The sequence below is a fragment of the Campylobacter sp. BCW_4323 genome (genome assembly GCF_001763115.1).
GTDB lineage: Bacteria > Campylobacterota > Campylobacteria > Campylobacterales > Campylobacteraceae > Campylobacter_D > Campylobacter_D jejuni.
In genome coordinates this window covers 1-53,710 of the sequence record NZ_MJYC01000048.1, presented here as the reverse complement: position 1 = coordinate 53,710, position 53,710 = coordinate 1, and the positions used below count along the sequence as shown (strand labels likewise).

The 53,710-nt window shown below is 30.5% G+C and carries 52 protein-coding genes, 2 tRNA genes and 3 pseudogenes; 39 read left to right on the top strand and 18 right to left on the bottom strand.

What is annotated here, in order from left to right:
- Positions 1-272 (top strand): annotated as a pseudogene (locus tag AJN60_RS04825) (autotransporter outer membrane beta-barrel domain-containing protein); the annotation flags it as partial.
- Positions 273-511: 239 nt separating this feature from the next.
- Here AJN60_RS04825 and AJN60_RS04820 read toward each other — a convergent pair.
- A tRNA-Met gene (locus AJN60_RS04820) sits at positions 512-587 on the bottom strand.
- Positions 588-620: 33 nt separating this feature from the next.
- Positions 621-695: transfer RNA gene (locus tag AJN60_RS04815), tRNA-Gln, on the bottom strand.
- Between the two features lie 93 nt (positions 696-788).
- Here AJN60_RS04815 and AJN60_RS04810 point away from each other — a divergent pair.
- From AJN60_RS04810 to lpxD, 5 genes are read left to right on the top strand one after another with little or no spacing between them, the layout of a single operon-like run.
- Positions 789-1,808, top strand: coding sequence for a bifunctional 3,4-dihydroxy-2-butanone 4-phosphate synthase/GTP cyclohydrolase II (locus AJN60_RS04810; protein WP_070261641.1), 1,020 nt, complete (start codon positions 789-791; stop codon positions 1,806-1,808).
- An 11-nt stretch (positions 1,809-1,819) separates the two neighbouring features.
- On the top strand, positions 1,820-2,263 hold the full coding sequence (locus AJN60_RS04805) for a GatB/YqeY domain-containing protein (RefSeq protein WP_002852081.1): 444 nt from the start codon (positions 1,820-1,822) through the stop codon (positions 2,261-2,263).
- A 17-nt stretch (positions 2,264-2,280) separates the two neighbouring features.
- The gene (locus tag AJN60_RS04800; protein WP_002881862.1) at positions 2,281-3,981 is read left to right on the top strand and encodes an acetolactate synthase large subunit; all 1,701 of its coding nucleotides are present in this window, start codon (positions 2,281-2,283) and stop codon (positions 3,979-3,981) included.
- Positions 3,978-4,442 (top strand): acetolactate synthase small subunit, encoded by a 465-nt coding sequence (gene ilvN / locus AJN60_RS04795; protein ID WP_070285979.1) that lies wholly within the window; start codon positions 3,978-3,980, stop codon positions 4,440-4,442. Before AJN60_RS04800 ends, ilvN begins: the two co-directional genes overlap by 4 nt.
- The gene (gene lpxD, locus AJN60_RS04790) at positions 4,439-5,404 is read left to right on the top strand and encodes a UDP-3-O-(3-hydroxymyristoyl)glucosamine N-acyltransferase (protein ID WP_002861284.1); all 966 of its coding nucleotides are present in this window, start codon (positions 4,439-4,441) and stop codon (positions 5,402-5,404) included. The genes ilvN and lpxD overlap by 4 nt, the downstream gene beginning before the upstream one ends.
- On the opposite strand, the gene queA is transcribed toward lpxD, so the two are convergent.
- From queA to hemW, 4 genes and pseudogenes are all read right to left on the bottom strand, one after another.
- Positions 5,393-6,421, bottom strand: coding sequence for a tRNA preQ1(34) S-adenosylmethionine ribosyltransferase-isomerase QueA (queA, locus tag AJN60_RS04785; RefSeq protein WP_070285978.1), 1,029 nt, complete (start codon positions 6,419-6,421; stop codon positions 5,393-5,395). The genes lpxD and queA overlap by 12 nt on opposite strands.
- A complete protein-coding gene (gene tatC / locus AJN60_RS04780; RefSeq protein ID WP_002856930.1) occupies positions 6,414-7,151 on the bottom strand; it encodes a twin-arginine translocase subunit TatC in 738 nt (245 codons plus the stop codon). Before tatC ends, queA begins: the two co-directional genes overlap by 8 nt.
- A pseudogene (tatB, locus tag AJN60_RS04775) lies at positions 7,144-7,559 on the bottom strand (Sec-independent protein translocase protein TatB). The gene tatC and the pseudogene tatB overlap by 8 nt, the downstream one beginning before the upstream one ends.
- A 58-nt stretch (positions 7,560-7,617) precedes the next feature.
- Complete coding sequence (gene hemW, locus AJN60_RS04770; protein WP_070285977.1) at positions 7,618-8,685, bottom strand: radical SAM family heme chaperone HemW; 1,068 nt, start codon at positions 8,683-8,685, stop codon at positions 7,618-7,620.
- A 101-nt stretch (positions 8,686-8,786) separates the two neighbouring features.
- On the opposite strand from hemW, the gene AJN60_RS04765 reads away from it, so the two are divergent.
- The 10 genes from AJN60_RS04765 to cmoA are packed head-to-tail and all read left to right on the top strand — an operon-like array spanning position 8,787 to position 17,951.
- Positions 8,787-9,257 (top strand): RNA pyrophosphohydrolase, encoded by a 471-nt coding sequence (locus tag AJN60_RS04765; RefSeq protein WP_044794063.1) that lies wholly within the window; start codon positions 8,787-8,789, stop codon positions 9,255-9,257.
- Between the two features lies 1 nt (position 9,258).
- Positions 9,259-10,461 (top strand): aspartate kinase, encoded by a 1,203-nt coding sequence (locus tag AJN60_RS04760; RefSeq protein ID WP_044779997.1) that lies wholly within the window; start codon positions 9,259-9,261, stop codon positions 10,459-10,461.
- Entirely contained in the window at positions 10,462-10,998 is a 537-nt protein-coding gene (locus tag AJN60_RS04755) for a HobA family DNA replication regulator (protein ID WP_002861289.1), read from the top strand.
- A gap of 5 nt (positions 10,999-11,003) precedes the next feature.
- Entirely contained in the window at positions 11,004-11,603 is a 600-nt protein-coding gene (locus AJN60_RS04750; RefSeq protein ID WP_070239728.1) for a DNA polymerase III subunit delta', read from the top strand.
- Between the two features lies 1 nt (position 11,604).
- A complete protein-coding gene (gene folP / locus AJN60_RS04745) occupies positions 11,605-12,747 on the top strand; it encodes a dihydropteroate synthase (protein WP_070239727.1) in 1,143 nt (380 codons plus the stop codon).
- Entirely contained in the window at positions 12,748-14,691 is a 1,944-nt protein-coding gene (ligA, locus tag AJN60_RS04740) for an NAD-dependent DNA ligase LigA (protein ID WP_070285976.1), read from the top strand.
- A complete protein-coding gene (locus AJN60_RS04735; protein ID WP_079861550.1) occupies positions 14,672-15,676 on the top strand; it encodes a hypothetical protein in 1,005 nt (334 codons plus the stop codon). The genes ligA and AJN60_RS04735 overlap by 20 nt, the downstream gene beginning before the upstream one ends.
- On the top strand, positions 15,673-16,434 hold the full coding sequence (gene tlyA / locus AJN60_RS04730; protein ID WP_070285974.1) for a 23S rRNA (cytidine-2'-O)-methyltransferase TlyA: 762 nt from the start codon (positions 15,673-15,675) through the stop codon (positions 16,432-16,434). The genes AJN60_RS04735 and tlyA overlap by 4 nt, the downstream gene beginning before the upstream one ends.
- Positions 16,400-17,254 carry a bifunctional riboflavin kinase/FAD synthetase gene (locus AJN60_RS04725; RefSeq protein ID WP_070285973.1) on the top strand — a complete coding sequence of 285 codons (855 nt, stop codon included), beginning with the start codon at positions 16,400-16,402 and terminating at the stop codon, positions 17,252-17,254. The genes tlyA and AJN60_RS04725 overlap by 35 nt, the downstream gene beginning before the upstream one ends.
- Positions 17,241-17,951, top strand: coding sequence for a carboxy-S-adenosyl-L-methionine synthase CmoA (gene cmoA / locus AJN60_RS04720; RefSeq protein WP_072225838.1), 711 nt, complete (start codon positions 17,241-17,243; stop codon positions 17,949-17,951). Before AJN60_RS04725 ends, cmoA begins: the two co-directional genes overlap by 14 nt.
- Here the strand turns inward: cmoA and AJN60_RS04715 are convergent.
- Genes AJN60_RS04715 through nth form a run of 5 tightly spaced genes read right to left on the bottom strand, consistent with a single transcriptional unit; the run spans position 17,941 to position 20,567 of the window.
- Entirely contained in the window at positions 17,941-18,162 is a 222-nt protein-coding gene (locus AJN60_RS04715; protein WP_079005306.1) for an EexN family lipoprotein, read from the bottom strand. The two genes, cmoA and AJN60_RS04715, sit on opposite strands and share 11 nt — an antisense overlap.
- The gene (locus AJN60_RS04710; RefSeq protein WP_070285972.1) at positions 18,153-18,593 is read right to left on the bottom strand and encodes an EexN family lipoprotein; all 441 of its coding nucleotides are present in this window, start codon (positions 18,591-18,593) and stop codon (positions 18,153-18,155) included. Before AJN60_RS04710 ends, AJN60_RS04715 begins: the two co-directional genes overlap by 10 nt.
- Before the next feature lie 57 nt (positions 18,594-18,650).
- Positions 18,651-19,283, bottom strand: a complete 633-nt coding sequence (locus AJN60_RS04705) for a trimeric intracellular cation channel family protein (protein WP_070285971.1) — start codon at positions 19,281-19,283, stop codon at positions 18,651-18,653.
- 10 nt (positions 19,284-19,293) lie between these two features.
- A complete protein-coding gene (locus tag AJN60_RS04700) occupies positions 19,294-19,944 on the bottom strand; it encodes a DNA/RNA non-specific endonuclease (protein ID WP_070285970.1) in 651 nt (216 codons plus the stop codon).
- A complete protein-coding gene (nth, locus tag AJN60_RS04695; protein ID WP_070285969.1) occupies positions 19,941-20,567 on the bottom strand; it encodes an endonuclease III in 627 nt (208 codons plus the stop codon). The genes AJN60_RS04700 and nth overlap by 4 nt, the downstream gene beginning before the upstream one ends.
- Positions 20,568-20,647: 80 nt before the next feature.
- On the opposite strand from nth, the gene peb4 reads away from it, so the two are divergent.
- The 5 genes from peb4 (at position 20,648) to AJN60_RS04670 (ending at position 25,883) form a co-directional block, all read left to right on the top strand.
- Entirely contained in the window at positions 20,648-21,469 is an 822-nt protein-coding gene (gene peb4, locus AJN60_RS04690) for a peptidylprolyl isomerase PEB4 (RefSeq protein ID WP_070285968.1), read from the top strand.
- The gene (fbaA, locus tag AJN60_RS04685) at positions 21,469-22,533 is read left to right on the top strand and encodes a class II fructose-bisphosphate aldolase (protein WP_070274915.1); all 1,065 of its coding nucleotides are present in this window, start codon (positions 21,469-21,471) and stop codon (positions 22,531-22,533) included. Before peb4 ends, fbaA begins: the two co-directional genes overlap by 1 nt.
- Before the next feature lie 92 nt (positions 22,534-22,625).
- The gene (locus AJN60_RS04680; protein WP_070285967.1) at positions 22,626-24,068 is read left to right on the top strand and encodes a MotA/TolQ/ExbB proton channel family protein; all 1,443 of its coding nucleotides are present in this window, start codon (positions 22,626-22,628) and stop codon (positions 24,066-24,068) included.
- Positions 24,065-25,018 (top strand): OmpA family protein, encoded by a 954-nt coding sequence (locus tag AJN60_RS04675; RefSeq protein WP_070274917.1) that lies wholly within the window; start codon positions 24,065-24,067, stop codon positions 25,016-25,018. The genes AJN60_RS04680 and AJN60_RS04675 overlap by 4 nt, the downstream gene beginning before the upstream one ends.
- The gene (locus tag AJN60_RS04670; RefSeq protein ID WP_070274918.1) at positions 25,005-25,883 is read left to right on the top strand and encodes a 1-aminocyclopropane-1-carboxylate deaminase/D-cysteine desulfhydrase; all 879 of its coding nucleotides are present in this window, start codon (positions 25,005-25,007) and stop codon (positions 25,881-25,883) included. Before AJN60_RS04675 ends, AJN60_RS04670 begins: the two co-directional genes overlap by 14 nt.
- Here the strand turns inward: AJN60_RS04670 and AJN60_RS04665 are convergent.
- From AJN60_RS04665 to dsbD, 3 genes and pseudogenes are all read right to left on the bottom strand, one after another.
- The gene (locus AJN60_RS04665; protein WP_070285966.1) at positions 25,875-27,218 is read right to left on the bottom strand and encodes a sodium-dependent transporter; all 1,344 of its coding nucleotides are present in this window, start codon (positions 27,216-27,218) and stop codon (positions 25,875-25,877) included. The genes AJN60_RS04670 and AJN60_RS04665 overlap by 9 nt on opposite strands.
- 50 nt (positions 27,219-27,268) lie before the next feature.
- Positions 27,269-27,939, bottom strand: a pseudogene (locus AJN60_RS04660) (MOSC domain-containing protein).
- Positions 27,936-29,639 (bottom strand): protein-disulfide reductase DsbD, encoded by a 1,704-nt coding sequence (gene dsbD, locus AJN60_RS04655; RefSeq protein ID WP_070285965.1) that lies wholly within the window; start codon positions 29,637-29,639, stop codon positions 27,936-27,938. Before dsbD ends, AJN60_RS04660 begins: the two are co-directional and overlap by 4 nt.
- Before the next feature lie 93 nt (positions 29,640-29,732).
- On the opposite strand from dsbD, the gene ppk2 reads away from it, so the two are divergent.
- The 5 genes from ppk2 to AJN60_RS04630 all read left to right on the top strand — a co-directional run bounded on the left by ppk2 (position 29,733) and on the right by AJN60_RS04630 (position 36,361).
- Positions 29,733-30,614, top strand: coding sequence for a polyphosphate kinase 2 (gene ppk2, locus AJN60_RS04650; protein ID WP_070233268.1), 882 nt, complete (start codon positions 29,733-29,735; stop codon positions 30,612-30,614).
- Between the two features lie 8 nt (positions 30,615-30,622).
- Positions 30,623-31,813, top strand: a complete 1,191-nt coding sequence (locus tag AJN60_RS04645; protein ID WP_070285964.1) for a M20 metallopeptidase family protein — start codon at positions 30,623-30,625, stop codon at positions 31,811-31,813.
- Positions 31,814-31,891: 78 nt separating this feature from the next.
- A complete protein-coding gene (locus AJN60_RS04640; RefSeq protein ID WP_002871376.1) occupies positions 31,892-33,064 on the top strand; it encodes an efflux RND transporter periplasmic adaptor subunit in 1,173 nt (390 codons plus the stop codon).
- Positions 33,064-34,989 carry an ABC transporter permease gene (locus AJN60_RS04635; protein ID WP_070285963.1) on the top strand — a complete coding sequence of 642 codons (1,926 nt, stop codon included), beginning with the start codon at positions 33,064-33,066 and terminating at the stop codon, positions 34,987-34,989. The genes AJN60_RS04640 and AJN60_RS04635 overlap by 1 nt, the downstream gene beginning before the upstream one ends.
- A gap of 1 nt (position 34,990) precedes the next feature.
- A complete protein-coding gene (locus AJN60_RS04630) occupies positions 34,991-36,361 on the top strand; it encodes a TolC family protein (RefSeq protein ID WP_070285962.1) in 1,371 nt (456 codons plus the stop codon).
- 2 nt (positions 36,362-36,363) lie between these two features.
- Here AJN60_RS04630 and AJN60_RS04625 read toward each other — a convergent pair whose 3' ends face one another.
- From AJN60_RS04625 to ctf, 4 genes are read right to left on the bottom strand one after another with little or no spacing between them, the layout of a single operon-like run.
- Complete coding sequence (locus tag AJN60_RS04625) at positions 36,364-37,542, bottom strand: SGNH/GDSL hydrolase family protein (protein WP_070233273.1); 1,179 nt, start codon at positions 37,540-37,542, stop codon at positions 36,364-36,366.
- Positions 37,529-38,539, bottom strand: a complete 1,011-nt coding sequence (locus tag AJN60_RS04620; RefSeq protein WP_070285961.1) for an SGNH/GDSL hydrolase family protein — start codon at positions 38,537-38,539, stop codon at positions 37,529-37,531. The genes AJN60_RS04625 and AJN60_RS04620 overlap by 14 nt, the downstream gene beginning before the upstream one ends.
- Positions 38,540-39,916, bottom strand: a complete 1,377-nt coding sequence (locus AJN60_RS04615; RefSeq protein WP_070285960.1) for an MBOAT family O-acyltransferase — start codon at positions 39,914-39,916, stop codon at positions 38,540-38,542.
- Positions 39,917-39,959: 43 nt separating this feature from the next.
- Positions 39,960-40,463 (bottom strand): non-heme ferritin, encoded by a 504-nt coding sequence (gene ctf, locus AJN60_RS04610; protein WP_002861316.1) that lies wholly within the window; start codon positions 40,461-40,463, stop codon positions 39,960-39,962.
- Positions 40,464-40,643: 180 nt separating this feature from the next.
- Between ctf and AJN60_RS04605 the strand changes: the two genes are divergently transcribed.
- From AJN60_RS04605 to hypA, 13 genes are all read left to right on the top strand, one after another.
- The gene (locus AJN60_RS04605) at positions 40,644-41,639 is read left to right on the top strand and encodes a substrate-binding domain-containing protein (protein ID WP_070283598.1); all 996 of its coding nucleotides are present in this window, start codon (positions 40,644-40,646) and stop codon (positions 41,637-41,639) included.
- A 9-nt stretch (positions 41,640-41,648) separates the two neighbouring features.
- The gene (pstC, locus tag AJN60_RS04600; RefSeq protein ID WP_070276051.1) at positions 41,649-42,563 is read left to right on the top strand and encodes a phosphate ABC transporter permease subunit PstC; all 915 of its coding nucleotides are present in this window, start codon (positions 41,649-41,651) and stop codon (positions 42,561-42,563) included.
- Positions 42,560-43,648: a phosphate ABC transporter permease PstA gene (gene pstA, locus AJN60_RS04595; protein ID WP_070285959.1), complete on the top strand. Its 1,089-nt coding sequence runs from the start codon at positions 42,560-42,562 to the stop codon at positions 43,646-43,648. The genes pstC and pstA overlap by 4 nt, the downstream gene beginning before the upstream one ends.
- A complete protein-coding gene (gene pstB, locus AJN60_RS04590) occupies positions 43,645-44,385 on the top strand; it encodes a phosphate ABC transporter ATP-binding protein PstB (RefSeq protein ID WP_002776307.1) in 741 nt (246 codons plus the stop codon). Before pstA ends, pstB begins: the two co-directional genes overlap by 4 nt.
- Before the next feature lie 78 nt (positions 44,386-44,463).
- On the top strand, positions 44,464-45,780 hold the full coding sequence (locus AJN60_RS04585; protein WP_032603301.1) for an MATE family efflux transporter: 1,317 nt from the start codon (positions 44,464-44,466) through the stop codon (positions 45,778-45,780).
- A complete protein-coding gene (locus AJN60_RS04580) occupies positions 45,756-46,403 on the top strand; it encodes a M48 family metallopeptidase (protein WP_070274121.1) in 648 nt (215 codons plus the stop codon). Before AJN60_RS04585 ends, AJN60_RS04580 begins: the two co-directional genes overlap by 25 nt.
- A gap of 41 nt (positions 46,404-46,444) precedes the next feature.
- Positions 46,445-47,965: a hypothetical protein gene (locus tag AJN60_RS04575; RefSeq protein ID WP_070233275.1), complete on the top strand. Its 1,521-nt coding sequence runs from the start codon at positions 46,445-46,447 to the stop codon at positions 47,963-47,965.
- Positions 47,946-50,135: a carbamoyltransferase HypF gene (hypF, locus tag AJN60_RS04570; protein ID WP_070285958.1), complete on the top strand. Its 2,190-nt coding sequence runs from the start codon at positions 47,946-47,948 to the stop codon at positions 50,133-50,135. The genes AJN60_RS04575 and hypF overlap by 20 nt, the downstream gene beginning before the upstream one ends.
- 77 nt (positions 50,136-50,212) lie before the next feature.
- Positions 50,213-50,953, top strand: a complete 741-nt coding sequence (gene hypB / locus AJN60_RS04565) for a hydrogenase nickel incorporation protein HypB (protein ID WP_070278499.1) — start codon at positions 50,213-50,215, stop codon at positions 50,951-50,953.
- Entirely contained in the window at positions 50,953-51,234 is a 282-nt protein-coding gene (locus tag AJN60_RS04560; protein ID WP_002776342.1) for a HypC/HybG/HupF family hydrogenase formation chaperone, read from the top strand. Before hypB ends, AJN60_RS04560 begins: the two co-directional genes overlap by 1 nt.
- Positions 51,218-52,309 (top strand): hydrogenase formation protein HypD, encoded by a 1,092-nt coding sequence (hypD, locus tag AJN60_RS04555; RefSeq protein ID WP_002855234.1) that lies wholly within the window; start codon positions 51,218-51,220, stop codon positions 52,307-52,309. The genes AJN60_RS04560 and hypD overlap by 17 nt, the downstream gene beginning before the upstream one ends.
- A complete protein-coding gene (gene hypE, locus AJN60_RS04550; protein WP_070285957.1) occupies positions 52,306-53,280 on the top strand; it encodes a hydrogenase expression/formation protein HypE in 975 nt (324 codons plus the stop codon). The genes hypD and hypE overlap by 4 nt, the downstream gene beginning before the upstream one ends.
- Positions 53,280-53,624, top strand: coding sequence for a hydrogenase maturation nickel metallochaperone HypA (gene hypA / locus AJN60_RS04545; protein WP_070285956.1), 345 nt, complete (start codon positions 53,280-53,282; stop codon positions 53,622-53,624). Before hypE ends, hypA begins: the two co-directional genes overlap by 1 nt.
- The last annotated feature ends 86 nt before the right edge of the window (positions 53,625-53,710 follow it).

Here is a 53,710-nt window from a genome sequence, read left to right as displayed (position 1 = left end):
TTACTTGGTTTAGAGATTGGTTGCCTAATTTAAAAACTTCAGTAGAACTTGGAGCTAAGTTTAATATCAATCCTAAAGTAGAAGCTGAGGCTAGATTTGGAAATATAAAAGTAAGTGATGAGTTTGATTTACCAAGAATACAAAAATTTGTAAGCACTTCTTTTATCGTTCCTGTTAATGAAGCTTTCTATTTTAGTTTAAACTATAATGGAATGTTTGATAAAGATGGCAATACCCATACAGGATTTGCTCAGTTTAATTATCTTTGGTAATCTTATAAAAGATCATACCTTAGTTTAATTAGTTTTTACTCTCCTACTTGTTAAAAATTTCATCCTGATAATTTTAAAATTATTGGGATGGATGTTTTTAAGGTTGTTAAACTCTTTTTAGATTGCAATCATTCTTTTAAAGTATTTTAAAAACTCAGCTAAGATTATAACAATACAATCATTTTAAATTATTTTAATACAATTAAAAAGAAGTGAAGAGGATTGAAGATTAATACATTTGGTTGCGAAGGGGAGATTTGAACTCCCGACCTTCGGGTTATGAGCCCGACGAGCTAACCACTGCTCTACTTCGCGGCATATAAGATATTTGAAATATAAAATAAGAAGTGGATGGGGTAAAGGGATTCGAACCCCTGAATGACAGGACCAAAACCTGTTGCCTTACCGCTTGGCGATACCCCAATAAATATTTTTTTAAAAGTGTAATTATAGTGAATTTTAATTTATTTGTCAAGCAATTTAAGTTATAATTTTAAAAATTTTAAGGAAATAAAAATGAAATTTGTTAGCGTAGAACAAGCGATTAGGGATTTACAAGCAGGGAAAATGCTTGTAATGGTAGATGCAGAAGATAGAGAAAATGAAGGCGATTTAATCTTTCCTGCGCAATTTAGCACTCAAGAAAAAGTAAATTTCATGATAAAAGAAGCTCGTGGTGTGGTTTGCGTAGCTTTAGATGAAACTTTGGCAAAAAAATTTGAACTTCCTTTAATGGTGCCTAAAAATACTTCAAACCACGAAACCGCTTTTACCATAACCGTAGATGCAAAAGATGCTACAACGGGAGTTAGTGCTTATGAAAGAAATATGACTATACAAATTTTTGCTGATGATAATGCTAAAGCGAGTGATTTTGTAAGACCAGGACATATCAATCCTTTAATCGCAAAAAAAGGCGGAGTTTTAGAACGCACAGGTCATACAGAAGGTACGGTTGATCTTTGTAAATTAGCAGGATTAAAAGGTGCTTGTGTGATTTGTGAAATCGTAAAAGATGATGGAGATATGGCAAGAAGAGAAGATCTAGAATTTTTTTGCCAAAAGCATGATTTAAACATGATAGCCGTAAGTGATCTTATAGAGTATCGCCTAAAACATGAAAGCCTTATTAAGCTTGAAGAAAAAAGTCAAAGTGTTTTAGCAGGCTTTAAAGCAGAAAAATTTATCTTTAGCGATCATAATCAAACCCAACACATAGCTTTTTGCTTTAAAGATATCAAAAAATGTGAAAATGTTAAATTTCATATCAGTGGTAGTGATTTTGAGCTTTTAACTTCAGATAAATTTTCAAAACTTTTAGAGCAAATCAAATTTCTTAGTGAAAATGGTGGCGTTATAGTTTTCATGCAAGGAGAAAAATCCAGTACCACTCAATACAAAAACTATGGTATAGGAGCGCAGATTTTAAGATATTTTGGTATAGAAGAAATTAAACTTTTATCTCAAAGTTGTGATAAAGACTATATAGGCTTAGAAGGTTTTGGTTTAAATCTTAAAGCTTGTAATTTTAACTAAAAAGGAAAAAAATGACTTTAAAAGAACAAATTTTAAACGATATCAAAGAGGCAATGAAACAAAAAGATGATTTTAAAAGAGATAGTTTAAGAACTTTAAATGCAGCTTTTAAGCAAATAGAAGTGGATGAAAGAATAGAATTAGATAATGAAAGAATTTATAAAATTATTGCAAGTGAAATCAAAAAACGTAAAGACGCAATCGAACTTTATCTTAAGGCAAATCGTGAAGATTTAGCACAAAAAGAACAAAATGAAATAAGTCTTTTTGAAATTTATCTGCCTAAACAACTAAGTGATGAGGAGTTAACTTTAGCCTTAAAACAACTTATAGAAGAATTGGGCGTAAGTTCACTAAAAGAACAAGGTTTGGTGATGAAAGAAGCTAAAATAAAATTAGGTGCGAGTGTTGATGGTAAAAGACTTAATTTAGCACTTAAAGAGCTTTTACAATAATTTTTTGGAGTGTTATTATGAAAGAGTTAAGCGGTTCAGCAATGATTTGCGAGGCTTTAAAAGAAGAAAATGTTAAAATTGTTTTTGGCTATCCTGGAGGCGCTGCGCTTAATATTTATGATGAAATTTACAATCAAAAGTATTTTAAACATATTTTAGTGCGTCATGAACAAGCGGCTTTGCATGCTGCTGATGCTTACGCAAGAATGAGCGGAGAAGTGGGCGTAGCTATAGTTACAAGCGGACCAGGTTTTACAAATACTATTACAGGCCTAGCTACGGCTTATAGTGATTCTATCCCTTTAATATTGATTTCAGGGCAGGTGGCAAATTCTCTTATTGGTACAGATGCTTTTCAAGAAATTGATGCAGTAGGTATTTCAAGACCTTGTGTAAAGCATAATTATTTAGTTACTTGCATAGAAGAGTTTCCACGCATTTTAAAAGAGGCTTTTTATATAGCAAGAAGTGGTAGACCTGGGCCTGTGCATATAGATGTGCCAAAAGATGTAAGTGCAACTTTAGGACTTTGGGAATATCCTAAAGAAATTTCTATGAAAACTTATAAGCCTGTTTATAAGGGTAACTCAAAGCAAATTAAAAAATTTGCAGAGCTTTTAAAAGAAGCAAAAAGACCTTTATTTTACTTGGGTGGAGGTTGTATCAGTTCTAATGCAAGTGAGCAAATCAGAGAGCTTGTAAAATTTACAAAAATTCCAGCAGTTGAAACCTTGATGGCGCTTGGAACTTTAAGAAGTGATGATGTTTTTAATCTCAAAATGGCAGGCATGCATGGAAGCTATGCTGCTAATATGGCTTTAAGTGAGTGTGATTTGCTTGTGAGTGTAGGAGCGAGATTTGATGATAGGATTACAGGAAAAACAAGTGAATTTGCCAAACATGCGACTATAGTTCATGTTGATATTGATCCTAGTTCTATTTCAAAGATTATCAATGCGCATTATCCTATAGTAGGAGATATTAAAGAAGTTCTTAAAGAGCTTTTAGAAGAGCTTAAAAAGGAAAATTTCAACACAACTTTTAAAGAATGGCACGAAACTTTAAAGCGTTATAATGAACTTTATCCACTTTCTTATGAAGATAGCAATGAAGTTTTAAAACCGCAATGGGTGATTGAAGAATGTGCGAAGATGGCTCCTGATGCAAGGATTATTACCGATGTGGGTCAGCATCAAATGTGGGTAGCACAGTTTTATCCTTTTAATTATCCAAGACAGCTTGCAACAAGTGGAGGGCAAGGAACTATGGGATATTCTTTGCCTGCTGCTTTGGGTGCAAAGCTTGCTGTGGATGAAGAAGTGGTGATTAATTTCGTAGGTGATGGATCGGTTTTAATGAATATCCAAGAGCTTATGACTGCTCGTGAGTATGGTATAAAAACTATAAATATTATTTTAAATAATGCCTTTTTAGGTATGGTAAGACAATGGCAAAGTATGTTTTATAAAGAGCATTTTTCACAAACAGATTTAAGCACTCAGCCTGATTTTATCAAAATTGCTCAAGGCTTTGGTTGCGAAGGTTATGAAATTTCAAGCAAAGAAGAATTCATTCAAGCTTTTAACCAAGCTTTAAAAAGTGATAAAACCTCTCTTTTAAATGTAAAAATTGATCGCTTTGAAGATGTTTTACCTATGGTGCCTGCAGGAAGTGCGATTTATAATATGATTTTACCAAAGGCAAAGGATAGACAATGAGAAGGGTTTTATCGGTAATTGTTTTAAATGAGCATGGGGTTTTATCTCGTATAGTAGGACTTTTTTCAGGAAGAGGTTATAATATTGACTCGCTCACAGTAGCACCTTTGGAAAATAAAGAATTTTCGCGTATTAATATAGTCACTTCAGGAAATGAAAGAACTTTTGAGCAGATAGTCAAACAACTTCATAAGCTTATTCCTACTTATAAAGTGATAGAAAGTGAAGAATTTATTGACAAAGAAATGGCTTTGGTGAAAATTCCTTTAAATGAAAATTTAGGTGGACTTGATGCCGTTTTGAAAGCTTATAATGGTACTATTGTAAATAGTAATGAGAATTTTTTGTTTTTAATGGTTGCTGATGATGCAAATCGCATTGATAATTTTTTAAAAACAATTAAAAAATACAATCCTAGTGATATAGTTCGCAGTGGATCTGTTTTGATGGAGATTAAATGAAATTAAGTGAAATAGCAGAATTTTTAAGCTTAGAGTATAAAGGTGAGGATATAGAAATCAGTGCTTTAAATTCTTTATTGAAAGCAAATTTTACAGAGCTTACTTATTGTGATGGTGAGAAAAATACCAAAGATATACCTCACACAGGAGCTGCTGCTATTTTAGTATCTAAAGAATATGAAAATTTAGTACCTAAGGACACTAAAGCTTTGATTACTCAAAATCCACATTTGAATTTTGCTTTTTTAAGCAAGCTTTTTGCTAAGCCTTTGATAAGCACAGCTAAAGAAAAAGTGCAAAATATCGCAAAAAGCGCAAGAATTATGCCTAATGTCTATATAGGTGATAATGTAAATATAGGTGATAATGTAATCATTATGGCAGGAGCTTATATAGGCGATAATGTCAGCATTGGTGATGAGAGTATTATCCATCCTAATGTAGTGATTTATAATGACACTAAAATAGGTAAAAAATGTCATTTGCTTGCCAATTGTGTAATAGGAAGCGATGGTTTTGGTTATGCGCACAATAAAAACGGCGAACATTATAAAATTTATCATAATGGCAATGTGATTTTAGAAGATTTTGTAGAAGTGGGGGCTTGTACAACTATAGATAGAGCAGTTTTTGATAGTACTATTATCAAAGCAGGCACTAAGGTAGACAATCTAGTTCAAATCGGACATAATTGCAATATAGGTCAAAATTGTATCATTGTAGCACAAACTGGAATTTCAGGTTCAAGTGAGTTAGGACGCAATGTTATTATGGGTGGTCAAAGTGCAACGAGTGGACATTTAAAAATAGGCGATTTTAGTACTATAGCTGCAAGAGGCGGTGTGAGTAAAAATTTAGAAGGCGGGCGCGTTTATGGTGGTTTTCCTATCATGCTTCAAAAAGATTGGCTAAAACTTCAAGCTAAAATAGCAATAAATTTTAAAGAAAAATCACAAGATTAGCATCGCATCGCCATAAGAGTAAAAGCGATATTTTTCTTTTAGGGCAAGTTCATAAAGTTTTAAACACTGTTCTCTACCGATAAAAGCTGAAACTAGCATGATAAGAGTAGATTTTGGTAAATGAAAATTGGTCAAAAGATGATTTTGTCTTATAGGTGGATTTTGCGGGTGTAAAAAAAGATCACAAAAACCATTTTTTGTTTTAGTTCTTGCGTAATATTCTATAGTTCTTGTTACCGTTGTTCCTACGCCTAAAATAGCTTGTTTTGAATCTATAATTTCACATGCTTGCTGCGGAATATTAAAAAATTCGCTATGCATTTTATGTTCTTGTATATTTTCACATTCCACGCTTTTAAAGGTTCCAGCTCCTACATGTAAGGTTAAATGATAAATTTCGTGTTTTTTTCTTAAATTTTCAAGCATAGTCTCACTAAAATGTAAACTTGCAGTTGGAGCAGCTACCGCGCCTAAATTTTTTGCAAAGATACTTTGATAATCTTTCAAATCACTTTTTTCATCCTCCCTTTTAATATAAGGAGGCAAGGGTATATGTCCTATCTTGTCAAGCAGGTTGTAAAGATTTGAGGTGTCTAAGGTTTTATCATTTTGAAAAAATTGAACTTTTCGAAGACCATCATCTAAAAGTTCTACAACGCGCGCTTTTAAATCCTCTTTAAAATATAAGATTTCATCTTTTTTAACACGCCCTTTAATTTGAGCTAGAAAAAGTGGATTGTGAGAATTTAAAAAAGGTTGATGCAAGAAAAGCTCTATTTTCCCTCCGCTTGCTTTATTGCCATAAATTCTTGCTTTAATAACTTTAGTATCATTGAAAAAAATCGCGCAGTTGGGTAAAAAGTCTTGTAAATTTTTAAAAGTAGTGTGAAAAATTTCTTTGTTTTTGCGATCAAAAACCAAAAGCCTAGCATCTTCTTTTGGATTTGTAGGATAGTTGGCTATGAGTTCGTTAGCTAGAGTGTAATCATAGCTTGAAAGAAGTAAGTCTTTATTCATCGCTTTCTTTATCTTTTGGGGCAGGATTTACCTTTTGAACAATTAAAATAGAAAGTCCATAAAGTCCACAAAGTGGTCCTGCCATTAAAAATTGAGATAAAACATCAGGTGGAGTCATAAAGGCTGAAAAAACAAAAATAACTAAAACAGCTATGCGAAAATGGCGTTTTAAAAAACTATCATCTATAAGCCCGATTTTAGCAAAGAAAAAGGCAATTACAGGCATTTCAAAAGCTAAACCAAAAGCCACAACAACTTTTGTAAAGAAATCTACATAAGTTCCTATGGTAATCACAGGATTAAAATCTTCATTTAAACCAAAATTAATCAAAAATTTAAAAGCCAAAGGCACTACAACAAAATAGCAAAAACAAGCCCCTAAGGCGAACATAATGCTTGCAAAGCTAACAAAAGGCACCACAAGGCGTTTTTCATTATCGTAAAGTCCCGGAGCTACAAATTTCCAAAATTGCCAAAAAATTACAGGTAAAGAAAAGATAAAGGCCGCAAAAAAACTAACTTTCATTGCAGTAAATAAGGCTTCTTGTACTTCAATTACATTCACATGTTTGGCTACTTCGGGCAAAACAGCTATAAGTGGAGCTTTTAGAATATCTAAGATATAGCTTCGTAGAGCAAAACATACAATAAACATAACTACAATGCAAGCAACGCTTATAAAAAGGCGTTTTCTAAGTTCTATTAAATGAGGTCTTAATTCTTCAAACATTTATTTTTCCGTTTTATCTTGTGTTTCTAATTTGCTAAGATTTGGTTTTTCTTCTGTATTTAAATTTTGTCCGCTAAGGTTATTTTTTGTGTTATCATCTCTGCTATCAAAGGTTAAATCTACCTTTGTTTTATCTAAAATATCTCTTTTAAGGTCATCAAATTCTTCAAAACTGAGTTTTTTGCGTATGTTTTCATTAGTGCTTGAAAATTCATCTTTGTATTTCTTAGCTTCTTCTTTTAAGTCATTGATGCGTATTTCTTTTTCTATGCTTGATTTTGCATCATCTATGTTGCGTTTTACAGCTTTTAGAATTTTTGCTATTTGTACTATAGCTTCTGGAAGTTTATCAGGCCCTAAGACTAAAATCGCTACAACTAAAATAACTATAATTTCACCAAAACTCATTAATCGTTACTCTTTGATTTGATATTTTAAATAAATATTTTACTTAAAAAACTTAAATTTAAGATGAGAGATATAAAGCAAGCTCATCGCTAATGAGAAAATTAGGATTAAAATATCTTTTATTTTTGTAAAAAAGTTTTTTTTCTTTTAATAATATATTTATTTTGTCTTTTTGCCATTGATTGAGTTTTGTTTTATCAATCCCTACTATACTTCTAAGTCCTAAAAATAGGTGTTCTAAATTCAAGTCTTTAAAACTTAGCTGCTCTATAGATCTAAAAGTGGGATTTTCTATGTAATTTTTTAAATTTTTTGCTGTATAAAAACGCTTGTTTTCATAAAATCCTACCGCACTTAATCCACAAGCTAGGTAGTTTTTTCCTTGCCAATAAGCAAGATTATGTTTGCAAATTTGGGCTTTGGTTTTTGAAAAATTACTGATTTCATATTGAAAAAAGTCAAGCTCTAGGAGTTGTTTGATGAAAAATTTCATTAAATTAGGAGCATTTTTTTTAAAGTGTTCTTTTTTGGCAAAGGCTGTGTTTGATTCTATGGTTAAATTATAAGCACTAAGGTGTGTGATTAAAGCCTTGATTTGTTTTAAGTATAAGAGTTCAAATTCAAGCATTTTTTTATTGTCTAATTTTGTATCATAAATAAGATCTAAATTGATATTTTTAAAACCTACTTTATTTGCGTTTTCTAATGCTTTGATAATCATTTCTTGATTATGAATTCTTCCAAGAAAGTGAAGTTTTTTAGGATGAAAACTTTGAGCTCCAAAAGAAATGCGATTAACTCCTAGATTTTTCATATTTTTAAGCCAATTTAATGTTGCTGAGTTGGGATTAGCTTCGCATGAAATTTCTACATTTTTATCTAGTAAAGGATATAAAATTTTAAAAATATCTTCATAATTATACGCATCAACACAACTTGGTGTTCCTCCGCCTATGAATAAGGTTTTAATTTGATTTGATTGAATGTTAAATTGTTTTAATTGAAAAACAATATCTTCTTTTAAAGCCTTAAAATAGGCTTTTTCATAATCATTTTTTTTCAAACTTGTAAAAGCACAATAATTACATTTGCTTTCACAAAATGGAATATGGATATAAAAATGCATAAAAACCCTAAAATATTTTATTAAATTTTTTTAATGTATTTTAATAAAAATTTGATTTGATTTAGGTTAAAATTATTTCCTTTAAATTAAGGAAAAATATTGTGGAAAACGAGAAAAATTATAGACCAAATGTTGCAGCTGTTATTTTGTCAAGTTCTTATCCTTTTGAGTGTAAGATTTTTATAGCTAGAAGAAGTGATATGGATAATATTTGGCAATTTCCACAAGGAGGTATTGATAAAGGTGAAAGTGTCAAAAACGCTTTATTTAGAGAACTAAAAGAAGAAATAGGCACCGATGAGGTTGAAATCATTGCTGAGTATCCAGAATGGTTGAGTTATGATTTTCCAAGTAAAATTGTTAAAAAAATGTATCCTTATGATGGACAGATTCAAAAATATTTTTTAGTGCGTTTAAAGCACAGTGCTACAATCAATATCAATACCAAGCATCCTGAATTTGATGATTATCAATTTGTGAGTGTTAAACAAATTTTTGAAATGATTAATCATTTCAAAAAAAATATTTATGTTAAAGTGATCAAATATTTTGAAGAGAAAGGTTATATCTAAAATGCTTATAGTTCAAAAATATGGTGGAACAAGCGTTGGAACACTTGAGCGTATCGAAGCAGTAGCCAATAGGGTTATTCAGAGTGCGCAACAGGGCAATCAACTTGTTGTTGTAGTATCTGCAATGAGTGGGGTGACAAATACTCTTATCGAGCAAGCTGAATATTTTAGTAAAACTCCTAATGGTAAAGATATGGATATGCTTTTAAGTAGCGGAGAGCGTGTAACGAGCGCTTTAGTTTCTATTGCTTTAAATGAAAAGGGTTATCCCGCTATATCATTTTCTGGGAGAAAAGCAGGAATTATTACAGATAGTGTTTTTACAAAGGCAAGAATTCATCATATTGATACAAAAGCGATAAAATCAGAACTTCAAAATGGTAAAATAGTCGTTATAGCGGGTTTTCAAGGTGTAGATGAAGAAGGTAATGTAACTACTTTAGGGCGTGGCGGAAGCGATTTAAGTGCTGTAGCAGTAGCAGGTGCCTTAAATGCGGATTTGTGTGAAATTTATACCGATGTTGATGGGGTTTATACAACAGATCCAAGAATTGAACCAAAGGCAAAGAAATTGGATAAAATTTCTTATGAAGAAATGCTTGAACTTGCAAGTTTGGGTGCAAAAGTTTTGCAAAATCGCTCTGTAGAGCTTGCAAAAAAATTAAATGTTAACTTAGTAACTAGAAGTAGTTTTAACAATAACGAAGGAACAATGATAACAAAGGAAGATGGAATGGAACAAGCTTTAGTAAGTGGTATTGCTTTAGATAAAAATCAAGCAAGAGTGACTTTAAGAAATGTAGAAGATAAACCTGGAATCGCAGCTGAAATTTTTTCTGTTTTAGCAAATGAAAATATTAATGTAGATATGATTATACAAAATGTTGGAGTTGATGGTGCTACAAATTTAGGTTTTACAGTTCCTCAAAATGAACTTGAATTAGTCAAAAATGCTATGCAAAAAATTTTAAGTCCAAAAACAACCATAGAAAGCGATAGTGCTGTGGTAAAAGTTTCCATAGTGGGTGTAGGTATGAAGTCGCATTCAGGGGTGGCAAGCAAGGCTTTTAAAGCTTTAGCTGATGAGGGGATTAATATCGGTATGATTTCTACTAGTGAAATAAAAATTTCGATGATAGTTCATGAAAAATACGGAGAACTTGCAGTTAGAGCACTACATGAGTGCTATGGGCTTGATAAATAAATGAGTGATTTTTTAAGCTTTACTCTTGAAAATATTCGTAATGGCGGAGCTTTTATGGCATGGTTGGAGTCGCGTCGTTTAGAATGGGCTCCTTTGATGGCTGCAAGACTTAAATATCTTTTAGAAGGACGCACTTTTGTCTTAATGTGCGATGAGCAAAGATCTTGGTATGAAGAGTATTTTTTAAAAAATATAAATTCAAAAGCCGCTCGTCCTATGCTTCCTTTTGTGTCGTTAAATTCTTTATGCAAGAAGAAAGTACAAAGTTCAGAAGATATAGCTTTACTTAATGACTTGCTTGACATTTCTTTTCCTAATGGTTATGTGTATTTTTATATAGGAAGTGCTTCTGATAATAAATCTTTAATCGCTAAATCAAGAGATGATAGTTTATTGTGGCTTTTTGATGAGCAGTTACAAGATAGTTTTTATTTAAATTCTAAAGATAAAGACTTGGATATCAAGCTTATTAGTTTATATCAACTTTTTGATGTAAGTTTGGATGCAATATTATTTTCCAAGGTGCAATTAGGATAAATATTTTGTTTATTAGTAAGATTATTATCAGTGAAGATTTTTTAGGTATTAAAGAAGAAATGATTAATAATTTTGGTATTAAAAAATTAAGATTTTTTATGCCACAAAATGAATTTTTACTTGATGATGCAAGAGCAGTTGAAAAAGAAAGCTATATCGCAGAAACCGAAGAAAAAATTATTGTTTTAATGGCGGATTCTTATAGGATAGAAGCACAAAATTTTTTACTTAAACTTCTTGAAGAACCTCCAAAAAATATTAAATTTCTTATTGTGGTACCTTCTAAAAATTTACTTTTACCTACTATAAAATCACGTCTTATTTGTGAAAAAAGAAAAGTTGAAAAGGAAGTTAAAAAACTTGATTTAGATCTTAAAAGAATGGATTTAAGAATGCTTTTTGATTTTTTGCAAAAAAATGAAAATTTGGATAAAAATGAACTTATGGATCAAATCGCATTGCTTGCTAAAGAATGTGTGAAATATAAAGATTTTAATGCTGAAGAATTAGAGTTCTTTTATGAAAGCTATGAGCTTGCAAGATTAAATTCTAAAAGTGGAGTGCTTTTGACTACTCTTTTATTAAATTATTATACAAAGAAATAAAATGAAATTTTTTAAAATCAATCCAAATACCGATTTTAATTTACTTTGTTCTTTCATAAACCCTCATAAAATGGGACAAAAGATTATGAGTCAAAAAACAAAAATTCATTTTATTTTTATCAAAGATATTTCTACTCCTGCAGCAAATATTTTAAAACAAGATGCCTTAAGAGTAGGAGCTGAGCTCATCACCCATAAAGAAATAATTACCGCAAAAATCACTCATTCAAATGCACTTTTAATGGCAAGTAAAGAACAAATTCAAAAACTTATTACTAAAGAAAAACTTCAAGATTTTGGACTTAAAAATTTGGCTCTTTTTTTGCAAAAAGATTTTTTAAAACCAAAAAAAGCTGAGCTTATGGCAGTGATTAATGTTAATGAAGACAGTTTTAATGCAAAAAGTCGTGTGAGTGAAGAAGACTTTGAAAAAAGGCTTAATGACTTTCTTGCTTTAAAGCCTGAGTATATCGATATAGGTGCGGTTAGTTCAAGACCTGGGAGTGAGTATTGCGGCAAGGAAGAGGAATTTAAAAGACTAAAAAAAGTACTTGACTTAATTTATGAGAAAAATTATCATGAAAAAGCGATTTTTAGTTTAGATAGTTTTGATGAATATTGTCTAGAATATGCTTTAAATAAGGGTTTTAAACTTATAAATGATATTACAAGTTTAAGAAATCTTAATCTGGCTAAACTTGCAAGTAAATATGAGGCAAAATATTGCTTAATGCACATGCAAAACAATCCAAATAACATGCAAGATAATCCTTTTTATGAAGATTTGCTCGATGAGATGACTTTGTTTTTTAAAGAAAAACTTGAACTTTTAGAAAGTTTTGGAGTAAAAGAAAGTATTTTAGATGTAGGTATTGGTTTTGGAAAGAGTGCGGAGCATAATATGATTTTAATCAAACACTTAGAACATTTTTTGCAATTTAATAAACCTTTACTCATAGGTGCGAGTCGCAAAAGTGTGATTAATGCGTATTTTCAAAGCGAGATTAAAGATCGTTTAGCAGGAACTTTGTATTTGCATTTAAAGGCTTTTGAAAATGGTGCTAGTATTATAAGAGTGCATGATTTATACGAGCACAAACAACTTTTTGCTTTAGCACAGGCAATGGACAATATAGGAGTTTAGATGAAAAAAGAAGAGTATTTAGAAAAAGTTGCTTTAGCAAATTTGTGGATGAGGGCATATTATGAAAAAGATGAACCCTTGGCTAGCGATGAAGAATACGATGCTTTAATCAGAGAATTAAGAGTTTTTGAAGAACAAAACAAAGATGAAATTTCAAAAGACTCTCCAACGCAAAAAATAGCTCCTACTATACAAAGCGAGTTTAAAAAAATAGCTCACTTAAAGCGTATGTGGTCGATGGAAGATGTGTTTGATGAGAGTGAGCTTAGGGCTTGGGCAAAACGTGCAAAATGTGAAAAAAACTTTTTTATAGAGCCTAAATTTGATGGAGCGAGTTTAAATTTGCTTTATGAAAATGGTAAATTAGTAAGCGGTGCCACTAGAGGTGATGGCGAAGTGGGCGAGGATATAACACTTAATGTTTTTGAGATAGAAAATATACCTAAAAATATAGCCTATAAAGAAAGGATAGAAATTCGTGGAGAAGTGGTGATTTTAAAAGATGATTTTGAGAAAATCAACGAAAAAAGAGCTCTTTTAAATCAAAGTTTATTTGCCAATCCACGCAATGCTGCAAGTGGGAGTTTAAGGCAGCTTGATACAAGTATCACTAAAGAAAGAAATTTGAAATTTTATCCTTGGGGAGTAGGGGAAAATACCTTAAATTTTACCAAGCACAGCGAGATGATGCAATTTATCAGAGAGCTTGGTTTTTTAAAGGATGATTTTATTAAGCTTTGTACTAATTTAGATGAGGTTTTAAAAGCTTATGATGAGCTTTTAGCTTTAAGAGAAAAAAAGCCTATGATGATGGATGGAATGGTGGTAAGAGTTGATGATCTTGCACTTTGTGAAGAGCTAGGCTATACGGTAAAATTTCCAAAATTTATGGCAGCTTTTAAATTTCCTGCACTTGAAAAAACCACGCGTTTAATAGGAATAAATTTACAAGTAGGAAGAAGCGGAGTGATCACTCCTGTGGCGGTTTTAGAACCTGTAAATTTAGATGGGGTTGTAGTAAAATCAGCCACACTTCATAATTTTGATGAGATTGCAAGACTTGATGTTAAAATCAATGATTTTGTAAGCGTGATAAGAAGTGGTGATGTTATCCCTAAAATCACTAAGGTTTTTAAAGATCGTAGAGAAGGTTTAGAGATGGAAATTTCACGCCCTAAGCTTTGTCCTACTTGCCAAAGTGAGCTTTTAGATGAAGGAACTTTAATAAAATGTCAAAATATAGATTGTGAGGATAGACTTGTAAATTCTATCATTCATTTTGTTTCTAAAAAATGTCTTAATATCGACGGACTTGGAGAAAATATAGTAGAACTTTTATACAAACACAAAAAAATCACTACGCTTGAGAGCATTTTTCATTTAAAATTTAGTGATTTTGAAGGTTTGGAAGGCTTTAAGGAAAAGAAAATTAACAATCTTTTAAATGCTATAGAACAAGCAAGAGAATGTGAGCTTTTTCGTTTTATCACAGCTTTAGGGATAGAGCATATTGGCGAGGTTGCGGCTAAAAAATTAAGCTTAAATTTTGGTAAAGAGTGGCATAAGCAAAGCTTTGAAGCTTATGCCAATTTAGAAGGTTTTGGAGAGCAAATGGCTTTAAGTCTTTGCGAATTTACGCGTGTTAATCGTACAAGAATTGATGAGTTTTACAAGCTTTTAAATTTGAAAATAGAAAAACTTGAAATTAAAAGTGATGGTGTGATTTTTGGTAAAACTTTTGTGATTACAGGTACTCTTTCACGTCCAAGAGATGAGTTTAAGGCTTTGATAGAAAAACTTGGAGGTAAGGTAAGCGGCTCAGTTTCTAAAAAGACTGACTATGTGCTTTTTGGGGAAGAGGCAGGTTCTAAGCTTAGCAAGGCTAAAGAGCTTGAAGTAAAATGTATAGATGAAAGTGCTTTTAATGAACTTGTTAAAGAATAGTTCTTATATTTTAACGCTTTTAAGCCTTTTTGGCTTTTTGCTAACTTGGCAAAGGAGTGCTTTTTCTTTATTTTTTTTAATTCCTATTTTTTTAACACTTTTTTGGGAATTCTTTTTATTTTTAAAGCTTAGAAAAAATATTATAAAAGAAGCTACTTTGATTAAGGGAAGTTTGTTTTATCGTATTAGTATGGGAGATTTTTATCTTTATATTTTTAGTTTTTTCTTGGCGATTTTTGGACTTGTTTCTTTATTTTTAAATTTTTTAAATCTTGAAAAAATTGATTTAATTTTTATATTTATAATTTTGCCTTTATTGATGATATTTTTAAAAAAAGAATTACATTTGCAATTTGTAGATAATGCTTATAATGATTTTAGAATAGTTGTTATCGCTAGCTTTTTTACTGCTTTATTTTATGCATTTTATGGGCTTTTTTTTACTTACAATGAACTTTTAAATTTAGAACTTTTTTCTAGGAAAATCATTGCTTATAAGAGTGCTTCTTTTGTTTATTTTGATTTTTTATCTGAATTTTTGTATTTTGTTTCAAATTTAAAATTTTTTATTTTTTCTTATTTTGGATATTTGAGCTTTAGAGCTTTAAATTTTATTTTTGATTTTTTTAATTTTTTTATGTTTTGCTCTCTTTTGGCTTTTGTTTTTAATTTTGTTTTGAAAATAAAGATAAAAATAATTGTTTTATTTTTATGTTTTATCATGGTTTTAGGAAATTATTTTTTAAAAGAGCAAAGAAATAATGCCTTAAAATCTGAACAAGAACAAATACTTTCATGGATGAATAATTTTGATTTTTTAAAAGATCATAATTTAAGTTTAATTCAAAAAGAAAAAGACCTTTTTGAAAAAGATCTTAAAGATCTTAGAGAAATTTTTAAAAAAAATGCTTTTGAAATAGGCATTTGGTGGTTTTCTAAAGAAAAAGAAGACTTAGAAAAAAGAATAAATGAGAGTTTAAAATGAGATTTGATTTTTTTGTTTCAAAGCGTTTAAATATCAGCAGAAATAAAGCCTTGGAACTTATAGAAAGTGAAGAGGTTTTGCTTAATGGTAAAAGTTTTAAAGCTTCTTTTGATGTGAAAAATTTTTTAGAAAATTTAAAAAAAACGCAAGATTTAAATCCTGAAGATATATTTTTAGCCAATGAGTTAAAATTGGATCTTTTAAGTGAAATTTATGTTTCAAGAGCGGCTTTAAAATTAAAAAATTTCTTAGAAGAAAATGATATTGAAATAAAACATAAAAATTGCCTTGATATAGGATCTAGCACGGGTGGTTTTGTGCAAATTTTACTTGAAAATCAGGCTTTAAAAATCACTGCTCTTGATGTAGGTAGCAATCAACTCCATTCAAATTTAAGAACAAATGAAAAAATTATCTTGCATGAAAATACAGATCTTAGAGCCTTTAAAAGTGAAGAAAAATTTGAGTTTATTACTTGTGATGTGAGTTTTATTTCTCTTATTAATTTACTTTATTATATCGATAATTTAGCCTTAAAGGAAATTATTTTACTTTTTAAACCTCAGTTTGAAGTGGGAAAAAATATCAAAAGAGATAAAAAAGGTGTTTTAAAAGATGACAAGGCAATCTTAAAGGCAAGAATGGATTTTGAAAAAGCATGTGCTAAGTTAGGTTGGCTTTTAAAAAATACGCAAAAATCAAGCATTAAAGGAAAGGAAGGTAATGTTGAATATTTTTACCACTATATCAAAAATTAATATTACTTCTTTAGCCATAGGTTGTTTTGATGGTATACATTTAGGGCATCTAAAACTTGTAAAATGTTTAGATGAGAATGGGGCTTTGTTAGTTATTAATAAATTTAAGGGTCAATTTCTTTGTTCAAATCGTCAAAAAGAAGAAATTTCAGGAAAAAAAGTTATAGAAGTGGATTTTGAAAGTATAAAATCTTTAGATGGTAAAGATTTTTTAAGCTTTTTGAAAAAAGAATTTGTCAATTTAAAATTTATAGTGGTGGGATATGATTTTTCTTTCGGGAAAAATAGGGCTTATAGTGCTAAAGATATTGAGTCTTTAAGTGGGATAAAAACTATAATAGTTGATGAATTTAGTATAAGCGGAGTAGGTGTTCATGCAAGTTTAATTAAGGATTTTTTATCAAAAGCAAATTTACAAAAAGCAAAAGAATTTTTAGGAAGAGATTATAGTATCAAAGGGAAGATGATTAAAGGACAAGGTTTGGGCTCTAAAGAACTTTTTGCGACTATAAATTTAGATTGTAAAGGCTATTTTTTGCCTCAAAATGGTGTTTATGCTACTTTGTTAAAAAGCCAAAAAAATATTTATAAAAGTGTGAGTTTTTTAGGTGTAAGATCAAGCGATGAAAATTTTGCCATAGAAAGTCATATTTTAGAAGAATTGGGTGAAAATTTCACACAAGGGGAGTTTTTCGAACTTGAGTTTATATCTTTTCTAAGAGAGAATCAGAAATTTCAAGATCTAAAAAAACTTAAAAATCAAATTGCCAAAGACATAGAACAAGCTAGAGAATTATTAAGGAAAAATGATGAAAGATGAACTTTTTAAACAAAGCCCTAAAAAACAATTTGAATTTGATAAAAGCGTGGCTAGTGTTTTTGATGATATGATTAATCGTTCTGTACCATTTTATAGGGAAAATTTAGAACTTTGTGCTAATTTATTGGCTAAAATTTTACTTGCAAATGCAAGTATTTGTGATTTGGGCTGTTCAAGTGCTAATTTTTTGATTTTGTTGGCAAATCTAAGAAAGGATTTTAAACTTTTTGGCGTGGATAATTCTGCTTCTATGCTTGAAGTTGCAAAGTCAAAAACTAAAGCTTATGGACTTGATATAAGTTTTTTTGAAGCTAATTTATGCGAATTTGATTTTTTTACTTGCGATGTTTTTGTGGCAAATTATACCATGCAGTTTATTCGTCCTCCTAAAAGACAGGAATTGCTTGATAAAATTTATAAAAATTTAAATCCTAAAGGCATTTTGATTATGAGTGAAAAAATCCTTTATGAAGATGCTTTTTTGTCTAAAAATATCATAGAACTTTATGCAGACTACAAAGAAAAACAAGGCTATTCTAAATTTGAAATTGCAGCTAAAAGAGAAGCCTTAGAAAATGTTTTAATTCCTTATAGTCAAAAAGAAAATTTAAACATGCTAGAAAAGGCAGGTTTTAAGAAAATAGAAAGTATTTTTAAATGGGCAAATTTTGAAACTTTTATAGCTTTTAAGGATTAGAGATATTTTCATCTTCCCATTCATCTTTTGGAAAACCTACCTTATATGCATTAACACAATCTTGACTGATGATAGCTTTGTGCCTGCATTCTAAACTTCTTTTTTTTGCTTCTTCGGGGTGATTTTGATAATATTCTACACTTTTGGTTTGTTCGCATGCTGCAAAAAATATACCAATAAGGCTTAAAAAAAGAGTTATTTTCATGGTAATTTTTCCTGTGTTATATTAATATCATCACTAAAGATAGAACTTTGATTGTTTTCTGTTGTTTTGGAAGGATAAATTTCAGAAGGTGTTTCTGCTATAGGTGGTATTATAATACTTTCATTATTTTCTGAACTTTGGTTAATATCTTTTGTGATTTTTTCTTTTTTTAAATCATTTTGCTTTAAAGCTTCTGATATCTGATTATCAGATTTTTTTGGTGTGTTTGGACTGTATTTACTCTCTTCATTTGTTGGTTTAACACCAACTTTTAATGCATTAATACAATCTTCGCTAAGAGTTTCGCTTTCTTTGCATTCTTTTGCTTTTTCTTTTGCTTCACTAGGATGATTTTTGTAGTAATTTTCTGTTTTGCTATCGCAAGCTGTTATATTAATAACTATTAAAATCGTAAGTAAAATACTTAGTCTTTGCATTTATCAATCTCCTAAAATTTTTAATATCTTAGCAAACTTGTATAAAGCAACGATAAATTATTTTTCCTCGTTGTAGGAAAAAATAGGCAAAGACCATTGATATTTGATAGCCAAAAGCCTTGCAATAACTCCTACAAAAAGAGTTAAAAGCGTGCAAACTAGGGCGTTAAATTCGAACCAAACTATAAGTGAATAGTAGATTGCTCCTGCAATTATGGCAATTCCTGCATAAATTTCTTTTTGAAACACTAAGGGAATTCTCATACATAAAATATCTCTTAAAATTCCACCAAAGACACCAGTGATTACAGCAGCAGCAACAGCGATGATAAAACCATGATTTTGATCTATGGCTATTTGAGCTCCAAGTATGCTAAAAACAACAAGTCCTATAGCATCAAGAGTTAGAAATAAAGTTTCAAGCTTGGTTACTACACGTGGAATTTTTGTGGCTATAAGGGCGCAAAAACAGATTAAAATAATATATTCAGGATGTTTAACCCAAGTTAAAGGATAATGTCCTAAAAGCACATCTCGTATGCTTCCGCCTCCAATTGCTGTTACGAGAGCAATAAAAATAACTCCAAAAAGGTCCATTTTATGGCGTCCTGCAGCTAAAGCCCCTGTCATTCCTTCTGCGGAAATACCTATGATATAAAGAGTGGTTATCGTAAGAGCATTTATCTCCATAATTTATACCTTAAAATTTATCACAATTTATTTGATACTGTTTAATATTTTCATCATTTACTTCGTGGTTTGGTACTCGATAGCATTCTTTAAATTTCGGAGTTTTAATAATTTTTACATAAAAACTTGGTATAGCAATACGGTTTTTAATGTATTGTGGTTCTTTATCGTAAAGTACTAAATTTAAAACTTCAATACTTTGAAATTTTAAAGCCAAATTTCTTTCTCTTTGTTCGATTTCATTCCAAATTTTATTATTTATTTGCGCATTTTGTGGGGTAATATTACTCATTAAAAATACTGAATTTTGAGCAGCTTTACTAAAGCTAAAAGAAGCATTAGGTGCAGTGTGTCCTCGCGTGTAGCCACTGTTTTTATAATCACTCCAAGTAGTACGGTATTTTTTAGGAATATTTGTATCATCTTCAAAGCGAGGGCGTTTTTTAATTTGTTTATTTTTTAAATTTGAAGCTTCTACTTTATAAGCAACGGCTTTTGTACCTTTGAGTTTATAATCATAGCAATTTAGATAAAAAAACTTATCTAAGATTTGCGAGCAATTTATGTTATTAAAATAAGAAGAAAAATCAGCACTAGGCTTGTAAGATTCTAAGGCGAAAATATTAAGAGATATAGTGAGTAAAAAGATGAAAATTTTCATTTAAGTTCCTTATCTTTACTTTTGCAAAGATGATTTAAAAAACATTCTTTACATAAAGGTTTTTTAGCTTTACAGGTGTAGCGTCCAAAAAGAACCATGGCTTGATGAAGATAGTTAAGATTATCTTTAAATATGCGTGTTAAATCTTCTTCTGTGGCTTCTGGAGTTTTTGCTTTACTAAGTCCTAAGCGGTGAGAAACTCTAAAAACATGAGTATCTACAGCCATGAAATTTGCTCCACACCATTCTATTAAAACCACATGGGCGGTTTTTTGTCCCACACCTGCTAAGGATTTTAATTTCTCTTCTTCAAGGGGAATTTCTCCGTCAAAATTTTCACAAACTGATTTTGCCATTTTTATAAGATTTTGTGCTTTATTATTAAAAAATGAACAAGTTTGTATGTAGGTTTTAAGGCTTGATAAATTTGCATTTGCAAGGGATTTGATATCAGGATAAGCTTTAAAAAGATCAGGAGTGATGAGATTAACTCTTTTATCAGTGCATTGGGCTGAAAGCATCACGCAGACTAATAGTTCGTATAAATTTGAAAATTTAAGTTCTGTTACAGGTTTTTCAAAATATTTTAAAAAAAGCTCTTTGATTTCTAAATTTCTTTTCATTTTTTAATTTTAGTTAATTAGCTTTAAACCAAGTTTAGATATAATCAATTTTACATACATTTTATTAAAAAGGAAACCCAATGAGAAAAATTTCTTTAGTTGTAGCAGCTTTGATTGCAGGTGTAGCTTTAAATGTAAATGCAGCTACAGTAGCCACTGTTAATGGCAAGAGCATTAGTGATACAGAAGTAAGTGAATTTTTTGCCCCTATGCTTAGAGGACAGGATTTTAAAACTTTGCCAGATAATCAAAAAAAAGCTCTTATTCAGCAATATATTATGCAAGACTTAATTTTGCAAGATGCTAAAAAACAAAATTTAGAAAAAGATCCTTTGTACAAAAAAGAACTTGACCGTGCAAAAGATGCAATACTTGTTAATGTTTATCAAGAAAAAATTTTAAATACAATTAAAATTGATTCGGCTAAAGTTAAAGCTTTTTATGATCAAAATAAAGACAAATATGTAAAACCTGCAAGAGTGCAAGCAAAACATATCTTAGTAGCGACAGAAAAAGAAGCTAAGGATATTATTAACAAACTTAAAGGTTTAAAAGGTAAAGAGCTAGATGCTAAATTTAGTGAGCTTGCTAAAGAGAAATCAATTGATCCAGGTTCAAAAAACCAAGGTGGTGAGCTTGGTTGGTTTGATCAATCAACTATGGTAAAGCCTTTTACAGATGCCGCTTTCGCACTTAAAAATGGTACTATTACTACAACTCCGATAAAAACGAATTTTGGTTATCATGTAATCTTAAAAGAAAATTCGCAGGCTAAAGGTCAAATCAAATTTGATGAAGTAAAACAAGGTATTGAAAACGGACTTAAATTTGAAGAATTTAAAAAAGTTATCAATCAAAAAGGCCAAGATCTTTTAAATAGTGCTAAAGTGGAATATAAATAATGGGTGTTTTAGACATTGTAAAAGCAGGGGTGATTAGCGGAGATGAGCTTAATAAAGTTTATGACTATGCTAAAGCAGAGGGTTTTGCTATCCCTGCTGTTAATGTTGTAGGAACTGATTCTATTAATGCAGTTTTAGAAGCTGCAAAAAAAGTTAACTCTCCAGTTATTATCCAGTTTTCAAATGGTGGGGCAAAATTTTATGCAGGGAAAAATTGTCCTAATGGAGAAGTTTTAGGTGCAATTAGTGGGGCTAAACATGTACATTTACTTGCTAAAGCTTATGGTGTACCTGTGATTTTACACACTGATCATGCCGCAAGAAAACTTTTGCCTTGGATTGATGGGCTTATTGAGGCAAATGCACAATATAAAAAAACCCATGGACAAGCTTTATTTAGTTCTCATATGCTTGATCTTAGCGAAGAAAGTTTAGAGGAAAATCTTAACACATGTGAAGTTTATCTTCAAAAACTTGATGCTTTAGATGTCGCGCTTGAAATAGAACTAGGTTGTACAGGTGGCGAAGAAGATGGAGTGGATAATACAGGTATTGATAATTCTAAGCTTTATACCCAACCAGAAGATGTAGCACTTGCATATGAAAGACTTGGAAAGATTAGTGATAAATTTTCAATTGCAGCAAGCTTTGGAAATGTACATGGAGTTTACAAACCAGGAAATGTTAGCTTACAACCTGAAATTTTAAAAAATTCGCAAAAATTTGTCAAAGATAAATTTGCTTTAAATAGCGATAAGCCTATAAATTTTGTATTTCATGGTGGTAGCGGTAGCGAGCTAAAAGATATTAAAAATGCAGTAAGTTATGGCGTAATTAAGATGAATATTGACACAGATACCCAGTGGGCTTTTTGGGATGGGGTGCGTGAATATGAACTTAAAAATAGGGCTTATTTGCAAGGACAAATTGGAAATCCAGAAGGTGATGACAAGCCAAATAAAAAATACTATGATCCGCGTGTTTGGTTAAGAAGTGGTGAAGAAAGCATGATAAAGCGTCTTGAAGTCGCTTTTGAAGATTTAAACTGTATAAACAAAAACTAAGCATTTTAAAGGCTTAGTTTTATTTTGTTTTAAAAATTTTTATTAAATTTAGTAACAATCTTTAAAATAAAATTTAATGAGGTATTGGTTTCATGGATATTAAATCAGATGAAATTTCAGAACTTGTTTTGCCTGAAGGCAAAGATGCAAGAGGTTCTTTGGTTTATTTTAAAATTATTTTTATTCCAGCTTTTCTTTATATTTTGATTTTATCGGGTTATTTTAATGTAATTGATTTTAAGGTTGAATTACATACGGTTATTATGACAGGTGTGATTTTTTTTACAGCATTGATTTTTGCTAGACATAGTGCTGAGTATGCGTATAGTATTTTTGAACAACAAAAAGATGAATTTAAACAGGTTTTAAAAAGACATATTATGAGGCATTTTCTTGCCATAGGGAAAGACACAAAATCAAATGCCAATTTTGATGACTTTGCTTATGCATATATTAAAGGTGCAAGAAATGAGAACTTTGCTAGTATAGGTTCGGCAATTTTTCCAATGATGGGAATTTTAGGGACTTTTATCAGTATAGCTTTTTCAATGCCAAATTTTAGCTCTAGTGATACAGCCGCTTTAGAACAAGAAATTGCAGATTTGTTAAGTGGAGTGGGAACTGCTTTTTATGTTTCAATTTATGGAATTTTTCTTGCATTATGGTGGATGTTTTTTGAAAAATATGGTAAAAGTAAAATAGATCGTTTGCTAAATCGTCAAAAAAATGCTACAAGTGGATTTTTTTGGACAAAAGAAGAGCTTGATCAAAGGTATTTAACTGAGAGTTTGCAGCATTTTGAAAAAATGGGAGCAATTTTTAAACAAGTTAGTAATGATGATTTTTTTGCAGAGCTTGATCATGCTATTGATAGAAAATTTGGTATTTTTCAAGATATGCTAAATGTAGAAGAAAAGGCTATTAGATTAAGTAGTGAACACATCAAACAAACCATGGGTGAGCTTAGTAAAGCACAAAGAGATCAACGCGATCTTGGAAAGCTTTATAGTGAAATGTTAAATGGCATAGGTTTGCTCAATCAAAATTTGAAAGAAATCAATACAAGAATGTCAGAACAATATAATCGCTTGCTCGATATCAGTAGTGATAAAATTCATCATCTTGATAAGACGCTAAGTGCATTCGATGAAAAAGTAGAGCGTTTTGGTAAAAATTTTGAACTTTATGAAAAAGCAATGTTGGAAAGTCAAGAAAAGGTTTTTGAGGGATTTAAAGCAAGCTTGTTTGAAGGTATGCATAAATTTAAGGAAGTATATGAAGAAGAAAAAAGTATCGATGCTAAAATCAAAATGATGGATGAGCTTAAAAAAGAAATGAAAGCACTTGATGAAGAAACAAGTCAAATGATGAGTAAGCTTTCTGGGGATGGAAATCAAAATAAAGAAAATGAAACCAAACAAATAGAAGATTTTTCAGAGTCTAAGACTGAAGAAAATCAAGATGAAATTCAAGCAAAAATATCTAAGCAAGAAAGCAATGATGAGCTAAAAAATGAAGATAAAGAAAATAAATGAAAAATGAGACAAAAGAAGATAGCAATTTTTGGATAGCTTATGCTGATTTAATGGCAGGATTGCTGTTTGTTTTTATTTTGCTAATAGGTGCTATTGTTGTAAAATATGTTTTAACTCAAAGTGATTTAAAAGAAATTAAAGACAATCTCAATAAACAAGAGGCACGCTTAGAGGAGAGTAAAGAAGAGCTTAGAAATAAAGAAGCCATAGTGTTTAAACTAAGTTCTGATTTAAACAATGCTTCTAGTGCTTTAAATCTTGCTAATTCTCAAAAAGCAGAATTAGAGGCTAATATTACAAATTACAAGCAGTTAAGCAAAGATTTAAACTCAACTTTAGATAATAAAGATAAGCAAATTTTGATTTTACTAGGTCAACTAGAGAAAAAAGATGAAGAGCTTAAAAATTTACAAGAAGATTTTCAAAAAGCTAAAGAAAAGGTGCAAAATCTTGGTTTGATTCGTGAAAATTTAAGCAAGGAATTACAAAGCAAACTTGATAATAATATCACTATAGATGAAAAGACAGGATCTATTTCTTTGCCTGCTGAAGTACTTTTTGATAAAGATTCTTATGTGTTAAAAAATGAGGCAAAGGCAAGTTTGAGAAAAATCTTAAGCGAATATTTTGATGCTATTCTTGAAGATCCAAAAATTTTTTCCAACATTGAAAATATCATTATTGAAGGACATACTGATAGTGATGGATCTTATATTTATAATTTAGATTTGTCGCAAAAAAGAGCTTATGAGGTGATGAATTTTATCTATACTTTTTATAAGAGTGATAAGCTTCAAAAGCTTTTAATGGCAAGTGGACGTTCTTTTTCAGATCCTGTGTTTGTCAACGGAGTTGAAGATAAGGATAAGAGTCGTCGCATAGAAATAAAATTTAGCATTAAAAATGATAATGCTTTAAAGGATGTAGAAAAATTCTTTGAATTTCATTAAAACAATTAGTCCTATACAAAAAATCAATTTTAACGGATTTGAATTTTATATTAAAAGAGATGATTTATTAGGAGAAATTAATGGAAATAAAGCTAGGAAACTTGCTTTTTATATCCATCAAAGATATCCTAAAAATCAATCTTTTGTAAGTTATGGAGGAAGCCAAAGTAATGCTTTGGCGGCATTAAGTATTTTTGCTAAACAAAGATCATATAAGCTTGTTTTTGCTTGTGAAAAAATTTCTACTTTTCTTAAGAATAATCCTTGTGGAAACTATGCTTTAGCTTTAGAAAATGGTGTTAATTTTGTAGAAAATATCCATTCTTTATCCTCCTTAAAGCAATTTGCCTTGTCTTTGTGTAAAAAAGATGATATTTTTATAGAACAAGGCATGGCTAATTTAGAAGCTCAATATGGCTATATGGAGCTTGCTCAAGAAATTCAAATGCAAAGTCAAAGTTTAAAGCTTGATTTTGATATTTTTTTACCTTCGGGTACAGGCACTTCGGCAGCTTTTTTGGCAAAGTATTCTAAATTTAAAGTATTTACTTGTGCTTGTGTAGGTGATATTAAATATCTTAAAAAACAAATTTTAACATTAGATCCAAGCTATGATTTTTCAAATTTAGAATTTTTAACAAGTGATAAAAAATATCACTTTGCTAAGCCGTATAAAGAATTTTATGAGCTTTATATGGATTTAAAGTTAAAGTGCAATATAGAATTTGACTTGTTGTATGATATTTTAGGATTAAGTATAGCATTAAAACAAGAGTGGAAAAAACCATTGCTTTATATACATCAAGGTGGAATTTTAGGAAATTCCACTATGTTAGAGAGATATAAATTTAAAAAATTAGTTTAAAATTCCATAGATAAAAATGATTAAAATAATCAAAGGTATTATATATTTTACATAATAAAACCAAATTCCAAACCATGAACTTTTAAGTGTATTGTTATTGCTAAGTTCTTTTAGACTTTCTTGTTTGCCTAAAATCCAACCTACATAAATGCAGCAAAAAAATGCAGTTAAAACAAACAAAATATTTCCACTAATGAAATCAAAACTATCAAAAATGTTTTTTCCTTTGATGATAACAATATCACGCCAAGGCCCATAAGTTAGAATACAAGGAAGATTGCCAAGTATGAAGATAAACCCTAGAGTTAGGTTAATAGAAAGATTTTTAGAATATTTAAATTTTTCTTCTAATACGCTAATAATAACTTGATAAATTGGCAAGCTTGTGGTTAAAGCTGCAATCAAGAGTAAGATAAAAAATAAAATACACACAATGGTGCCAAAATGGATATGAGAAAATGCTATAGGTAAAGTTTCAAAAACCAAAGAAGGCCCGCTATCTGGAGCAAGTCCCGCTGAGAAAAGTGCTGGAAAAATCATAAAACCAGCCAAAACAGCTATAATGGTATTTAAAACCCCTGTATAAATAGCGGTTTTTGCCATATTTTCATTTTTATTAAGATGAGATGAAAGTGTTATCATCACCCCAAAACCTAGGGATAAAGCAAAAAAAACTTGCCCTAAAACATCGATTAAAAGTTTTGGTGATAAAATTTTACTAAAATCAGGTTCAAGATAAAATTTAACTCCAGCTATAGCTCCATCAAGGGTTAAATTGCGTCCTACAACAATAATAAGACAGATAAATAATAAGGGCATTAAAAATTTTACAGATTTTTCTATACCATCTATAATGCCTCTTTTTAAAATAATGTAATTAATAATTACAAAAACAGTGGTAAAAATACCGACCCCCAAAGGATTGAAGGCTATCTTGTCGTTAAAAAACTGATGAGTAAATTCTTTGCTTACTACATTGGCAAGACTAAAATTCCCTAGGGTTAATTCCCAAATATAAACTAAAACCCATCCTCCAAGTACCATGTAGTAAGCCATTATGCCAAAGCTTCCTAAAAGTCCCATGTATCCAATACTTTGCCATTTTTGTTTAAAAGCATCTACGCTATTTGTCATCGCTTTTCTGCCTATGACATTTTCAACTAAAATAACAGGAATGCCTATGATAATCATGGCTATACAAAAAACTAATACATAAGCGCCGCCACCATTTTCTCCTACAAGATAGGGAAAACGCCAAGTTGCTCCAAATCCTATGGTTGCTCCAGCAACTGTTAGAATATAAGTTAGTGTGCTACTCCATGTTTGTCTTTGCATGATTATCCTTTCAAAAAAGGATTATTTTATCTAAAAATAACTTTAAAAACTTATAAGCTATCCATATAGCTTGTATCGTAAGTATTTTTTAAGCGTTTGTGTATCGTTTCGTGCCAATTTTGAGATATGAGAGAGTTTAATTTTTCTAATTTATCTAATTAAATTTGGATTTTTCTTAAGAATTTGATGTGGGGAGTAAAAAAGTTGATTGAGTTTAAATATACTAAGTGAAGTAGATTTTTTTTCTAAAATTTTAATGTTTTCATACTTTCGTATTTGTTCAACTTGTAAAACTTTATAATACCATCCACTCAAGCCCATTTTAAAAATTTCATGTGTAAAATTTGAATTATTGTGAATTCTAGAAATTTTTACACAAGGTTTTCTAGGTTCGCTTACTTGCAGTTTTGCATTTGAAATTTGATGTATATCATCTATGCAAACATTTTGTTCATAAAGCCCATCGATGCTCAAATTTTCACTCATTGAGCCAAAATTTAGCTTTTTATTAAGAAATCTTTCTCATATAGGATAGTTTTGACAAGAGTTGGCAAAAATACCTTATGGTAGCCTCCGTGATGAATTTTATTAGCTATTTGATCATCTAAAATACCCAGAAAATCAATCTATGTTTCTTCTAGGTAAATATCTTTAATAAATGCGTTTTGGAAATTTTTATGGTTTTTTTAATTTTCCCTATTTGCAAACTTTGAATTTTCATGGTTCTAGTTTTTTTAATAAATCATCAGCACTGATAAAACCCGTGATTTTTAATTTTTCTTTTCCATTTTCAAAGAAAATTAAAACAGGTGGGCCAAAAACATTAAATTCTTTCATGGTTTTAATTTGTTCATTATTATTTTCGCTTACATCAACTTTGATAAGTTTGTAATTTTGCATTTTTTGTATGATTCTTTCATCGCTAAAGGTTAATTCATCTAAAAGTTTGCAATTTTCACACCAAGATGCAGTAAAATCAAGCATTATGGGCTTTGTATTTGTTTGTATTTCTTGCTTTAATTGTTCAAAATTACTGATATAATCATAGCTTAGAGCAGGTTTTGAGGTAGATGTAGTATTGAAATTTAAAGGATTTAAGAAATTTTTAACCCCAAAAATTCCCCCTAGGAAAATGCTTAGAGAATAAGCTAAAATAAGAATTAAAATACTTTTTTTAATTTTAGAAATTATCGTAAAACTTTTTTCAAAAATTCCCATAAAAACACTAAAAAATACACCTAAAATTCCATAGGCAATTAAAATGTAATTTTCTTCAATAATTCTAGAAAGTATCCAAATAGCCATAGCCAACATAACAAAAGCAAAGAAAATTTTTACTTTTTCCATCCAAAAACCAGGCTTAATAAAACCTAATCCTAAGCCTATGAAAAGCAAAGGTATACCCATGCCAAAACTCATGATAAAAAGCGCACTACCACCCAATAAAGCATTGCCTGTATTGGCTATATAAATTAAAGCACCTGCTAAAGGGGCTGCTACGCAAGGACCTACTATTAAAGCAGATAAAAATCCCATAATAGCTATACCTACAACTCCCTTTCCTTTTTCGCTTTTTTTATGTATAAAGGTTTGAAATCTTAATGGTAATTCGAAACGAAAAGCTCCAAACATAGCAAAAGCAAAAGCTATGAAAATTAGAGCAAAAAGAATTAAAATAATAGGTTTTTGTAAAATTCCTTGAATACTTGCTCCTAGAAAACTTGCTATAACTCCAGCAATAGCGTAGGCTAAGGACATGAAAAAAACATAGATAAAAGAGAGAAAAAAACTATGTTTTTTTGAAAATTTAGCATTACTTTTTGCTATGATAAGAGAAGATAAAATCGGAATCATAGGTAAAATACAAGGTGTTAAGGAGAGTAAAAGTCCATAGCTAAAAAAACTTAGTAAAATCCAAAAAAAGTTATCTGTTGCTAAAAAATTTGCTATAGAGCTTTCTTCAGATTCAATTTTAGTTTTTTTATCTGTTTTTTGAGCTTTATAAGGTTTTGAAATTTCAAAAGTATCTTTTTTAGAAATGAGATCAAAGTACCAAGTTTGAGGATTATAACACAAGCCTTGTTCAGAACAACCTTGAAATTCGAGTTTGATTAAATTTGTAGTATTTTTTGCAAAGCGCTCTAGTAGTAAATTTGGCAAAGCTAAATTTAATTTTTGATAATAAACATTTTCATTGCCTCTTGTAGAGCTTTGAGGTAAATTAATCAAAGAACTTATATCTTTTTCATTTATATATAATTTAAGTTTATTAGAATAAAGATAAATATCTTTTCCAAGTTCAATATCAATTGAGATAGAGTTATTATAAGAGTTTGATTTTACATTAAAAGCTTCATTTAAAGACAATATAGAAGCAAAACATAAACAAAAACTTAATAAAATAATACCAAAAATACGCATAAATTTCCTAAAAACTTATTTTTCCTTTATCTTTAGCTTCAATTATAATTTATTATGGTAAATTTGCTTTAAATACTTTATAAAGGTTTGAAAATGCAAGAAAATAATTCTCTAAAAACACAAGGGGCTGTTAAAAAGAATGAAATTTATATTTCCGTTAAAAGAAAGAAAAGTACAATAGAATATGAAAAAGATTTAAAGAATTTGCAAATTGAACTTTTGAAATTTCAAAATCATGTTAAAGCCAAGGGTTTAAAGGTTCTTATACTTATAGAAGGACGCGATGCAGCTGGAAAAGGTGGGGCGATTAAACGTTTGATTGAGCATTTAAACCCGCGTGGTTGCCGCGTTGTGGCTCTTGAAAAACCTAGCGATGTGGAAAAAACACAGTGGTATTTTCAGCGTTATATAGCACATTTGCCCTCAGCCGGTGAGATTGTGATTTTTGACAGATCTTGGTATAATCGTGCAGGAGTAGAACCGGTGATGGGTTTTTGCACACCGCAACAACATAAAGATTTTTTAAGAGAAGTGCCTTTGTTTGAAAATATGATTTCAAATAGTGATATTACTTTTTTTAAATTTTATTTTTCGGTATCAAAAGATGAGCAAAAAAAACGTTTTGAAAAACGCCGAAGTGATCCACTTAAACAATATAAATTATCTCCTGTAGATCAAAAATCGCAAGAATTATGGGATAAATATACTTTAGCTAAATACTCTATGCTTTTAGCATCTAATACCCCAACTTGTCCTTGGACTATTATTTCTTCTGATGATAAGAAAAAAGCAAGATTAAATTTATTGCGTTTTATACTTTCTAAGGTAGAATATCCAAATAAAAAAACTGGAGATTTTTCCAAAATTGATGCAAAATTAGTGCGTAGTGGAGAAGAAGAAATACGAAAAATGGAGGCAAATTTGGAAAAACTTGACAGTAAAAAAGCAGATGAAAAAATAAAAGATTTAGATTAAGGAAAAGAATGCATAAGCTGGTTGAAAATTTAGCACTAAAGTACTATGATAAAGTAGTTGATTTAAGACATCAAATTCATATGCATCCTGAGCTTGAATTTGAAGAAGAAAATACAGCTCATTTAGTGTGTAAAATTTTAGATGAGTTTGGCATTAAATATCAAAAAAATATTGCAAAAACAGGAATTTTAGCTATTATAGAAGGAAAAAAGAAGAGTCAGAAAAAACCAAAATGCGTTCTTTTAAGAGCGGATATGGATGCTTTGCCTGTACAAGAAAAAACTAATCTAAGTTATGCTTCAAAAATTGATGGTAAGATGCACGCATGTGGACATGATGGACATACAGCAGGACTTTTGGGAGCTGCTTTGATATTAAATGAGCTCAAAGATGAATTTTGTGGCACGATTAAATTTATGTTTCAGCCCGCAGAAGAGGGAAGCGGTGGAGCTAAACCTATGATAGAATCAGGTGTATTGGAAAATCCTTATGTTGATGCAGTTTTTGGTTGTCATTTATGGGGGCCTTTGCTTGAAAATACTGCTCAAATTGTAAGTGGTGAAATGATGGCTGGAACGGATATTTTTGATTTGGAATTTATTGGCAGAGGAGGACATGGAGCTCATCCGCACACTTGTATAGATCCTATAATTATGGCAACGCAATTTGTAAATAATATACAAAGTGTTGTTTCTAGGCGTTTAGCCCCTTATGAAGCAGGGGTGATTACCGTAGGTCAAATTTGTGCAGGAACTACTTATAATGTTATTCCTACAAATGCTTATTTAAAAGGAACCGTGCGTTTTTTAAATGATAAAACACAAGATATTTTAAAAAGTTCTCTAGAAGAAGTGGCTGCTGCTACAGCAAAATCTAACGGTGGAGATTATAAACTTAAATATACTAAAGAATTTCCTCCATTGATTAATGATGAAAAAGCTGCTTTAATAGCAAGAAAAGCTTTTGCAAAGGTCTTAGGAGAAGAAAATATCATTGTTTCTTCTAAACCTGACATGGGGGCTGAAGATTTTGCTTTTTTAACACGAGAAAGAATGGGAGCTTATGTATTTGTTGGAATTTCAAAGGATTTAAATCACCCAGCTTTGCACCATAATTCTACTTTTTGTTGGGATGATGAAAATTTAAAAGTTTTAATGCAGGGTGATGTGATGATGGCTTTAGAATTTTTAAATTTATAAAATAGAATTAAAAATTCACAAAAAATTCACAAAAAATGAGTAAAATTTAATCTTGATTTTTCTTTAGGATTTGTTATTATGAAAAAGAAGATTGTTTTAATCATTTTAATTGCAATACTTGGAAGTGTTGGGGCTTATTTTATTTTTTTTAATAATGATGAAAAAATCAGCTATTTAACTCAAAAAATACAAAAAAAAGATATATCTCAAACCATAGAGGCAGTAGGAAAGGTATATGCCAAAGATCAAGTCGATGTGGGTGCTCAAGTTAGCGGACAAATTATAAAACTTTATGTCGATGTGGGAACTCATGTAAAGCAAGGTGATTTGATCGCTCAAATTGACAAAGATAAACAACAAAACGATTTAGATATTACAAAAGCTCAGCTTGAAAGCGCTAAGGCTAATTTAGAGAGTAAAAAAGTTGCTCTTGAGATTGCGAGTAAGCAGTATCAAAGAGAGCAAAAACTTTATGCAGCTAAAGCAAGTTCTCTTGAAAATTTAGAAACTCAAAAAAATAATTATTATACTTTAAAAGCTAATGTTGCAGAGCTTAATGCTCAAGTAGTTCAGCTTGAAATCACTCTTAAAAATGCACAAAAAGATTTAGGTTATACAACCATTACTGCTCCTATGGATGGTGTTGTGATTAATGTAGCTGTAGATGAAGGACAAACAGTTAATGCTAATCAAAACACTCCTACTATAGTCCGTATAGCTAATTTAGACGAAATGGAAGTAAGAATGGAAATAGCAGAGGCTGATGTGAGTAAGATAAAAGTAGGAACAGAGCTTGATTTTTCTTTGCTTAATGATCCTCAAAAAACTTATCATGCTAAGATTGCAAGTATAGATCCAGCTGATACTGAAGTGAGTGATTCTAGTACAAGCTCAAGCTCATCAAGTTCGAGTTCTTCAAGCTCAAGCTCATCAAATGCTATTTATTATTACGCAAAATTTTATGTAGCCAATAAAGATGATTTTTTGCGTATTGGTATGAGTATACAAAATGAAATTGTTGTAGCAAGTGCAAAAGCTGTTTTAGCAGTGCCAACTTATGCAATTAAAAGTGATCCAAAAGGCTATTATGTTGAAATTTTAGAAAATCAAAAAGCTGTTAAAAAATATGTCAAACTTGGTATTAAAGATTCTATCAATACTCAAATTTTAGAAGGTGTAAATGAAAATGAAGAATTGATAGTAAGCTCAAGTGCTGATGGCTTAGCTCCTAAAATGAAGTTGAGATTTTAATGATTTTTCTTAAAAATATTTGCAAGAATATAGGCGAAAATGCCATTTTAAAAAATGTAAGTTTAAGTATAGAAAAAGGTGAATTTGTTGCCATTATAGGACAAAGTGGAAGTGGTAAAACTTCACTTTTGAATATCATAGGAACATTAGATACACCAAGTAGTGGAACTTATGTTTTTGATGAGTATGAAGTCACTAAACTTAATAATGATGAAAAAGCAAGATTAAGGCGTGAAAAAATAGGCTTTATATTTCAAAGATACAATCTTTTAAGCTTGCTTAGTGCTAAAGAAAATGTTTCTTTGCCTGCAGTTTATGCGGGAAAAAATTTACAAGAAAGAAGTCAAAATGCTAAAAAACTTTTAAATGATTTAGAACTAGCTCATAAGTTAGATTCTAAACCGAATGAATTAAGCGGAGGGCAGCAACAACGTGTTTCTATAGCAAGAGCTTTAATCAATGGTGGAGAGCTTATTTTGGCTGATGAGCCAACGGGGGCTTTGGATAGTAAAAGTGGTATTATGGTGCTTGAAATTTTACAAAAACTTAACGCACAAGGTCATACTATAGTCTTAGTAACTCACGATCCAAAAATTGCAGCACAGGCTAAAAGGGTTATAGAGATTAAAGATGGAGAAATTTTAAGTGATACTAAAAAGGAAAAAGCTCAAGAAAAACTCACTTTAAAAACAATGTCTAAAGAGAAAAAAACACTTACTTTGCTTAAAAATCAAGCCTTTGAGTGTTTTAAGATAGCTTATTCTTCCATACTTGCACACAAACTTCGTTCTATTTTAACTATGCTTGGAATCATCATAGGCATTGCTTCTGTAGTTTGTGTTGTGGCTTTGGGGTTGGGCTCTCAAGCTAAGGTGCTTGAATCCATTGCAAGACTTGGAACAAATACTATTGAAATTCGTCCTGGAAAAGGATTTGGGGATTTGCGTTCGGGTAAAACAAGGCTTAATTTTAGTGATTTAGAAACGCTAAGATCTTTAGAATATTTAGAAGCAGTTGATGCTCACTCAAATACTTCAGGTGTAGCAACTTATACCAATATTTCTTTAAGTGCAAGAGCTGAAGGAGTGGGGGTAAATAATTTTGCCATAGAAGGTTTAAGGATAGGTGCGGGAAGAATTTTAGATAATGATGATGTAAAAAATAGCACCAATGTTGCTGTATTGGATTTTAATGCTAAAAAAAATCTTTTTCCTGATGAAAAAAGTGAAAATATTTTAGGTCGTGTGGTGCTTTTTAATTCTCAACCTTTTAAGATCATAGGAGTTTTACAAAAAGATACAGACAAACCTATAGAAGATAATGTAGTGCGTCTTTATATACCCTATACAACACTGATGAATAAGCTTACAGGAGATAGAAATTTGCGTGAAATCATAGTTAAGGTTAAAGATGATGTGAGTTCAACTTTGGCTGAAAATGCTATCATAAGAATTTTAGAAATTAAACGCGGACAAAAGGATTTTTTTACTTTTAATTCTGATACCTTTAAGCAAGCTATTACAGCAAATAAACGCACTACAACCATACTTACCGCTTGTGTGGCTGTGATTGCTTTGATTGTTGGGGGTATAGGAGTGATGAATATCATGCTTGTTTCTGTAAGCGAAAGAACGAGAGAAATTGGCATACGCATGGCTATAGGGGCTAGAAGAGAAGATATCATGATGCAGTTTTTAATCGAAGCGGTTATGATTTGTACCATAGGGGCGATTTTAGGTGTGATTTTATCGATTTTTGTTATTTTTGCTTTTAATACTTTAAGTACGGATTTTCCTATGATTTTAAATGCCTATTCTGTGCTTTTAGGACTTTTAAGTTCTATGTTTATTGGTGTGATTTTTGGTTTTTTCCCTGCAAGAAATGCAGCAAATTTAAATCCTATTAGTGCATTATCAAAGGAATAAAATGAAAATAATATTTAGCATTTTTTTAGCATTTTTCTTGAGTGCTTGTGGTGCAAAACTTAGCTTGCCTAAAGAAGTTGATTTAACTCAAGAACAAATGAAAGATTTAAATCTCACTTATGATTGGTATAAATCCTACGATAATGCAAAATTAAATGAATTTCTAAATTTTGTTTTATTGAATAATAGTGATATTAATATTGCTAGAAAAACTTTGTTTTCAGCTTTGGCTAGAGCTGATTTGATTGATTATGATTTATATCCGACTTTAAGTGGAAATTTGGGTTTTGGTGGAGATAAAGATTTAAATTCAGGCAAACAAAGTAAAAATTTCAATAATTCTTTAAATTTAAGCTATGAGCTTGATATTTATGGCAAATTAAGAGATAGCGCAAGTGCAAGTGAATTTAGTGCGAAAGCAAGTGCTTATGATCTTGAAAATTTAAAAATAAGCATGATCAATACAGCTTTAAATAATGTGTTTGAGCTGGCTTATTTTAACGATGTAGATAAATTGCTTCGAGTCTATCTTTCAAATTTAGAACAAATGAAAGAGCTTTATAGCTATAAATACAAGCTTGGAAAAATAGAAGAATTAGATCTTTTAAACATAGAACAAAGCTTATTAAGAGCTAAACAAAATTTATTAAGCAATGATAAAAATCGTAATTTACTCATAAAAAATTTACAAGATTTATTGGCAAAGCAAGAAGGTTTTGCCTATATAGAGTATTTTAAAACTTTATCTTTAAATGATTTTAAAACCTTAAGTCCTGATTTTAATATACCTTTAAAAGCCTTAGCATACCGTGCAGATGTGAGGTCTAAACTCAATAGCTTAAAATCAGCTTTTAAGGATTATTCTTCCATGCAAAAATCTATTTTGCCTAGCATTTCTTTAGGTGGAGCATTAAGCGGAAGGGATAAAAAAATCGATGATAGTTTTAAATTTGAAATTTTAGGTGGCAATGTTAAGATTTCTTTACCTTTCTTGGATTATGGTAGGGTAAAGCAAAATATCAAAATTTCACAATTTGCTTATGAACAACTTTTAATTTCTTATGAGCAAGCTTTACAAAGTGCGATGAATGAATTTGCATTGAATTATAAAGACTATCAAAGCGACACCTTGCTTTTGCAAAATTTGCAAAATATTAACATTAAACAAGAGCTTATCGCTAAGGCGTATTATGAAAAATATATTTTAGGAAAAAGCGAATTAAAAGATTATTTGGATGCAAATAATACTTTAAATTCTACCCAGCAAGAATTTTTAAGAGCTAGATTTAATCTTTTAAAAACCATTAATTCTTACTATCAAATCACAGCTTTAAGTTTTAATGATGAAAACTTAGAATTTCCTAAGTATTAAATTTAATAATCGATGATATTTTTTAAATCCTCGAGTAACTTTTTAGCCATCAGCTCATAGCCTTTTATAGTAAGATGTACATCATTGAGCGAAAGCTTTTGTTCTATCCATTTGTTTTTTCCCCCACTATCTTGCATAAACTGATGCATATCAAAGATAAGAGTTTTTTCTTCTTTAGCAACTTCATATAATGCTTTGCGTATGGTAAAAAAATCAGGAGCAAGCTTATAGTTTTTACCCTGTTTTTGAACTACGGTTGGTGGAGAGATTAGCATGATAACAGCGTTTTTATTGTAAGTTTTTAAAATGCTAATCCATTTTTTTAAATTATTTTTGAATTTTTGTTTTTCAAACCCTTTAAAGAGTGCATCATTAGAACCATAAGCAAGAATAATTAAATCATTGTGTAAAAGTACTAGTTCTTTTTTTACAACTGCTTGATTCCAAGAGAGCCATAAATCACTTTTGGCACCATTGATTGCAATGGTATCTAAGAAAACATTATTATTTTTATTTGTGATGAAATATCCTCCTAGCTCAGCATCCTTTTGTAAGGCTGAAATTTGCAAAGGAAGATCAAGTTCTAGTTCTTTATAGGACCATTTATTAATTTGTGTGGTTCTTAACTTATAGCTTCGGTTTTTTGCATCTTTGATGCTAAAAGCATTGGTATTTTGTTTGGCTTTAAATAAAAACCCTATTTTGAATTTTTTTTTATCTAAGGTTGTATCAAGGTTGATTTTTGCACCTTTGATTTTTGCTTTGGCTATTATCCCACCTAGTGGAAAATTATGTCCAGCATTAGCAGGATTTCTTGAGTTTAAAATTTCAAAGTTTTTATAAGAATAAACAAGATTAAGATTTTGCTGATATTTAGGTTGTAAAGGATAGGCAAAACCTATAGAGTTAGAGCGGATTAAATATCCTCTCATGACACGCGGAAAGAAATCAGCCGCCATGTGAGAATCTCCATAAATTCTAATTCCTATGTTTTGATTTTTTTCTAATTTTTTTTCTAGATTTTTAAGATCTTTTTTTGATACATAATTTGTTAAAGCAGGGTGATTTTTGTTTTGATTGAGTATGGAATCTATTGTGTCATTTGTATTTAAATTTTGTGCATAAGAGCTAGTAAAAATAATAAAAAACAATAAGATAATTTTAAATTTATTTACTAGCATTTTCTTCCTTAAGTTTTATGTGTTCTAATAAAAGTTTAGACATTTCTCTTGCACCACTTGGGGTAAAGTGAATCCCATCATCTGTTCTTACTTTTATACTTCTATTGTTTTCATCTTTTATATAAGCTGAGTATTCATCATTGACACTAAAAAATAGTTTAGTGTTGATAAAAATTTCTTTATTTTTAAGAATTTCATTGCTGTAAATTTTATTGAGCACTTGTATTTTTTTGTTCAAATCTTCTTTTTTTACAGGAGGGATTTCAAACCAAAAAACCTTGGCTTTATGTTTTTTAGCGATTTTAATGATTTCATCTACACGATTTGTATAAATATCTATCCAAGAAGGGGAACCAAAACGATGGTAATTTCCTCCTTTTTTAATATCCCAAGGATCGTTAGCACCAAGAAGAACAACAAGATATTTAATATTTGAGTTTTTAATAAAAGCTTCATTGGTGGCTTTTGACCAGTTAAAATAGGATTTATAAGAAAGGCCTGTATTTTGTTTACTAAGATCGGTTACCTTAAGACTTAAATTTCTTAAATCTCTATTTAAAGCTATTGCAACACCTTGCATTAAAGAATCTCCGATAAATAAAAACTCATCTCCATTTTGTAGTTCTAATTTGGTATTGTCAATAAAACTAATATTTGCATCTTGGATTAAGGTTAGATTTGTTTCTTTATAAGAAGTGTTTTCATCATTTTCTAAAGTGTTTGAAACTTTATCTATTTTACTTAAGTTTTCATCTGTTGATTTATTTTCTTGATTTGTAGTTTCTTCATTGGTTTGAGGTAAGGGTTCGTTGCTTAAAATTGCACGAATTTGTTCTAATTTAATTTTGAAGCCATTGGCTTCTTTTAAAAGATCATTATGAGGATAGAATGCAAAATGATATTTTTGTTCTATATAAGAGCTAATGCTCTGATTCATAACTACAACAACCAAGCCAAGCACTATAATCAAAATGAAGAAAAATTTAACTACACTCATCTAAAAACTCGAATAAATAAAATCAGGAATTCCATCTGGCATAAAAGCAAAAACCAAAAGTAAAATAAAAGCTATGATAAAAGGTTTTAGCAAAAATGGAGTAAGGTTTAAAATCTTAATGCAATATTCTTTAAAATTAATAAATAAAGGATAAATCATAAAAAGAACCCCAAAAGCAACCAACATGTAAATATCATTATAGGATGGAATTTGGAAGAAATTATAATAACAAGCTTTAAAATATTCTATTGCATCTTCTAGATTTTTGCTATAATAAAAGAAAATCCAAGTAAAACATACAAATTGAAAGGTTAAAAATCTTCCTAAAGCTGGAATTTTTTGTAAACTAAATTTGCTTAAAGCTAGCAAATGTATAAAAACTATGCCAATACCATGCAATAAACCCCAAACAATAAAAGCAAGTGTATTGCCATGCCATATACCTGAAAGTATAAAAGCGATGAGTATATTAACTATAGTGCGTGGTATTCCTTTTCTATTGCCCCCTAAAGGTATATAGATATAATCTCTTATAAAGGTTGAAAGACTGATATGCCATCTAGCCCAAAAATCTTTTAGGTTTTTTGCAAGATAAGGCGTGTTAAAGTTAGGCGGAAGGGTAAAACCTAACATCAAAGCAAAAGCACAAACTAAATCAACATATCCGCTAAAATCGCAGTATATTTGAATCGCATAGGCGTAAATTGCGCTTAAAAGTTGTATGAAATTATAAGATTGTGGAAAGTCTAAAATACTTTTAGCATAAATTCCAAGGTAATTAGCTATTAAAACTTTTTTAACTATACCAAAAACAAGCAAGATGATGATTAAATTCGCATGTTTAAATTCACGTTTTTGATAGGCTTGTTCAAAGAAAAAAGAACTTCGCATAATAGGCCCTGAAAGCAGTGTTGGAAAAAATGATAAGAAGGTTGCTAAATTTAAAAAGCTTTCTAAACAGCGTTTTTGATAAACTTCTACAAGATAAGTGATAGAAGTAAAGGTATAAAAACTAATTCCTATTGGAAATACTAAATCAATATTTAAAAATTCTAAACCGAAAAAATTTAATATCTCATCAATACTTCCTTTGATGCTAGGAAAGTATTTAAAAAAACATAAATTTAAAATAATAAAAGCCATGCAAGTAGCGAAAATATAACGCTTGCGACGCACAAAAATTAGCAAGGCAAAATAGTGTATAAAAAAGGTATATATAAATAAAACCAAGGCGAAATAAGGATTGATTAAAATATAAATAATATAAGAGAAAATTAAAATTAAAATATTTTGTATTTTGTAATCATTTTTAAAAGTCCAATAAATAGCAAAAAAAACTATCATTAAAATACTAAATTCTAAAGAAAAATAAGTCATACCTTATAATCCAAAGCGAGATTTGCCCATAGTAGGGCAAAGATTATTTTTTTCTGTTTAATGCAATATTTTTGATGTATTGATCAGCTAAATAAAGTCCATTTCCGTGTTCCCCGATTAATTTAATCTTGTCAACTATACCACGGAAAAGTGCTTCTTCTTCGTGTTGTTCGCTTACATACCACTGTAAGAAATTAAAAGTAGAATAGTCTTTATGTGTTAGCATGTGTTCAACTAAAGTATTGATTGATTTTGTGATAAATTGCTCATGTTCATAGGTTTTTTCAAAAACATCAAGTAAAGATCTGAAATTTTGTTCAGGCTGTTTTACTTCTTGAAGTTCTACATGAGAATCTGTTTCATTAAGATAAGTGATAAGCTTTTTGGCATGATCGCTTTCTTCACTTGCATGTGCAAACAAGAAGGCTCCAGCTCCATCAAGACTGTTTTCATAGCACCAAGAGCTCATACTAAGATATAAGTTTGCTGCATACATTTCTTTGTTTATTTGTTCATTGAGTAATTTTACAACTTCTTTAGAAAGCATTCTTATCTCCTTATTAAAATTTAAAATGTTTTATAATGATATATTATTTTTTTAAAAACAAGCTAAATTTTTTGATAGTTAAAAATTATATTTAAGGAAAATGCAAAATAAAAAATGTTTCCAAAATGTTTCCAAGTTTTTTTAAACTTCCATTACTTTTTTTAAAGTTAAGGAGAAAAAATGAAAAAAATTCTATCTTTAAGTGTGGCAAGTTTTGCGCTTTGTGGTGCTTTAAATGCAGCAGATTTAAAAATCGCAGGTTCATCGACTGTGTATCCTTTTACTTCTTTTGTAGCTGAAGAATATGCTTCGATTAAAAATACAAAAACTCCTATAGTAGAGAGCTTGGGAACAGGGGGTGGATTTAAGGTATTTTGCGAAGGAACTACTGATATTTCTAATGCTTCAAGACCTATGAAATTAAGCGAATTTGAAACTTGCAAAAAAGCAGGAGTAACTGATATAGTAGGGATTATGATAGGTTATGATGGTATAGTTTTAGCTCAAAATAAAACCAATGCTCCATTAAATATCACAAAAAAAGAACTTTTCTTAGCATTGGCAAAAGAAATTCCACAAAATGGAAAACTTATACCAAATCCTTATACAAACTGGAATCAAATCAATAAAAATTTACCAAATCGTAAAATTAGTGTTTATGGTCCACCATCAAGTTCAGGAACAAGAGATACTATAGAAGAGCTTGTTATGAGTGATGTGTCTAAAAAAATTCCTGAGTATAAAGGCGAGTATAAAACTTTGCGTCAAGATGGTGCTTATATCCCAAGCGGTGAAAATGATAATCTAATCGTTTCAAAACTTACTATTGATAAAGATGCTTTTGGAATTTTTGGTTATAGCTTTTTAGTGAGCAACTCAGATAAAATTAATGTCGCTACTATTGATGGTGTTACACCAAGTGAAGAAAATATTGCGGATGAAAAATACGAACTTGCAAGAAGCTTGTTTATTTATATCAATGCTAAGAAAAATCCAAAAGAAGCCTTTGATTTTGCAAAAATTTACCTGAGTGATGATTTGGCAAAAAGTGGCGGAGAACTTGAAAAAATAGGACTTGTTCCTTTAAGCGATGATAAATTAAAAGCTTCTCAAAAACATATAGAAGATAGAAAAATTTTAAATGATGAGCTTGTAAAAGCTGGAAAAGTTTTTTAAGGAAAAACTTTGCTAAAAGAAAAAATAATCAAATTTGCACTTTTTTTATGTGCTTTTGTAAGCGTGATAGTAAGCTTTGCTATCATGCTTACAATTTTAATTGAAGCTTTAAAATTCTTTCAAAAAGAAAGTGTTGCTACCTTTTTATTCTCAAGTCAGTGGGCAGCTGATGCAGCTTTTATGAATGCAGATGGCACGAGCAAACAAGGTGTTTTTGGAGCGCTATCGCTTTTTTGGGGAACTTTTTATATTTCATTGATTGCTATGCTAACGGCTTTACCTTTAGGGGTTATGTGTGCTATATATTTAGGTGTTTTTACTGGCAAAAAATCTAAAAATTACTTAAAACCTATTTTAGAAATCATTGCAGGGATTCCTACTGTTGTTTTTGGATTTTTTGCAGCTATAGTCGTAGCGCCTTTTATAGTGTGGTTTTTTTCTTTATTTGGCATACAAGCAAGTTTTCAAAGTGCTTTAGGCGCAGGTTTTATCATGGGGATCATGATAGTGCCTATAGTGGCTTCGTTATCTCAAGATTGCATTGAAGCAGTAAGCGAGAAAAGGATTAATGGCGCTTATGCTTTAGGTATGACAAAAAAAGAAGTGGTTTTTGCTGTGATTTTACCTGAGGCTATTCCTGGTATAGTTGCAGCTTGTCTTTTAGGACTTTCAAGAGCCTTAGGCGAAACTATGATAGTGGTAATGGCAGCTTCTTTGCGTCCAAATTTAACGATGAATTTTTTAGAAGATATGACAACAGTAACGGTAAAAATCGTAGAAGCTTTAAGCGGAGATCAAGCTTTTGATAGTTCTTTAGCTTTGAGTGCTTTTTCTTTAGGTTTGGTGCTTTTTATCATCACTTTAATCATCAATATGTTTAGCGTTTATCTCATCAATCGCTTTCACAAAAGGAAAAATTTATGAAAAAACTTTTTAAAAAAAGACAAAAAGCTTCAAAGTCTTTTAAAAGACTTTGTAAAATGGGGCTTTATATTAATTTAATTTTTCTTTGTATCTTTTTAGGAAGTGTGGGTTATCTTGGAATTGGAGCTTTTAAGCAAACTTATATTTTTGTAGAGGCTAATAGAAATTCTCCTGTTTATGATCTTTTATCTCGTGCTGAGCAAAGAAAAATAAGAACAGGGCAAATCACTGAAAAAACTTGGCTTTTGGCAAATTCAGAAGTGGATCAATATATGAAGCAAAAATATAATCGCCTTAGTGAAAAACAAAGAACTTTAGTCGATGATCTTGTGCAAAAAGGCGATATAGAGCTTAAATTTAATAGCAATTTCTTTTTAAATGGGGACTCAAAATTTCCTGAAAATTCAGGAATTTTATCTTCAGTTGTAGGGACTTTGCTTGTTATGCTTGTTTGTATGGTTGTGAGTGTTCCTATAGGCGTTGCAGCAGCAATTTATTTAGAAGAATTTGCACCGCAAAATTTATTTACACATTTTATAGAAGTGTGTATTAACAACCTTGCAAGTATTCCAAGTATCTTGTTTGGACTTTTAGGACTTGGAGTGTTTATCAATCTTTTTGGAATGCCTCGATCAAGTGCTTTAGTGGGTGGGCTTACTTTGGCGATCATGAGTTTACCTATTATCATTGTTTCAACCAAAGCGGCTTTAAAAAGTGTGGACATTAACATGAAAAATGCTGCTTATGCCTTAGGTATGACAAAGGTTCAAATGGTAAAAGGTATTATGTTGCCTTTGGCTATGCCTATGATTTTAACAGGTTCTATTTTGACTTTAGCTGGGGCTATAGGCGAGACTGCACCTTTGATGATTATCGGTATGATAGCATTTATCCCTGATGTAGCTAGTTCGATTTTTGATCCAACTAGCGTTTTGCCTGCTCAAATTTACTCATGGTCAGCTATGCCAGAGCGTGCATTTTTAGAAAGAACAGCAGCGGGTATTATTGTGCTTTTAGGACTTTTAGTCGTGTTAAATCTTAGTGCGATATTATTAAGAAAATATTTTCAAGGAAAATTAAAGTGATAGCAAAAACAACAAATTTAAATTTATTTTATGGAAAAAAACAAGCTTTATTTGATATCAATATGCAAATAGAACAAAACAAAATTACCGCACTCATCGGTGCTTCAGGATGCGGTAAATCCACTTTTTTGCGTTGTTTTAACAGAATGAATGATAAAATCGCAAAAATCGATGGTTTGGTAGAAATTGAAGGAAAAGATGTTAAAAATCAAGATGTAGTAGCTTTGCGTAAAAATGTAGGCATGGTTTTTCAACAACCTAATGTTTTTGTAAAAAGCATTTATGAAAATATCTCTTATGCACCAAAACTTCATGGTATGATTAAAAATAAAGATGAAGAAGAAGCTTTGGTGGTGGATTGTTTGCAAAAAGTAGGACTTTTTGAAGAGGTTAAAGATAAATTAAAGCAAAATGCTCTAGCTCTTTCAGGCGGACAACAACAACGCCTTTGTATCGCAAGAGCTTTAGCAATAAAACCTAAGCTCTTGCTTTTAGATGAGCCAACTTCCGCACTTGATCCTATTAGCTCAGGTGTTATAGAAGAGCTTTTAAAAGAATTAAGTCATAATCTTTCTATGATTATGGTAACGCATAACATGCAACAAGGCAAACGCGTGGCTGATTATACTGCATTTTTTCACCTTGGAGAGCTTATAGAATTTGGTGAAAGTAAAGAATTTTTTGAAAATCCAAAACAAGAAAAAACCAAGGCTTATCTAAGCGGTGCTTTTGGATAATAAAGCCGCTTTTTAGCGGTTTTTTATTTTAAGAAAAATTTGTTAAAATTTGCCTTTTATCTTTGTAAGGCATTAATTATGGCAAAAAAACAACTCTCTTTAACAAGGCTTAGTTTTCCTATATTTTGGGACTTGCTTTCTAAGTATTTAACCGTGATTATCAATACCGCTATGGTGTCGCATTATTCTAATTTTCTTGTCGGTGCTATGGGGGCTGGAAATCAAATTTTAGATCTTTTTATCACTATTTTTTCATTTTTAAGTGTGGGTTGTAGTGTGGTGATAGCTCAGGCTATTGGTGCAAAAGATCATGTTTTAGCAAGAAAAGTGATTCATCAAAGTTTGTTTTTAAATGCGCTTTTAGGCTTTGTGTGTGGCGCGCTTATTTTATGGCATGGGAAGTATTTGCTTTATCTTTTAAAAATCCCACAAGAATTGCTCAAAGATAGTGAAATTTACTTGCATATGCTTGCAATTTGTTTGTTTTTTGATGCCATAGGAATTGTTTTAGCTGCTATTGTAAGGGTTTATAATATGGCTTATTGGGTCATGCTTATAGGCTTTTTGATGGATATAGTGGTGATTTGTGGAAATTATTATGTTTTGCATCATACAAAATCAGAACTTTTTGGAGTGGGGCTTAGTAATATTTTTGCTCGTATTGTTGCTATAGTGGCTTTACTTGTGATACTTTTTTATAAACTTAAAATTCATCTTAAAATCAAAGAAATGATAAAACTTGAAAAAGAGGTATTAAAAAAGGTTTTAAATATAGGTGGATTTTCAGCAGGGGAAAATCTTTTGTGGATAGTCCAATACACTATAGCTTTTGCTTTTGTAGCAAGCTTAGGCGAAGCAAGTTTGAGTGTGCAAACGATTTATTTTCAAATTTCAATGCTTATCATGCTTATAGGACAAGCTACAAGCATAGCTAATGAAATCATAGTAGGTAAATTAGTCGGTGCTAGATATGAAAATATCGCTTATAAACATGCTTGGCGTGCTTTGTATTTTAGTGTGGTGGCAAGTGCTTTAGTGGCACTTTTGAATTATCTTTGCCAAGATTTTACTATGCAAATTTTAGGACTTAAAGAAGAGTTAAAAAATTTAATGATACCTTTATTTGCCCTTTCAATCTTTCTTGAAATTTCACGAACTTTCAATATAGTCATGGTTAATTCCTTACGTGCAAGTGGCGATGCTAAGTTTCCATTTTTTAGCGGACTTGTTTTTATGATGGGAGTATCTTTGCCTGTGGGTTATGTGCTTTGTTTTCATTTTAATCTTGGAATTTTAGGGGTTTGGATAGGATTTTGTGCGGATGAGTTTTTGCGTGGAATGGTAAATTCATACAGATGGAAAAGCAAAAAATGGCAAGGCAAAGCTCTAGTTTAAAATCATTTACTTATAAAGATGAGTGTTATTTTTATTCTAAAAAACGCATAAAAACTTTAAGATTAAGGCTAAATGAAAGGGGTGAATTTGTTCTTAGCATTCCTTATTTTTGCACTTTTAAAAGTGTTTATGAGTTTTTAGATAAATCAAGTTCTTGGATAAATGAGGCAAAAAAAAGATTTGAAAAAAAAGTTTTAAAAGATGATGAATTAATCTTTTTAGCTAAAAAATATAAAATTATATTTGATGAAAATGCTAAAAAAACTTATTTTGATAAAGATAAAATTCTTTGTCAAAATAAAGCAAAATTAGATTTATTTTTAAGACAAAATGCCAAAAAGATTTTTACTTTTTATCTTAAAAAATGGAGCCAAAAAACAGGTTTATTTTACACGCATTTAAGCATTAAAAATATGAAAACGCGTTGGGGTTCATGTAATCACAATAAAGCTTATATTAACTTAAATTTAAAACTCATTCAAAAGAGTTTAAGGGCTATTGAATATGTGATTTTGCATGAAATAAGCCACTTAAAATTCCCCAATCACAGCAAAGAATTTTACGCTTTTATGGAGCATTTTATGAGCGATTTTAGACAAAGAGAGAAAGAATTTTTAAGTTAAAAATGTTATATTTATAGTTTATTTTTCAAAAAAGGCATAATATGACTTTGAATTTTGATTTTATTTATAATGCAGATAATAATATTTTTGAATATTTATTGCGTTTTTATGCGAAAAATTATAACTACACCCTTAGCAAAGAAGAAAATATTTATCATTTTTCTATTGATGCAGATGAAGAAAATTTAAAGACTTTTTGTGATTCTTTAAATTTCATGAGTCATAGTGTTTTTTTGAAAAAATTTGATGTAAAAGCGGGGCAGGATTTTAACCCTTGTATGCCAGAGGATAAAGAATTTTCAAGATTTTCTTATATTACTCATTTAAATTCTAATGCCTATCAAGAAAAAAAACTTTTAAACAAAAACGAGTGGGGCGTGTTTTGTGAGTGTGAATTTTCAAGCAATTTATCAGAATTTGAAAAAATCAATGAAGAAAATTTCAATACTTTTTTAAATCTTGCCTTTGATTTGTTAAGTCAAGAAAAAAAGATTTATTTAAAAGATAAAAATGGCATTTATGAATTTTCTTTGTTTAAGAACGAATTTATAGGAGATTTTTTACTTCCTTGTGATATTAAGGCTATAAATTCAGTTTTTGTTTGTTCAAATGAAAATTTAAAACTTCTTGCAAGTTTAGAAAAACCTTTGATGAAGCTAAGACTTAATGCCATGTTTAGAAAAAATCACAATCTTGATTTTAATGATTTTAAAATCAGACTTGCTAGAGATTTGTTTTGCTTTGCTTTAGGTTTAAAACTTTTTGAAAATGAATATAAATTTTTAAGCGTAAAAAAAATAGAAGAATATCAAAAAGATTTTTATATCAGTGCTTTAGATGAGCAAGTGGTGGTTTTGGAAGGCTTTGAATTTATCAATGCTAAGGCAAGAGAGCTTATTTTTTCTAAAGAAGATAAAAATATGGCAAGAATTTCTTATCTTGTAAGCCGTTATAAAGAAAAAGCTTTTATTTTAGAGCTTAGCAAAGATTATGAAGATATTTTGCTTATTAACAAAGAGCTTAATTTGCTTAAACTTTGCTTACCAAAACACAGCAAAGAACTTTATGAAGAGATTAAAAAAGATGAAATTGGTGCAAGGCTTTTAGAAAATTTTAGCAAGGAATTTCCTCTTTTAGATGAAAATTTTGAGCTTCAAAACAATTTTTATTCCTTGCTTGGCTTGGTAGGCAGAGTGCTAAATTTGGGTAAAAATTTACAAGAGAGTGCTAGTGAGCTTTTAAAAATTGCTGATGAATCAAAAATGCCTCGTGGAGTAAAGATTGATTATCGCTTGAAAGAAGATAAAAGTTTTGATTATACAAGAACTTTAAGATCTACTATGAGTTTTATGTTAGCAGGTGTGGATAGTGCTAATATCGCTTATGGAGCGGTTGAGAGTTTGGCTTATTTCTTACGTGATACTTATGATGAATTAAGAGAGAAAAAGCAAAGCGACTTAGCGCTTATAAGTGGCTCTTTGTTTGAACATAAATCTTTGCTTAAAAATACTTTAAAACATCTTAAAAATTGTCAGTTAAGCGATGTGCCACTTAGGGTATAAGATCAAAATTTCAGGCTTGGTGCAAGGGGTGGGTTTTCGCCCTTTAGTTTATGAACTAGCTTTGAAATCAAAGCTTTTTGGAGAGGTAAGAAATGATGGTTTTGGGGTAGAAATCATCCTTGCTTGTACTCAAAAAGAATGTGAAAATTTCATAGAGAATTTAAAAAATCATCTCCCACCTTTAGCAAGAATAGACAAGCTTATAATCACGCAAATTTCTATTTCAAACTATGAAAATTTTAGTATCACTCCTTCTTTAAAGAACACAAAAAGCACACCTATGTTAAGTGATTTTGCGCTTTGTAAGGAATGTAAAAAAGAATTTTTTGATGAAAAAAATCCACGCTTTTTATATCCTTTTATCACTTGCACACATTGTGGGCCACGCTTTAGTATTATAAAAAGTCTTCCTTATGATAGAGCCCATACTTCCATGCAAGAATTATTGATGTGTGAGTTTTGCAAAAGCGAATACGAAGATCCTAAAAATAGGCGTTTTCATGCCCAGCCTATTAGTTGTCCTAAGTGTAAAATCAATGTTTTTCTTAAAAATTCAAAGGGTGAAATTTTAGCCAAAGATCAAGAAGCTTTTATGCAAAGTTCGAAGTTTTTAAAGGAAGGTAAAATTTTAGCCATTAAAGGCATGGGCGGTTTTCATCTTATGTGCGATGCTTTTAATGAAGAAGCTTTAAAAACTCTAAGACTTAGAAAAAATCGCCCCAAAAAACCCTTTGCTTTGATGTGTAAAGATTTACAAAGTGCTAAAGAACTTGCCTTTATAGATGAAAAAGAAGAAGCTTTGCTTGGCGGGGTTTTAGCTCCTATTGTGATTTTAAAGGCAAAAAAAGCCTTTTCTTTAATCGCACCTGATGTTGATAAAATCGGTATTATGCTAGCTTATACGCCTTTACATCTTTTGCTTTTTGAGTATTTTAAAGGAAGTCTTGTGGCAACAAGTGCGAATTTAAGCGGAGAAAGTATCATTAAAGATGAGTTTAATTTGTGTCAAAAACTTGATAAAGTTTTTGATTTTTATTTGGATTATGATAGAGAAATTATCAATGCAAGTGATGATAGCATAGCTCAAGTGGTAAATGGTAAAACTATGTTTTTGCGTACTTCAAGGGGTTTAAATCCTTTTTATTTGGAAAGAAATTTTAATAAAAAAGGCACTTTTTTAGCTTTGGGCGCGGAGCTTAAAAATGAATTTGTGATTTTTTATGAAAATAAACTTTTAATTTCTCCTTATATAGGGGATTTGAAAAGTCTTGATGTGCATGAGAGATTTTTTAAACTTTTAGAATTTTTTAAAAAAAATTATGATTTGAAATTTGATGCGATTTTGTGTGATAAACACCCGCATTTTAGCTATGCAAAAGAATTTGAAGAAAGGATTAAAATTTCTCATCATTATGCGCATTTTTGTGCGGCTTATTTTGAATACGAAGAAAATTTTGCAAAAGATGAAAAGGCTTTAGCTTTTATTTGTGATGGAACAGGTTATGGCGAAGATGGCAAAATTTGGGGTGGAGAAGTTTTTGTAGGAAATTTAAAAGAATATGAAAGAATTGCATATTTTGAAAATTTCACTCTTATAAATAGTGATATTAAAAATATACAAAATTTAGCTCTAAGTCTTATTTTTCATTATGATTTAGAAGATAAGGCTAAGGAGTTTTTAGCAAAAATTCCAAAAATTAAACTTGAAAATCTTAAAAAAATTTATTCACATTCTAACTTACAAACAAGTTCCTTAGGACGCATTATCGATGCTTTTGGAAGTATTGTTTTTAACTTAGAAAAAAGCTCTTATGAGGCTCAAGTTGGCTTGATGTGTGAAGCTTTTTATGATAAAAATCTTGATTTTTCTTATAAGCTTTTTGTAGAAAAAGGGCAGGTTAATTTTAAAAATTTAATTTTAGGGGCTTTGCAAGATGAAAAAACTAAGGCAATTACAGGTATGTTTAATGCTTTGGCAAATTTTATCATAGATTTTAGCAAAGATTATGATTTAAAAGTGCTTTTAAGTGGAGGAGTTTTTCAAAACAAAACCTTACTTGAAATTTTAAAAGCTAAAAATTTTGATTTTTTTGTACCTTTAAAATACCCTTGCAATGATAGTTCCATAGCTTTAGGGCAGATGGTATATTTTTTAAATTTGGAAAAATAAAGCAAATATTCTAAAAACTCATAATTTTTTAATGCTTTTAAGGTTAAAATGAAACAAAAAATATAAAAGGAAAGAAAATGTGTAAAGATTGCGGCTGTTCTATAAATTCAACCCATACACACGATCATCACGATCACCATCATGAAAATCCAAGCTTAAAAGAAAGCAAAACCATAGAAGTGATTTCTAAAATTTTAAGCAAAAACGACGACGAAGCTAAGCACAATAGAGCACATTTTAATGAAGCTAACACGCTTTGTATCAATTTAATGAGTTCTCCAGGTAGTGGAAAAACTACGCTTTTAGAAAGTACGATCAAGGCTTTGAAAAGTGAGCTTAAAATCGCTGTGATTGAAGGGGATTTAGAAACCAATAATGACGCTCTAAGAGTAAAAAATGCCGGAGCTTTAGCGTATCAAATCACTACAGGGCAAAGCTGTCATTTGGATGCTTTTATGGTGCATGAAGCTTTGCATCATTTAGCGATTGATGATGTGGATTTGCTTTTTATAGAAAATGTTGGAAATTTAGTTTGTCCTGCAAGCTATGATTTAGGAGAGCATTTAAATGTGGTTTTGCTTTCGGTAACCGAAGGAAGTGATAAACCGCAAAAATACCCTGTGATGTTCAAAAAGGCTGATATAGTTTTAATCACAAAGGCAGATTTGGCTCATCATTTTGATTTTGATATTAAAGAGGCGACCAGGTTGATTAAAGAATTAAATCCTAGAGCAGATATTATCACTCTTGATGCAAAAAATGGTACTAATATGGAGCTTTGGTATAAGGTGCTTAAACTTAAAAAGGAGCTTTTTTAATGTGTTTATCTATACCTTCTGAAATTTTAGAAATCGATGAGTTAAACAATGCTTTAGTGCAAACTTTAGGTGTGAAAAGAAAAGTTAATTTAGATTTGATTGATGAGCCTTTAAAACAAGGCGATTATGTCTTAATCCATGTAGGCGTTGCTATGGAAAAAATCGACAAAGAAGCTGCACTAGAAAGCATTAAAACCTATCAAGAAATAGTAGAAAAAATGAATAGCGGAGAGATAAAAAGCGATGAAGGAGATTTGGGTTTAAATGAATTTCATCGATGAATTTAGAGATAAAGAAAGCATTTTAGCTTTAAAAAAACTCATAGAACAAGAACTTAAAAATCCTATCAATATCATGGAAATTTGCGGTGGGCATACACATAGTATTATGAAATATGCCCTACCTTCTATTTTGCCAAAAGAAATTAACTTCATCCATGGACCAGGATGTCCTGTTTGTGTTATGCCAAGAGTTCGCATTGATACAGCTATCAAGTTAGCCTCCATGAAAGATACGATTTTTTGTACTTTAGGAGATCTTTTAAGGGTGCCTGGAAGTGAAATTTCTCTGCTTGATTTAAGAGCTAAAGGAGCTGATGTTAGGGCACTTTATTCTCCGCTTGAGGTTTTAGAAATTGCTAAGCAAAATTTAAACAAAAATATCATCTTTTTTGCTATAGGTTTTGAAACTACTACGCCTATGAGTGCTTTACTTCTTCAAAAGGTTATAGAAGAGAAAATAAATAATGTCTTTTTTCATATCAATCATATCACAGTTCCAGCACCTGTAGAAGCGATCATGAATGATGAAAATGTAAAAATCAATGCTTTTTTAGGCCCTTCTCATGTGAGTGTGATAACAGGTTATGGTATTTATGAGCCTTTGGCAGCAAAGTTTAAAACCCCTATAGCGGTGAGTGGTTTTGAGCCAGTTGATATTTTAGAAAGTGTATTAAATATCATAAAACAAAGCAATGAAGGCACTTTTAAAGTGTATAATCAATACAAAAGAGCCGTAAGTAAAGAAGGCAATGTTAAAGCGCAAAATTTAGTAAAAAAATACTTTAGAGTGTGTGATTTTGAATTTCGTGGCTTAGGACTTATTAAAGATGGAGGTTTGGAGCTAAAAGAAGAATTTAGCGCCTATGATGCAAGTAAAAAATTTGATTGTGCGGTGCAAAGTAAAAATGAAAGCAAAGCCTGTATTTGCGGACAAATTTTAAGAGGTTTGGCTAAGCCTTATGATTGTAAAGTTTTTGGTAAGGCTTGTACACCAAGAAGTCCTATAGGAAGTTGTATGGTTTCTGGTGAGGGTGCTTGTGCAGCGTATTATAAATACTCAAAGGTGAATGTATGAAAAATATTTCCTTAGCCCACGGAGGTGGTGGAGAAGAGACGAATGAGCTTTTAACTAAGCTTTTTAAGATCTTTGATAATGAAATTTTAAACGCAAGTAATGATGCAGCAATTTTAGGAAATTTGGCTTTAAGCACGGATTCTTTTGTTTTAAGTCCGATTTTTTTAGATGAAGAGGTTAATATAGGCAAACTTTGTGTTTGTGGTTCTATTAACGATGTTTTGATGGTGGGTGCTAAGCCAAAATATCTAAGCTTAGGGCTTATCTTAGAAGAAGGTTTTGAGCTAGAAAAACTAGAACGCATTTTAAAAAGCATTAAAGAAGAATGTGAAAAATGCGGAGTCATGTTAGTTTGTGGCGATACTAAAGTCGTTCCTAAGGGTAAGGCAGATGAAATTTATATCAACACTACGGCCTTAGGTGAAATTGTTTCCAAAAAAGAAAGTAAAAATATCAAAGTAGGGCTTAGCATACTTCTTTCAGGCGATATAGGAAGGCATGGAGCTAGTGTTTTAATCAAAAGAAATGAGTTAGAAGCCGATATTAAAAGCGATTGTAAGGCTTTGGATAAAGAGGTTTTAGAGCTTTTAGAAAAAGATATAAAGGTTGTAGCTATGAGAGATGCTACTCGCGGGGGGCTTAGTGCGGTTTTAAATGAGTGGGCAAAGCAAAGCGGAAATGATCTTTTGATCTTTGAAGAAAAAATCATCGTTCAAGATGAGGTTTTAGGACTTTGTGAACTTTTTGGTTATGAAGCTTATGAGCTTGCCAATGAAGGCACTTTCATACTTTGCGTGGAAAAAGAAGATGAATTAAAAGCCTTAGAAATTCTAAAAAAATACAATGTAAATGCGAGTATTATAGGAGAAGTTTTAGAAGAGAAAAAAGCACGCGTGATTTTACAAAACGCTTATGGGGCAAAACGCTTTTTAGAAAGCCCTAAAGGCGAACTTTTACCAAGAATTTGCTAATGCACGAATTAAGTATAGTAGAATCTTTAATCGAACTTTGCGAAGAAAATGCCTTAAACAATAAGGCTTACAATGTGCAAGAAATTTATGTAAAAATCGGGCGTTTAAGCGGTGTAGAAGTGGATCTTTTTAAGCGTTGTTTTGAAACTTTTAAAGAAAACTCAAATATTTGTAAAAATGCCAAACTTTTTATAGAACTTGCTCCGCTTGAAATTTTATGCTTAAAATGCGATCAAACAAGCATTTTAGAAGAAAATGTTTTTAAGTGTCCCAAATGTGAAAGTATAGAATATAAAATCACAAAAGGTGAGGACTTGCATCTTATGCGACTTGTGATGAAATAATACATTGTGATACTTGGTTAAGTATAGCTAATTTATAGATAAAATATCTAAAAAATACAAAATCAAAAATTTTAAATTTTATCTAG

Excerpts from the sequence above, each read along its gene's own strand:
- AJN60_RS04810 (WP_070261641.1), top strand. The coding sequence starts at position 789 with ATGAAATTTGTTAGCGTAGAACAAGCGATTAGGGATTTACAAGCAGGG.
- AJN60_RS04805 (WP_002852081.1), top strand. The coding sequence starts at position 1,820 with ATGACTTTAAAAGAACAAATTTTAAACGATATCAAAGAGGCAATGAAA.
- AJN60_RS04800 (WP_002881862.1), top strand. The coding sequence starts at position 2,281 with ATGAAAGAGTTAAGCGGTTCAGCAATGATTTGCGAGGCTTTAAAAGAA.
- ilvN (WP_070285979.1), top strand. The coding sequence starts at position 3,978 with ATGAGAAGGGTTTTATCGGTAATTGTTTTAAATGAGCATGGGGTTTTA.
- lpxD (WP_002861284.1), top strand. The coding sequence starts at position 4,439 with ATGAAATTAAGTGAAATAGCAGAATTTTTAAGCTTAGAGTATAAAGGT.
- queA (WP_070285978.1), bottom strand. The coding sequence starts at position 6,421 with ATGAATAAAGACTTACTTCTTTCAAGCTATGATTACACTCTAGCTAAC.
- tatC (WP_002856930.1), bottom strand. The coding sequence starts at position 7,151 with ATGTTTGAAGAATTAAGACCTCATTTAATAGAACTTAGAAAACGCCTT.
- hemW (WP_070285977.1), bottom strand. The coding sequence starts at position 8,685 with ATGCATTTTTATATCCATATTCCATTTTGTGAAAGCAAATGTAATTAT.
- AJN60_RS04760 (WP_044779997.1), top strand. The coding sequence starts at position 9,259 with ATGCTTATAGTTCAAAAATATGGTGGAACAAGCGTTGGAACACTTGAG.
- AJN60_RS04755 (WP_002861289.1), top strand. The coding sequence starts at position 10,462 with ATGAGTGATTTTTTAAGCTTTACTCTTGAAAATATTCGTAATGGCGGA.
- folP (WP_070239727.1), top strand. The coding sequence starts at position 11,605 with ATGAAATTTTTTAAAATCAATCCAAATACCGATTTTAATTTACTTTGT.
- ligA (WP_070285976.1), top strand. The coding sequence starts at position 12,748 with ATGAAAAAAGAAGAGTATTTAGAAAAAGTTGCTTTAGCAAATTTGTGG.
- AJN60_RS04735 (WP_079861550.1), top strand. The coding sequence starts at position 14,672 with ATGAACTTGTTAAAGAATAGTTCTTATATTTTAACGCTTTTAAGCCTT.
- tlyA (WP_070285974.1), top strand. The coding sequence starts at position 15,673 with ATGAGATTTGATTTTTTTGTTTCAAAGCGTTTAAATATCAGCAGAAAT.
- AJN60_RS04725 (WP_070285973.1), top strand. The coding sequence starts at position 16,400 with ATGTTGAATATTTTTACCACTATATCAAAAATTAATATTACTTCTTTA.
- cmoA (WP_072225838.1), top strand. The coding sequence starts at position 17,241 with ATGATGAAAGATGAACTTTTTAAACAAAGCCCTAAAAAACAATTTGAA.
- AJN60_RS04710 (WP_070285972.1), bottom strand. The coding sequence starts at position 18,593 with ATGCAAAGACTAAGTATTTTACTTACGATTTTAATAGTTATTAATATA.
- AJN60_RS04705 (WP_070285971.1), bottom strand. The coding sequence starts at position 19,283 with ATGGAGATAAATGCTCTTACGATAACCACTCTTTATATCATAGGTATT.
- AJN60_RS04700 (WP_070285970.1), bottom strand. The coding sequence starts at position 19,944 with ATGAAAATTTTCATCTTTTTACTCACTATATCTCTTAATATTTTCGCC.
- nth (WP_070285969.1), bottom strand. The coding sequence starts at position 20,567 with ATGAAAAGAAATTTAGAAATCAAAGAGCTTTTTTTAAAATATTTTGAA.
- peb4 (WP_070285968.1), top strand. The coding sequence starts at position 20,648 with ATGAGAAAAATTTCTTTAGTTGTAGCAGCTTTGATTGCAGGTGTAGCT.
- fbaA (WP_070274915.1), top strand. The coding sequence starts at position 21,469 with ATGGGTGTTTTAGACATTGTAAAAGCAGGGGTGATTAGCGGAGATGAG.
- AJN60_RS04680 (WP_070285967.1), top strand. The coding sequence starts at position 22,626 with ATGGATATTAAATCAGATGAAATTTCAGAACTTGTTTTGCCTGAAGGC.
- AJN60_RS04675 (WP_070274917.1), top strand. The coding sequence starts at position 24,065 with ATGAAAAATGAGACAAAAGAAGATAGCAATTTTTGGATAGCTTATGCT.
- AJN60_RS04665 (WP_070285966.1), bottom strand. The coding sequence starts at position 27,218 with ATGCAAAGACAAACATGGAGTAGCACACTAACTTATATTCTAACAGTT.
- dsbD (WP_070285965.1), bottom strand. The coding sequence starts at position 29,639 with ATGCGTATTTTTGGTATTATTTTATTAAGTTTTTGTTTATGTTTTGCT.
- ppk2 (WP_070233268.1), top strand. The coding sequence starts at position 29,733 with ATGCAAGAAAATAATTCTCTAAAAACACAAGGGGCTGTTAAAAAGAAT.
- AJN60_RS04645 (WP_070285964.1), top strand. The coding sequence starts at position 30,623 with ATGCATAAGCTGGTTGAAAATTTAGCACTAAAGTACTATGATAAAGTA.
- AJN60_RS04640 (WP_002871376.1), top strand. The coding sequence starts at position 31,892 with ATGAAAAAGAAGATTGTTTTAATCATTTTAATTGCAATACTTGGAAGT.
- AJN60_RS04635 (WP_070285963.1), top strand. The coding sequence starts at position 33,064 with ATGATTTTTCTTAAAAATATTTGCAAGAATATAGGCGAAAATGCCATT.
- AJN60_RS04630 (WP_070285962.1), top strand. The coding sequence starts at position 34,991 with ATGAAAATAATATTTAGCATTTTTTTAGCATTTTTCTTGAGTGCTTGT.
- AJN60_RS04625 (WP_070233273.1), bottom strand. The coding sequence starts at position 37,542 with ATGCTAGTAAATAAATTTAAAATTATCTTATTGTTTTTTATTATTTTT.
- AJN60_RS04620 (WP_070285961.1), bottom strand. The coding sequence starts at position 38,539 with ATGAGTGTAGTTAAATTTTTCTTCATTTTGATTATAGTGCTTGGCTTG.
- AJN60_RS04615 (WP_070285960.1), bottom strand. The coding sequence starts at position 39,916 with ATGACTTATTTTTCTTTAGAATTTAGTATTTTAATGATAGTTTTTTTT.
- ctf (WP_002861316.1), bottom strand. The coding sequence starts at position 40,463 with ATGCTTTCTAAAGAAGTTGTAAAATTACTCAATGAACAAATAAACAAA.
- AJN60_RS04605 (WP_070283598.1), top strand. The coding sequence starts at position 40,644 with ATGAAAAAAATTCTATCTTTAAGTGTGGCAAGTTTTGCGCTTTGTGGT.
- pstA (WP_070285959.1), top strand. The coding sequence starts at position 42,560 with ATGAAAAAACTTTTTAAAAAAAGACAAAAAGCTTCAAAGTCTTTTAAA.
- AJN60_RS04585 (WP_032603301.1), top strand. The coding sequence starts at position 44,464 with ATGGCAAAAAAACAACTCTCTTTAACAAGGCTTAGTTTTCCTATATTT.
- AJN60_RS04580 (WP_070274121.1), top strand. The coding sequence starts at position 45,756 with ATGGCAAGGCAAAGCTCTAGTTTAAAATCATTTACTTATAAAGATGAG.
- AJN60_RS04575 (WP_070233275.1), top strand. The coding sequence starts at position 46,445 with ATGACTTTGAATTTTGATTTTATTTATAATGCAGATAATAATATTTTT.
- hypF (WP_070285958.1), top strand. The coding sequence starts at position 47,946 with ATGTGCCACTTAGGGTATAAGATCAAAATTTCAGGCTTGGTGCAAGGG.
- hypB (WP_070278499.1), top strand. The coding sequence starts at position 50,213 with ATGTGTAAAGATTGCGGCTGTTCTATAAATTCAACCCATACACACGAT.
- AJN60_RS04560 (WP_002776342.1), top strand. The coding sequence starts at position 50,953 with ATGTGTTTATCTATACCTTCTGAAATTTTAGAAATCGATGAGTTAAAC.
- hypD (WP_002855234.1), top strand. The coding sequence starts at position 51,218 with ATGAATTTCATCGATGAATTTAGAGATAAAGAAAGCATTTTAGCTTTA.
- hypE (WP_070285957.1), top strand. The coding sequence starts at position 52,306 with ATGAAAAATATTTCCTTAGCCCACGGAGGTGGTGGAGAAGAGACGAAT.
- hypA (WP_070285956.1), top strand. The coding sequence starts at position 53,280 with ATGCACGAATTAAGTATAGTAGAATCTTTAATCGAACTTTGCGAAGAA.